Source organism: Mesobacillus sp. LC4, from assembly GCF_053543455.1.
In genome coordinates, this window is sequence record NZ_JBGCUB010000007.1 from 1 (window position 1) to 56505 (window position 56505).

Below are 56505 nucleotides of genomic sequence, written 5' to 3' on the forward strand. Positions count from 1 at the left end.
GTTTGTTTAATAACAAAATAGATATTTATAGGAATCTTATTCCTATATTATTCCATTGTGTTATAATTAGTGTAAATTTACACTAATAAATTTTAGGTGGAGTAAAGAATGAAAATATATAGATATTTTAGTTTCTGGATTTTGATATTACCTATTTCAATTTGTCTTTTTAACATATTAGGCTTCGATGATAAGAACTTGCTAATATTCTTAACAAGCCCACCGTTTTGGTTAATTGAAACACATTGGTTTGTCGTAAACTTTACACATCCTTCTGAGATTCCAATGAGTGTAATTTATGTTTTAACTGTATTATTTTGGTTTCTATTAGGTCTATTACTGGATAAAGTTACTAGAAAACTAAAAAACATCAGGAAGAATTAACGATCTTTTTGTAGAATATCCTTATTTAACATAAGAAGCAGTAATGTATAATAGGCAAGTCGTAGATGGATAGTATTACTGAGATATGGGATTGAACAATTTCAAAAAAGTACTAACTTTATGTCGATTTATATCAGTTATAAGTGAGGAATATTTTAATAAAAGGTTAAATACTGCTTTACTCAGTGCTAAATAGTAAAGCTATGATAAAACAATTCAAACTGTGGCTCACATAATCTTCGGTTTAATCTTGCATTACAACTACAAGTGAACTCAAAACAAATTTAAAAAGGCGTGTCGATTGAATACCGACACGCGTTTGTGCATAGCTTTTTTTCAATTTGTCTACTTGCGGGAGTCATGACTAGGACTAAGCGGTTTAATTATATTATTTATCTTCCACCTAGTTCAATAACTACCCTGGTTAGGTCTATAAGGGTATTCAACTGTGTAATAATGTAAATCAATATTCCAATTACAGCTAGCCTATAGAAGACTGTCCAATGTTTGCTTTCCATTTTGTATACCCCTTTTTATTTTTATAATGAAGTATAGATTAGCAAAATGCAATTCTTTAATAATAATAAGAGACAATTATATGAATTTCACCATTAACTGTTGGTGGTAAAGGTTCTGCCTGAATTCTTGTAAAATAACCCCTTTGTGTTATATTCATTCGGGCATATCTATCGCTCTGTCGAGACCTCCAAAAGGTACCCGGCTCAAAGCGCTCCATATCCATATTGTAATCAGTCACATTCCATCTTCCGTAGTCATAGTCTTTACTCCCAATGTCATCAACGTTAGGGTCAGTGCTAAAAGTGTACCCGAGATTAATGTTAAATGGGGCTCCCGCTGCTACAGAATAAGAGCCGCTAGATACATCACCTGGGTCCCAGTCCCAAATGTAGTCCCTGTCGTAAGGAATGTCGTGGTTAATCCACATTCTTTTTGCATGCCAGCCTGAGTAAGAATCTATTTGAATATTATCCAACACATTAAAATAGTCAAAACTAGGATCAGTTTCACCTTTTCCTTGTTGGAGTATCCAGTCAGATACCGTTTTTCCTACTCCTACTCCAGCATAATATGCGTACCCATAAAACTTATAAGGAGCACTCTTAACATTTACACTATCAGCTTTTGCGCTGATTGGTGTAAGAAGACCAAAAATTTTAGAGGAATTTGCTGCTGCATATTTCTGTTCTTCCACATCTATTGTTTGCGCGGTGGTTAAAAGTACATCTGCAAGAACTTCTTCTTCTGATGTCTTAATTAAAGTTCCGTCTTCATCAAAAGAATTAATATTGGTTACTACTAGCTGGTTGTGTTCAGATTCATTAAGAGTGAATCCAACCATGTCATAAATGTAATCCCCTTTAAAGTCCATTGCTCCTGGCTTGTTTTTCCTTGGGCCTTTGATCTTTTGAGCTTCTTCCTCTGTTTCGTCAAATCTGAAAGTCATGTCATTACCATCTTTATCTTTTTTAGTAACTGTTATTTTGTCCAGACCTAAAAGGTCTGCATATTCTGGGATAGATAAATCTCCAAATATGTAAACTTTAGCACCTTTTCTGATCGCTTTTCCTAAAGATGCCTGAAGTGACTTATCTTTTCTCACATCTTCAACATTAAAAACTAAATCCTCATAGCCTTCCAGTGAAACATCTTTGGCCTTCCCATTCTTTAACTTGATTTTACCAGTATCCAAAACTTTTTTTGTTACTTTTTGATCCTCAAACTTATCTTTATTTATATCAGAAATTAATGTGTCAAATTTAGTTTCGGATCCAACAAAGATATCCCGATTGAAAGTGCTAGCAGAAACCGATGTCTCTTTCTTCCCATCCCATTGAATGCTATAAGGATTCAATAGAATTGATGTTACTAGAATTGAACTACTGACAATACCAAAAATCTTTCTTCGGTTCATTTTCCTTCCCCCTTGTTTAAATTATATTAACAACATAAATCTATCACTCTGTAATTTTGTAAACAATAGGAAATTTTATAGGTAAAAATACTGATTTAAAATGTTTCCCAATACTTTTTAATTTAAATATTAATAAATCCCTATCAAAAAAATATGTAAAACTCCTTTAACATACGATTGTGATTATTTTAAACTAGATAACGACAAGCTTAGTCAACTCTTACATTAGATCTGGTTTTCTTTGGACAGCTAAGTTACTAAAAAGCCATTAGAAATTTTCCCAATATCAACACTACCTTTGAAGTGCAAAAACACCCTCCTAATTTTTATACATACAAGAATTTGAAAGTATGGATCACTTCAAGCAGGAGCTGGAACAATACATTGATTACTATAACCACAAACGGATCAAGGAAAAATTAAAAGGATTGAGTCCGGTGCAATACTCAATTCAATCCTCTGTAGCTGCTTAATATTAATATGTCTAACTTTTTGGGGTCACTTCAGGAAGGATTAACGCCTTTTTTGTTGAATTCCTTATGGAACTAAAGGTGCAGTTTAGTGAAAGAAGGGTTATTGGATTGAGAGGAGAAAATGGATATTCGTAATAAGGAAACAAAAGTGAATTTTTTAGACATTAATTGTGAAGCTAGGGGTTTTCATATTGAAGAAATATGTACTAATTGCTGCACTAATCCTACTCATTGTAATCTCTTTTACCTTCTGTATATACCGTGCACAAGACTTAGGTGATGTAGTTAATATTGATCAAGTTGATCGCATTCTTTTGACAACAGATAAAAGTGAAAAAGAACTTATTGGGATTGAGGTTGAAATTCCTAAGATTAGCCAAGAACAAAAAAAACAACTTGCTGATTTTTTAAATCAATATCAAGTAAGACTAACAATGAATGAGGGGTGGACTTCTGATTATCCAACCGAACAGTTTACCCTTCGCCTAATATACAAAAATGGAGATTTTGAGATTTTCACCGTCGAGCGAGAAGTCGTTGTCTCAACACGAATTTACGAAGTAGTGAATGCTCCTTTGGATTATAAATGGATACAGAAATTTGAACGAGAACTTAACTCAAATATTGAGTGACAGATTGAGTTTTATATTCAACTTCGAAGATCAATTGTTTCCTTCATAAATAATTTTCAAAAGATAAATGGGATTATAGTCTCCGGTGCGTTGATCTAGGAGATTAAAGCATTTTTTTGTTGAACTTCTTATTAAAATAAAGATGCAGGAGAGTTGAATAAGATTTTTTGAAGGGGACTATACAGAAATGAGGATATAGGATGGGGATATTTTTTAATAAGATGTCTGAAAAGGAAACACAGAATTGGGAAAAAGGATGTATTGTTGGCTTTTATGCTTTATTAATAGCTTTGTTTACCAACCAAATATATTTCTATATCTTTAACAGTTATTTGCTTTCCAACTTTGCGGTGTTTTGGATTGGATTGATAACTGCTTTTGCTTGGTCATTAATTCTTAATGTAAAATTCGTAAAAAGGAAGGGTTGATGCTTCTTTGGTTGAATTCCTTATTAAACTAAAGGAGCAGGTTAGCTTAAGTACATTTCTTCACAAAGTTATGAAAGCCTAACGTGGATTCAGGAATATTGAACTTCGCTAACTGCTAATTGAATTCTCCTTCATTTGCCGACCTTTAAAATAATTTTTGAAAACAATCGAAACACTCAATTTAATCTTTTTTTCGTATAGAAAACTTATTAAAACATGCACTAGAAAAAATATAAATCATATAAAGGTGATATCCCGTTTTAAATGGTTGAGGAGGATAACATGAAACCTATGCTGCCTATTGAAAAATATTTCGGTAAGTTTGAACTAGTTCATACATTTTATGGAGCTATGCCTACAGGTGTTAGTGTTTCGGAAACTGTACGTATTTTCATTTGTTTTCCAAAATGGGGAGACGATGTTAAGTTTACGGTGGCTGAAATTGTTGAGGATGAATTGCAGCCTTATCCCAACTTAGAAACCAATTTGGCTAACCCTGAGAATATCACAATGACTTTCATCAGTGTCCAAAGTGTAGTTGCGGATGGAAGGGGAACGCTTTGGGTATTGGATACAGCGGCACCGAATTTTTCCGAACCAATTAACGGCGGGGCAAAATTAGTCGCTGTTGATTTAAAAACCAATACAATTAGAAGAGTATATACCTTTTCAGAGGATGTAGTCTTGCCAACAACTTACCTGAATGATGTCCGATTTGATTTCCGTGTTGGAAAAGCAGGTTATGCGTATATAACGGATTCTTCTTCCAAAGGACCAGGAGCTATTATCGTCGTGGACTTAGAAAGTGGAAACGCGTTTAGACGGTTAAATGGAGCAAATTCAACATCACCCGATCCCTATTTTTTACCGAAAGTAGAAGGTCAAATTTTAATGAATCGAAACAAAGACGGTTCAACATCTCCATTTAGATTGGCGTCCGATAGTCTTGCTATTTCTGCCGATGGAAAGGAATTATTTTTTGCTCCATTAACCAGTCGTCATTTGTTCTCGATCCCAACAGAAGCCCTGAGGGACAAATCGATACCGGACATGGATTTACCTTATCATGTGGAGTATTGGGGAGAAAAGGGTGCATCTGATGGAATGATCACTGATGCAAAAGGAATCGTTTATGCTGGGGACTATGAAAATAACAGTATTCGAAAGATATTTCCGGATGGAACTATGGAAACCATTGCACATGATCCAAGAATACTATGGCCGGATACATTTTCAATTGGCCCTGATGGATACTTATATGTCATTGTAAACCAATTACATCGGCAGGCCAGATTTCATTATGGAAGAGATTTACGAGAAAAACCTTATAGTTTACTTCGTATGAACATCGATGAATACCCTGCTCCTACAATTTGATAATAAAAAATAATTTAGAATATGTAAATTTTAAAAATTTGCGGTTACAAAAGGAGGGAAATCGTATATTTAAATCATTTTTGGTTTGTTAGGAACAGTTCAGGCTGTAATTCTAAACTGTTCCTATTCTTTTTATAGAGTGGGTAAGTTCAATGCTGTATTGATATTAGTTAAATCCAAACTGATTTGCTCGTTTGTATCATAGGCATGGTACCATCCTTTTTCTGCCATATATGTGGATATTTGTTCATGCATATCAAGAGCTTCCACTAAATGGCGGGTGAGGATTTCTTTAATTTCGGGCGTTCCTGATTCTGTTACTGCCATGGCATAATTTCTAACGCCACTCTTAGCTGAAATCAATAAATCCATTGCAACCACTTGATCAGATAGTGCGTCCATGCCAGTTAAAGTTTCAATGATGGGATTCATGTTCATTCACCTCCTGATTTACTGCTTTGCGTTTTCAAGGATAGAAGCATATTCTTGTAATTGTCTTGTAGATACATCAATGTCTTGCAGCATAATATCTATTAATAGCGGATCTGTAACTAATGCTTTCATCGTTTTTGATTTAGTTAAACAAGTGGTCTTAAATGCAGCCATCTCATGGACTTCAAGAACTTCATGCAAGGCGTAGTTCATTTTTTCATACCTCCTTTGCTAAGGTTTCAACACGACTTTAATACATTCATCCATTTTTGTGTCAAAAATCTCATAGCCATGTTTTGCTTCACTAAGAGGAAGGACATGACTTACTACATCGCCTGGGTCGATTTTACCGGTCGTTACCAATTCAAACATATATGGCATATAGTGGATGACAGGGGCTTGACCGGAGCGGATATTGATATTTCGCTGCATAATATCTCCAAAAGGGAAACCATTATATCTGCCGCCGTAAACGCCCGTAACTTGAATTGTCCCGCCTTTACGCACCGCTTGTGAAGCCATTATAAACGCGCTTAATGCTCCGCCTTGAAGCTTCATTCCGCTTGCAAGGAACTCCATATCAGTCATTTTACCGTCCATACCGACTGCATCAATGACAACATCAGCCCCGCCTTTAGTGATTTCCTTCAAGTAACTACCTACATTCTCATGGTCTTCAAAGTTAACAATTTCTACTTTGTTGGTACGTTTGGCGTGCTGAAGGCGATAATTGACATAGTCTACAGCAATAACACGCTTTGCTCCTTTAAGCCAACAGAATTTTTGAGCAAAAAGGCCAACCGGACCACAGCCAAGAACAATAACAGTATCTCCAGCCTTCACCCCTGCATTGTCAACACTCCAAAAACCAGTGGTCATTGCGTCAGCGATAACGGCTAATTTTTCATCTGGTTCTTCACAGGTTTCCGGAATCTTAAAGTGAGTGAAATTGGCAAAGGGAACACGTAAATATTCAGCTTGCCCGCCTGGATAACCGCCAGTCGTTCCTGAATATCCGAAATACGCACCCATATCACCATTATCATTAGAATTATCACATTGGCTTTCCAAATGGTTTTTACAATAAATGCATTCACCGCATGCTATATTGAAAGGGATAATGACTCGATCTCCCTTTTTCACCTTAGTCACACCTGGACCTACTTCTTCGACGATTCCCATTGGTTCATGGCCGATAACATAGTTTTCTTGCAGGTTCGGAATCATGCCATGAATTAAATGCAAATCGGACCCACATATAGCTGTACTTGTTACTTTAATAATCATGTCATCTGGTTTCTCGATTTTTGGATCTGGAACGTCTTTGACTACAACATTTTTAATACCTTGATACGTTACTGCCTTCATGTTATACAGCCTCCAATGTTAGTGATCATCAGGTGTCCGGTCAAACATACCTTTTCTATTGGTATCAACAGGAAACAGATTCATTTTTCCGATCATCAATGTATTGTTTGCAGATAGTTGATCTAGTTTATACTGTTCACTTAGTTCGTATGGATGGAACCATTTTTTATTAATCATTAGTTCTGTAATTTCTTGGTGCATTGCAAGCCCTTGCATTAACTGTTTTCGTAAGAGGGCTCTAAGATCAGGTGATGCGGTCTCCGTTAAGGCGACAGCAATATTGCGGACACCTTCTTTCGCACGAAGAAGGAAATCCATCGCAAATGTGGTATCTGCTAGCTCTGGTACGTGTAGTGAGTTTATAGGGTCTAAATAGTCATTATTCAATGAATTTGCCTCCTTTTCAATTTACTATTGGTGTTGGCCGATTTTGAGGAACAGGAGCTTCAAAAGGTGCACGTTGATAAATCGCCTGTAATTCTCCGAGTGCTTGAATGGTTTGTTCAACATCTTTTTGCATCAATGCTCTCAAATCTTGATCAAATGCCAGACCTTGCATTAGTTTTGATTTCGCTAAGCAAAGGGTTTTGAAATTTATGACTTCATGTAAATCCAATGATTCATGATCGGCTAATTTTTGCTTATCCATATCTAATTAACCTCCTTATTCTTTAATACAATCAACTGTATTGTTCCAAAATAGGAGGGAAACATACTTATTGTTTTTTAAAAATTGGTAAATAATCTTATATGGGGAAATTCACTTATTGATATGGCTGAGGATGATTGCAGCGGCGGTCATTTTCTAGTAGCAAAAAAATGTTCAACCAGAAATATCTGGTTGAACTTATAATACGAAAGGAAGAAGACTTCATCCTTTTTACTGTTATTGTTGATTAAAAACCTCAATCTAAGAAAGATCGTATTTATTATTGAAGAGATGTCTTATAACAGACATAGAAAATCTGACCAATAAAAAGGAAAAAGAAAGTGAATAAAAAGTGGTTTTCCAATTCCATCCCTTTTTATATTTAACAAGCTGTGTATTTTTTTCTAGCCATAGCTCAGTAATAGTCATCGGTACACTGAAATACAGAACTTTTAAAAGGCACTGAAGGATGCCAGAATCCTTGGTCTTTTGATTATAAAGGACACATGTAATTGGGAATAAAATGTAATCAAACACCACACTTGTTTTAACTTGTTTTGGAAATCTGGTGGGGTACTTAACAAAACCTTTATTTACCACCAGTTTATCGACCAATGATGCATAATAACTTTTTATAAAGAAGACAAGGAGCCAGTCCTTGGCAAGTGGTTTTTTAATTAAGTAAATAAAGGAACTTATACCAAAGAAATAAAGCAATTTTATAAGGTTTTTTTCTAATTTTCGACCCATATCTAGCACCTCCATAAGATAGGTTATCTCTAATGAAGGTGGTTATACTTAGGAAATTCGAAGATTAGTTAAGTAAACTCACTTTAACAAACTGGGGCTTTACTTCAGGAAAGAAGTAAGGCTTTTTTTGTTCAACTACCGGGGAAGGGTAGATTAAGAAGAGTAATTCATCGAATAAAAAGAATAATAAGGTTGAAATAGTTGTTTTTTAAAAAACGAGGTGTTCCCCTTGGTTAAGCTATTTATCGCGACAGTTATATTAGTTCTTTTAATTGCCCTAAAAATGCCCAGAAAAAGAACTAGGCACGAGTTACTAGCTACAATACAGTTTGCATTGTTAATGAATTTTGTAACTGATTTATATCTTGATTTAAAGTACAAACTTTACTGGTATTTCGATAAAGAACAAATAGAATGGTTGTACCTATCTGTAGCCCTTGGTGAAATTGCTGTACTGCTAATTATTTTCAATTATTTCCCCATAAAATCTAATGCAATTAAGAAATTTATATATATCTTGGGATGGACATGCATTCTTGTATTACTTGAATTGTATGCAGTTTATATTAGAGTTTTACATTATGGCGAATGGAATATAATATATTCAGCAGTGGTTTACTTTATTTCAATGTACATCCTTTATTTCGTATTAGAATACACGGCTGATAGAAGAGAAACTCAGTAATAAAGAAGCAATTTCTACTTGAACTTACGGGTGCGTTGATAGCAGGAGTAACGGCCTTCTTGTTTAATCTCTTATTGAACAAACAGGGCAGTTTAGTTTAACAAGCAATCCTAAATGAAAAGGTTATAGCGACTAATTGCAGAGTTGGGAACTCTGCTTTTTTATTTTATTTTTTTATTGTAACCTTTTTGAATGTTCAAACGAATAATATGTGAATAGCTAATCGAGGGGGGAGAAATTTTTGATTGATTTAGACCACTTAGAAGAGAGTATAGGGAGAATCTATAACAAATATTATTTAGATGTTTATAGGTTTCTTGTTTGTTTTTCTGGGAGTCCGAATGATGCAGAGGACATGACACAAGAGGTTTTTATTCGAGTTCTGAAAAATTTATCTAACTTCAATAATGGTACCAATTTAAAAACTTGGATCTTTTCAATAGCAAAATATGTAGCAATAGATCATTACAGAAAGAGAAGGTTTACCTCCATCTTTAAGGAAGGCTTTTTTAGTCAGTTGGAGTCTTTGGAGAAGGGACCGAATGAGGTGGTTGAGCAGAAAGAAATGAAAAAGATCGTTCATGAAGCCATTTCAAAATTAAAGCCAAATTTTAGGGCTGTTGTGATTCTGAGAGGTATAAATGAATTTTCGATCAAAGAAACTTCGGAAATTCTTTCTTGTAGTGAGACTAAAGTTAAAGTAGATTATCACCGAGCTTTAAAAGACCTCAAAAAGAAATTAAATATTGATGAAGAGGAGGTTTTAGGAAATGCAAAATGACAATGACTTGTTTGAATTAATGAAGGAAACGTATCAAATTAACCCAAGGCCCGAATTTGTAATTTCTACTGAAAGAATGTTAAGGCAGCATGCGAGAAAAATAGAAAAGAAAAGGAATATAATCAGGATTTCATTATTTTCAAGTTCATTCTTATTCGTAGCAGTAGCTATGTCATGGATATTCTTATTTAGTGGTAAAGAAGTTATTTTTAATAGCCTCAACTCTCTTGGAGAAGATAGGCCCCTTTCCTATGAGGAGGAGGAGAAAGAGCCTACTATCTATATATACCAATCACATAATTGGGAATCGTTTTTACCTGAAATAAACGGAAAAGACATTAACGAAGCGTATGATGATACAAAAAATATTACCTTGGTTGGGGAAAGGTTAAGCCAGGCATTAAAAGAAAGAAATATCTATGCTATACATGACAAGACAAATATAAAAGAAGTATTGAAACAAAAAGGCCTGACAGCTGCAGATTCGTATAAAGTATCAAGGGAACCGTTAATCGAAACGTTAGAAAAAGAAAAAAGTATAAATATGATTTTTGATTTACACAGGGATTTCAAAAGAAGAAACGATACTACAGTAAATATTGATGGAATAGACTTTGCAAAAATAGCTATTGTAATCTCTCGTACAAGTAGTAACTACGAGGACAATAAAAAATTCGCTACACTTATTCATCAAAAACTCGAGGATAAATATCCTGGTCTCTCCAAAGGCGTTATTGAAAAAGGGGAGGATCCTAAAAATTCCTATAATCAGGATGTATTAGAAAAATCTCTATTGTTGGATATTGGAGGTGTCGATAATACATTGAATGAAACATATAGGACAGTTGATGCATTTGCAGAAATAATCGAAGATGTGGTTAATAGTAGTAATTAAAAATTGAAGCAATTTATTAAATCAAAGGTGCGTTGGTCCAGGAGGATTAACCGCCTTTTTTGTTGAATTTCTTATTAAACAACGGGGGGCAGGTTAGTTGAACAAGCTTGCAAATAACCATTGAAAAAAATGAAACAAAAATACAAAAACATCTGTGGGGAGTATCCCTTGGTAGGAAGGCTCAATTTAATTTAAAAGATTTCAAAATTTTTTCAAAAAATTAAACCTCTAATGATTGACTGTCGTCTATTTACCAGAGAGGGGGACTGATTTAGGGGTGGAAGATAAACAGGATAAAGAATACAAGACCAACGAAGAATTGTTAGAAGAACTCATCACAAAATATGGTACTGAGTTAAAGCGACTAGCTTACCTTTATGTAAGGGATCATTCAGTGGCAGAAGATATTCTTCAAGAGGTTTTTGTTTCCTGCTACAGGAATCTGAACCACTTCAGAAACGACAGTAGTTATAAGACTTGGTTGGTTAAAATCACAGTAAACAAATGCAAAGATCACTTTAAAAGATGGGACTTTCGAAATTTGGTTTATAAGGCTCAGGTAGAATTTGGTTTGTTATCTGACGATACATCTCCAGAGCAAAGTTATTTCTCGGAAGTTAAAGAATCACTCTTGGTTCAAGAGGTATTTAAATTGCCCTTTAAGTTAAGAGAGGTAATAATTCTTTTTTATTATGAAGAATTATCAATTGAAGAAATAAGCACTACGCTTGAAGTTAATGTAAACACGATAAAATCAAGGCTACACAGAGCAAGGAAGAAGTTGAAAGAATCACTTGGAGGAAGTGAAGCCAAATGGAAAACGAATTGAAACGACTCAAGGAAACATTCGATGAATCATTTCTTAGAGAAGTCAAAGTCACACAAAAAGAGAGAGAGAGGATTTTGCAGAAAATAAGAAAACCAGAAAGAAGTCCTAGCCACATCTTCTACTACTGTTCACTATCTGCTACTGCTTTTTTAATAATAATTCTTTTCTTTTCGTTAGAAATAAATTTTAAACAAGCTGACCCAAATATTCAAAGTAGAAGTGGTCAATCAAATAATACCGATAGCAAAGAAACTCACGATACTTCCTCTGAAAATAAAGAAGAACAACCGCATTTAGAAGAAACTCAAGATTACTCAACCTTTCAACATATTGTATTCGAAGGATATTACTATATCAAGGGGGAGCAGGTCGAACAAAATAAGATTGGGGAGAAAATAGGGGAAGTTAAACGAATCGGTACTTGGGAAATTGTAAAAGATGGAGATTCTAATGAAGTTCCTCCTGGTCCAATTTATTCAATAAAAGATAGGGACCCAAAAGAAGTAATTGCTGCTAAACAGTGGTCTAATAGGGATGTATACGTAATTTTTGAAAGAAAAGGTCCTGTAGAAAAGACTGATCTTAGTAAAATAATGAGTACTAAAGGTGATGTAGAAGAATCCAAAATCGCTTTCAACAACATTAAAAATAAAGTAGATATTTTATACGGGTTTGTTGGATTAGAAAAGAGGGCACAATTAGTTGCAATATCATATATCGACGGACCTCTTATTAGTCAGACCTATCGTATACTTGAAAGGGATATAAACGATACACAAGGGATTTTAAATATAATACAATTTAGTAAAAGTAGCAGTCCCGAGAATTCTCGTTTTGTAAGACCTAAGAATTATGAAATTCGTAGTGATAATAATGATTATATTGCTATGCAAAAGAGAATTGATAAATGGAAGCAGCCCCAACTTATTAAATCAATTGTTATAAATGATCTCCACTGGGGTGTATATCAGGATGGTTATCACAATGATATGGTATGGAGAACTGAGTCTAATAATTATACAGTCGAAATTACTTATCAAGGAAGTTTCCCAATAGACGCTTTAAATGAACTTTTGAATTTTCTTAAGGGAGCATAAAATAAATAAGTTCATAAAACAGTTAAGTTCTTCGGTGGATAAACCAAGGAGAACCAGCTGCCAATGGCAGCTTTTTTTGTCCTTATCAAAAGAGAAAATTGTTGGAAAATGCGTATTTTGTTAATTAAAATACATCTATATTGTGAAGAAAAACACTTAAACTAACGGGTGCTTATATTGAATAAGAATCGTTATATTTTGGAACCGATAATAAAATAAATGTGAAAAATGGCGTGTCAAAACTGATTCAGGTTACATGCCATTTTCATTGTAATATATTGTATACACGAAACGGTTTACTATTGTTACAGATGGAGTTTTAAACTTTATTGTCAAAAGACCATTGACTTCATGGAAGATTCTGAATAAAATACTGATTAATAACTTTTTAAAAGCAATGAAGAGAAAAAGTAGAGTGCCCCTGTTTTTTACAGAGAGCTTCGGCAGCTGAAAAGAGGCAAAGACAGTCACTTGAAAAATGGTCTCTGAGCTCCGTCCTGAACATGCTTTTTGGCATTAGTAGGTTACGGCGAGATTTGGCACTCGTTATCAATGTCACAGTATAAGAGCAGGCAATCATATGCTCCGTACTTGCTGAGGCAAATGGTGCGAACCGTTTGCGAAATAAGGTGGTAACACGTGGGATCCCAAACCTCGTCCTTAACTATTGCAGTTAAGGGCGGGGTTTTTTGTTTTTTTAAGACAATTTCAAAGGAGGTCAATCAAATGAGCATTCTTATCGGAGGAGCATGGGCGTATGCAAATGGTTCGCTTCATCTTGGACATATTTCGAGCCTGCTGCCGGGGGATATTTTAGCGAGGTATTACCGTTTAAAGGGTGAACAGGTTTTATATGTATCAGGCAGTGATTGCAATGGAACTCCCATTAGCTTAAGAGCAAAGCAGGAAGGTGTGTCACCAAAAGAAATCGCAGACAGATACCACCAGGAGTTTACTGATAGTTTTACAAAACTGGGTTTCTCATATGACATTTACACAAGGACGGATTCAGCGCACCACCATAAAATCGTACAGGAAATCTTTCTGAAGCTGCTTGAGAATGGGTTTATCTACAAGAAAGAAATTGAGCAAACGTATTGTGAACAGGATCAGCAGTTTTTGCCCGACCGATATGTTGAGGGAATTTGTCCAAAGTGCGGGGCTAACGCTAGGGGCGATCAATGCGATCATTGCTCAAATGTGCTGGAGCCTCTGGATTTACTGGAAAGGAGGTGCAAAATATGTGGCAATCCTCCAACAACAAGAAAAACGGAGCATTTTTATTTTGCATTGAGCTCACTTCAAAGCGAATTGGAGAGGTATACCGAGGCTGCTGAACAGCATGGATTATGGAGAGAGAATGCTATTTCATTGACTAAGAGGTACTTGCACGAAGGTCTTCAGGATCGGGCAGTTTCCAGGGATTTGCCCAATGGAGTAAGTGTGCCGGTAAAAGGCTATGAAGACAAGAAAATCTATGTTTGGATTGAGGCTGTTTCAGGCTATTACACAGCAAGCAAGCTTTGGGCTGAAGAAGCTGGGAAGGATGACGCAGCGTTTTGGAATTCTGACGCTAAGTCCTATTATGTTCATGGTAAAGATAATATCCCGTTCCATTCCATCATTTGGCCAGGGATTCTTAAAGGACTTGATATCGATGCATTGCCTACCCACATCGTTTCTAATGAATATCTCACTTTGGAAAAGAAAAAATTGTCCACAAGCAGAAATTGGGCAGTTTGGGTACCGGATATCATAGAAAAATATGATCCGGATTCTATCCGTTATTTTCTGACCATTAATGCACCGGAAAGCCGGGATGCGGATTTTTCATGGAAGGAGTTCATCTATAGTCACAATAGTGAACTACTGGGCGCTTATGGGAACTTGGTGAACCGGACCTTGAAATTCATTCAAAAGTCATTTGGTGGCGTTCTTCCTGAAAAAGAGATTAACAAAGAAATAGTAGACAGAGTGGATCTGCTCTACGTTGAAACGGGAAGGAATATTGAAAACACCAGCTTTAAAAGAGCACTGGAAAAAGTGTTTGAATTAGTGAGATATGCCAACAAATACTTCGATGAACAACAACCATGGAAGCAGGTGCGCGAAAACTCTGAATCATGCAAGCAGACGCTGGCGGATTGTGTATATATCATTGTGAACCTAGCTAATATCCTGACGCCATTCCTTCCTTTTTCAAGCGAAAATGTTAAAGGTATGCTGCAAATAACGGCTCAAAGCTGGGAGCCGGTATTAGTAAAACCTCATATATTAACTCATGTGGAGCCATTATTCGAACGTATTGACCCAGATAGGATCGACAAAGAGCTGGAAGATTTGAAGAAGCAGGAGAAGCTTTAATTAATTAAGAAGAGTTATTAACATCCAACATTGAAGATAAAATCCTTTTTGCCTGGCTGTGATTCGGGTAGATATAGCATAAAGGGGTGAAGCATTTTATGCCATATGCCAAAATCGATGACTCTCTCTCGCTTTATTATCAAATAACAGGTGACGGGCTGCCTGTTTTGTTCATTCATCCTTTTGTGATGGGTCACAATGTTTTTAAGTATCAGGAGGCACTTTCCGAGCGTTATAAGACCATCTTCTTCGACCTGGCTGGGCATGGGCGAAGTTCGAAGGGAAGTAAATCTGCAAGCATTTCGGGTTTTGCAAGTGACGTAAAGAAATTGCTTGACGAGGTAGGTGTCGAGAAAGCAGTGCTATGCGGCTATTCTCATGGCGGATTGGTTGCCCAGGAATTTGCGCTGAAGTATCCGGAACGGTCAGCAGCGTTAATTTTGTCTGGCGGTTTTTCAAAGATTGATACCCTTATCCCAAAGCTGATAATTAAGTTAGTGCAGCTGATGGTTAAATTCGGTCTAGTTTCTCTTGCTGCAAAATGGCAGGCAAAGTTTCATAAATTGGACTCCGAGGATGAAAACGAAATCTATGAGTTAGCCAGGCGATCAGATGCTCAGCGTTCGTATGAGTATATCAAGTCTGGTCTTCATTATGATTCCACCAGCCAGCTTCATAAGCTTGATATGCCTATCCTTCTGATCTACGGTTCACTAGAAAAGCCGATGCACCGCTACCGCATTCCTTTTCAAAAAAGAGCTCCGCAAACACAAGTGGTATATATAAAGCACGGCACCCATCAGCTGCCGCCCTGGTCACATCAGGAGTTCAATGCGATTGTTGATGTTTTTTTAAAGCCACTCATTGATAACAAAAAGAATCAAGCGGGACTGGGGTAGGTGGATATGAAGAGACTTTTTCTTTTGATTGGGCCTGCGTTCATGATTTTCATTGGGCTGCAAGTGCTGGAGAGTGTAGTTATTGCGTTTTTGCTTTTCTATAGCTGGCTTCTAGCGGTGCCTTTGCTTGCTGGCGGAGTTCCCTGGGAAAGATTCAAAACAACCAGCAGGGCTGTTTTGCTGGGTTTCTGGAGCGGGCTACTGTTTTTCCTGTTCATTTATGGAGGTTTACACTGGCTGCATATCTATTTTATCGATATCGATCAGCTGCGGGCTTTGCTATGGGAGTGGGGATTTTCTGGTCAAGGTGAGATTTGGCTTGTCCTGATTTTGCTGGTGGTTAATCCAATTTTGGAAGAAGTGTACTGGAGAGGGTTTATCTATGAAAAACTGAGAAAGGAAGGAACAGCTAAGTTTGCCGTTTTGATGACTTCTGCTTTTTATACACTCTACCATTTGCTCTCGGTGATTCCAATTTTTAATGGCATTTACGGCATGGTTGCGGTTATACCAGTTTTCATTGCAGGTCTAATTTGGGGCTATATGAGAGAGAAAACGGGTTCCATCACAGCTGTATTAATCGGGCATGTATTGAGTGATATGGGCATCATCTTTGTGTATTGGTTTATCATCAGGTGATGATTAATTATAAATAAGACCGGGACTGGCCCCGGTCTTTACAAATTAACTTAACGCTTCAAATGTCTTACAGTCTGTTTCCTTTTGGCTGTCAGCGGTTTCCCCTGAATGACTTACTACATAGATTTTATCAGCAGTGCACATGTTGCCTTGCTTCCAATAATGACAGTTGTTTACTTCGCACAATACATCTTTAGCCAAAATGTATCACTCCTTTTTTGATTGATACATCATTAGCTTGCTGCGGAAGGGAGTTGTCCATTCTAGTTAAAATCAGGAAACCGAATTAAGTTTGTTCCTTCGTTTTTTTCTGCCGCAAATATCGTTTATCCTGCATGAACAAGCTCCAAAAATAGATGAATCCAGGAAAAAGGATCAAGAATCCGACAATGTATGTGGTGAATACGGCCCGGAATGAATTGGGGTCCGTGAAGGCGGACTGGATGGTGACCTCCGGATAGACGATGTATGGCAGGTGGGCATTACCGTAGACATAACTGGCTGCCAGGTATTGCAGTGTAATCATAATTACTGCGAGCCGCGGAATCCCTCTGAGCGATTTATTGCCAATGGACGGAAGGACGAGCGCGAGGCCGCCAATCAGGAATAAAATAACAGATATGATCAGGATATAGAGTTGATCCATCATGTTATTGTAAATCCAGGCTGCTTCATCTCGCAAGGTCAGCATGACAGCAAAAGCCATGACAAGCGAGATAGGCCCCATAATTAAGGCATCACGTCTATATACATTGTAAGCCCTAAGTTCATCGGAAGCTTTTGAATAATCGGCAAGCAGGAGGGAAGATAAGAAAAGTGTACTGCTTACTGCAAAACCAATAAAGGCATATTCATTTGGACTTGTGAATAATTTTCCAAGGTTCAAGTTCTGTGAGCCATCAGTAAACTCGACAAATCCGCCATGGGTGATTGGAAGTACGCTTATCAGTAATCCCGGTATCAGAATTCCGCTAACCCCCGAAATATAAGTGAGTACTTTCCGATAATCCTCGGCAATATTCGAAAAAACAAGGAAGGCACTTCGCAATGACAAAAGCAGTAAAATCATACTGCCTGGTATCAGCAATATCGTTCCTAAAGTGTAAGCCGCTCTAGGGAACATGCTGTAAACCGCGACGACAAGCGCCACGATGAATGTATTCGTGACCTCCCATGTCGGAGACAGATAGCGGTTGGCAATGTTTGTTGCTTTTGTTTTTGTTTTATTTATATAGACCATAGACCAAAATCCAGCTCCGAAGTCCATCGTTGCCATGACAGCGTAGATAAAGACGAAGCCCCAGAGTACGGTGATGGCAGTTAGCGCGTCAGTCAAAATGGATCATCCTTTCATGAATTGGAGCCATACAAAGGGATTTCTTTTTGCTGTGCTCTGTTTAAATCATCTAGAACCGTATTTTTACGGAAGAAGTAACGAAGCACGATGATTTCCATTACACCAAGTAATACGTATACCCCCGCAAACAGAATAAATAATATCCCCAGGTTAGAGGCGGTTGTAGCGGCATCCTCCGTTGACAGGACATGATAGATCACCCAGGGCTGCCTGCCGGTACACGCAAAAACCCATCCAAATTCGATTCCCAGCATCGCAAGCGGTCCTGTAGCGACAAAAAGCCACATCAGGAATCTTGGGAATTTTTCTCTCTTTAAAATTTTATTCCAGACAAAGGCAATCAGGGAGAGTGTGATCAACAGCATCCCCACACCCACCATTGCATTAAATAGTGTATGGATAAAAAGCGGTGGCCAATGTTCCTCCGGAAAGTCGTTCAGCCCTTTGACCTCGGTATCAAATGAATTTCCGGCAAGGAAGCTTAATGCCCATGGAATCTCAATTCCCCATTTAACCGATTCAGTTTCCCTGTCTGTAAAACCTCCAATTGCCAAAGGTGCATATTTCTGTGTTTCAAAAAGCCCTTCAGCACCTGCCAGTTTTTCAGGCTGGTATTCATGAAGGTATTGGGCGGCAGAATGGCCATTCACTGCTGTCAGGATCGAGAAGATTCCGCCGATGATCAAGCTTGCCATAAGAGCCTTCTGGTGGAATTTGTACACCCTTGAGCCAAAATCACTTCTTAACATTTTATAGGCAGCAACCGTGGCGATAATGAAGGCGCCGGTCATATAGGCCGTGACGACAACATGTCCTCCTGTTACGACAAAGCTTGGATTCCAAAAGGCAGCCCAGGGGTTAATGTCGACCAATTCACCGTTTTCCACACGGAACCCTTTTGGTGTACCCTGGAAAGCGTGAACGTTCGTAATCAGCACTGCTGAAGCAAGAGCGCCGAGAGCCACTAGGGTAAGGCTGGCGATCCTCATCCACGGAGAGATTCTGTCAGCAGCGTAAACATAGATGGACATGAATAAAGCCTCGATAAAAAACGCATAGATCTCAATTTGAAAAGGAAGCGCCATTACTCTGCCGACGACCTCCATGAACCCAGGCCATAAAAGGGAGAGTTGGACTCCTGCAATCGTTCCTGTAGGGATGCCGACGCCTAATGTCACCGCAAATGCTTTAGTCCATCGTTTCGCCATAACGGCATAATCACGATCATTGGTTTTCTGGTAGAGAAGTTCTGCGGCCAGAATCATCAATGGCAGTCCAACCCCGATGGTGGCATTGATAATATGGAAACCCATAGTTGTGCCAAATAGAGAGCGGGCAATCAAAATATCATCCATTATTTAACTTCCTTTCCGTAATATAACTTCCAATATTGTTTTCATTTTTATGGATAATATGTGCTCTATTTTTCAAGGCCAATAAAAAAATGCCTCCCATAACAGGGAGGCAGCCAATTATTCATTCAATGCTTTTCCGAGGGTAGCGATATTCTTTTCCATCAACGTGAAATAGGTTTCATTATTTTTAATATCTTCGTCTGTCAATACAGAAAGATTGTGGAGTGTCAGTGATTTTGCTCCGATCTCTTCCTGAACAATTTTTGCCAGCTTGGAATTAAAGTTTTGTTCGTTTAAAACATACTTAATCTTTTCTTCTTTGGCATGTGAAATCAATTTTTGAAGCTCTTTTTGGGACGGCTCGTTTGTAGTGGATTGTCCGGAAATACTGATTTGCTGGATTCCATAACGCTCCTCCCAATAACTGAATGCAGAGTGTGAAACTAGAATTTCATTGCGCTTGGCTGAGCCAACGACCTTAGAAAATTGCTGGTCAAGATCCTTCAATTGAGCAGTCAGTTCGGTATAATTTTTTTCGAAAGTATCTTTATGCTCAGGCATCTGAGCTGTTAAATGTTCTTTGATTGCTAGCGCAAGCTCGTTTGCATAAACCGGGTCAAGCCAAACGTGCGGGTCATAATCTCCATGATTATGACCATCGTCTTCGGTGTTTTTTTCATCAGCGTGGTCATTTTCATCGGTATGATCTTCCTCGTCATGCCCTTGTTCATTATGACTTTCTTCTACAGTGCCATCCTCGTTGTGCGCTTCGTCTTGATGTTCGCCTGCCTCATCCAGATGCAACGATTCACCGACCGGAACCATTTTCACATCTTCCTTTTTCAATGTTTTATTGGCTTTATCAACAAATCCTTCAAGGCCCAGACCAACATAGAAAAATAAGTCTGAGTCTGCCAGTGCCATCATATCTTTTTGGGAGGGCTCGAATGTATGCTCATCCGCCCCTGGAGGATAAATAGTTTCAACATTTACGTATTCACCGCCAATTTGCTGTGCGAAAAACTGGAGCGGATAAACAGTCGTATAAACTTGCAGCAAACCTTCGTCTTTCTCTTGATCAGCACGGTCCTGTGCACAGCCGCTTAGAACCGCAGCGATGACCATAAATATAGATATAAATGTAGTTTTTTTCATATATGCCTCCTGTTAGTCAAAACGGACTCATTACGATTTAGAAATTGGAGTGTATTTGTTATTATTTTTCTAATCATAAGGATAAATATTAATTCGTAATGGTTACGATTTACCTTCTGTATCATACAAAAGGATGAGAACAAAATCAAGTAAAACATTTTGGTTCGGACTCAGTTTAAGGTATTCTATTAGAAAGGAAATTTTTTAAGAGGAGAGAGAATAGATGAGAATGCTTGATGAAATTCTTGATTTTAATGAAAAATTCGTATCAGAAAAGAAATATGAAGAATTCACCACTACTAAGTTTCCGAATAAGAAGATGGTTATTTTGACTTGTATGGATACAAGGCTTGTTGAACTTTTACCGAGGGCTCTGAATATTCGCAATGGAGATGTGAAAGTTGTCAAGAATGCAGGTGCCCTGATCATGCACCCGTTCGGGAGTATCATGAGAAGTTTGCTTGTTGCGGTTTACCAGCTGCAAGCAGAAGAAGTGGCAATCATTGGCCATTATGATTGTGGCATGAGCGGGATGAAGCCCGACATCGTGATAGAAGGAATGAAAAAGCGCGGGGTTACCGATGACATGCTGAATACATTGAATTACTCCGGAATAGACGTAAAGGAATGGCTTCATGGTTTCGATAACGTCAAGGACAGCGTTGCCCACAGTGTCGAAATCGTTAAAAACCATCCCTTGATGCCTAAGGATGTTCCGGTTCATGGATTGGTGATCGATCCTTCAACGGGAAGGCTTGACCAAGTGATCGATGGCTATGAAAAATAATATCAATGGTTATGAACTTTAGTATTTTTCTTTGATGGCCATTCTTCAGGTACCGGGTCCATGCCGCCTGGATGGAAGGGCTGGCATTTAAGGATTCGTACAATCGTCAGCCATCCGCCTTTGATAGGTCCAAACCTTGTAATTGCTTCATGTCCGTAATGGGAGCATGTCGGATAAAATCGGCACGTAGGCGGCTTCAATGGCGATATGACAACTTGATAAAAACGTATGATGCCGATGAATGCTTTTTTTAGCATGGTTGGTGTTCATCCCTTCTTTACATCATAGGTATTGTTAAAGCCAATGTTGGTTTTAAAGCCCTGTTGATTGAAGTGGAAGGCGCGTAGACTCCTGCGGGATGAGCAAGTCATGGGGAGACCCCGCAGGCGCATAAAGCGCCGAGGAGGCTCCCCGACTTCCCGCGGAAAGCGAAGCGCCTGGAACGAAAATCAACAGCCTAGTTTTAACGGAGCAAATCCTAAAAAGGAGCTGATTGCAGCTCCTTTTATTTATTTTCATCATGAGCTTTTGCTTCAACAGAGTCTTCATGGCTGTCACGGCTGTCAATCGGATCGACCGTATGCTTGAACTGATATGCCTTTGAAGTAGTGACTACGCTTAATATTAAAACAATGATAACGATAATGACTGAGATAATCAAAACGGTATACATAAAAAGGCCTCCTTTGCTTCAAAATTATTGTAGCATTTTCTTTTCAGCGATAGGAAAAAAGTTGCTGCCAGCATGTTTTTTATAAAGCTGGAAGGGGAATATAATCTATGACTAAAAGGGAGGATGAAATAAAAATGGCACAAACAGATTTAATTCAAGCAGTGAACCAGCAGGTTGCGAACTGGACGGTACTTTACACGAAGCTTCATAACTATCACTGGTATGTGAAAGGCCGTCATTTCTTCACGCTCCATACGAAATTTGAAGAGCTTTATAACGAAGCGGCGACAATCATCGATGAATTCGCTGAAAGAATTCTCGCATTGGAAGGAAAACCAGTTGCCACTCTTAAGGAATATCTTGAACTGTCTTCAGTGAAAGAAGCAACAGGGTCTGAAAATGAAGAAGAAATGGTACAGCAATTGCACGATGACTTTGCTACCATTGTGGACGAGCTCCATAGCGCAATTGAACTTGCAGAAAAAGCAGAAGATACAGCTACAGCTGATATGATGACAGAGGTAAAAATGAGTCTGCGCAAACATATGTGGATGTTCAAGGCTTATCTTGGATAAGAATATAGGGAAAACTGGCCTGCTTGGCCAGTTTTTTTCATGGTTGGAAAGATTATCTGTGTGGAGGAGAATGATGGGCAAAAGAAAAACCGGCATCAGCCGGTTATATATGTATAGTTATTGTAAGGATTAGTGCACATTCCTGGAAGGATATGAATTAACAGAGCGAGCGCCAAAATCGTCCTGGGCAAACTTTCCTTTCAAGCTCTCGATCAAATAAAGCCCCATCAAATCATAAAGCTCCTGCTTATCAAGGTCCTGGATGATCTTCAACAAGTCTTCTCGGCTCATTTCTTCAAGGAAGGCAAAAGCGAGCATATCGATATCCTCTTCATCACCGGTCAATTTATTGCGGTATAGTTCGTATAGCTCATCAATCAGTTTCATGAATTTCACCTCTCCTTCTTGATTGTCCATAATTCCTTATACTTATTTAATACCCTCCAATGGAAAAATTATGCCTTGAAATTGAAGTATTTCCCTATTGGGTTCGCTGATATGCTTCTATCTGTATTTGGTCTAATTTTAACATACAGACAACTTTAAGAGTAATTTGGAGGGCAGAAAAAATTATTTATTTTATAGATATTCAGTATAAACGAATATAGACGCAGGGAACGATATCCTTGAGGTGAGGCATATGCCAGAAGGCAAAAAAACATATTATATCAACATCAGTGAAGGCCATATTTCACGCGATTCAACTGCATCTCCATGGAATTTTAAAATTGAGGCAAATGACGAGGAAATCACCGCATTGAGGGAAATATTTGATCAGAGCCACTCCACAGGCTGGCAAAATTTCATGAGAGCGCATGTCCCGTATGTCCAGTACCATTATGACCGTGAAAATGACGCCCTCGACAGACAGCTGATCCAGACATATGAAATGATTCATAAACTTGGTGACGAAGAAGCCAGGAACCACATTGAAAGCATGGGAATCCTTCCAGAAAAATAGAGCAGCCGCAGACAATGGTCTGCGGTTTATTCATTTTTGGATTTTCTATATAATTAGGACATGAACTAAAGGCGGGGAGAGTTTTCATGGAGAAGTTTAAAGATATGAACGGCGGAGATGTAATCTTAGCCTTTCAGGAAAACGCCTTTGAAAAAAGTGCGCGCCATGTGCTGGTCATTTGTAAATATCAGGGGAAATGGCTTTTGACCAATCATAGTGTCAGAGGTCTTGAGTTTCCAGGCGGCAAAATGGAAACAGGCGAAACTCTGGAGGACGCAGCCCGACGTGAGGTCATGGAGGAGACGGGCGCAATCCTAAGCAGGCTTGTCAGTATTGGCGAGTATCAGGTGAGTGATGAAGAAGGTTCGTTTGTTAAAAGAATCTTTTATGGAGAAGCAGAAAAGATTGTGCAGCAGGAAGACTACATGGAAACCGGCGGCCCGGTACTGGTGGGTGGAGATATGCTGTTGGAAAGAATGAAAGACGAGTACAGTTTTATCATGAAAGACGATGTAATGAAGCATAGCCTTGAATTTTTAAGTGAAAATCAATGATAAGAGTTGGCCACACTTGGAATAACGCCGCTTTTTAGCTGTTATTGTTAAAATAAATCCAGTAACCGTGGCGTCAACATCAGCTTAATGGCGGATCCTGTTAGCGAAGTACACTTTATTGGCGAAAATCTGATTTTATTGGCGAAGTTCACAACTTTATTGGCGAAAATCTGATTTTATTGGCGAAGTTTACAGCTTTATTGGCGATAATTAAAATTTATTGGCGCTGTCACGACTAATTCTAAATAAGCAACCATTTTAAAACTAAAAAAGAAGCCGGACCTCCGGCTTCTTTACTGGTCGCTTTTGATCAGTTTCTTTTCGAGCAGTTCGACCAACTGATACATCACTGTGGCAAACAATGCGATGACAAGCAGCGATAAATAGACGAGCGTGAAATTGAAAACCTGGAAACCGTAGATGATCATATATCCTAGGCCTCGGGCGGAAACGAGGAATTCTCCGACAATGACTCCAACCCAGGACAACCCGACATTCACTTTTAAGGTCGAAATGATGGTCGGGAAAGAAGCTGGCAAGATTGCCTCCCTGAAGCATTGGGTCCTTGTGGCTCCAAATGTCTGAAGCACCTTCAAATAGTTTGGGTCAACCTCTTTAAAAGCGGTATAAACAACAATTGTCGTGATGATGACGGAGATGATCGCTCCCATCGCTATGATGGAGGTCATGTTGGTTCCTAGCGCAACAATCAAAATTGGGCCAAGGGCAACCTTTGGCATTGAATTCAAAATTACGAGGTATGGATCTAAAATCTTGGAAAGCAACGGTGACCACCACAATATTGCTGCGAGTATCGTACCTGCGAGTGTACCGAGAATAAACCCAAGTACGGTTTCAGCCAATGTGACTCCAAGGTTAACTGCCAGTGACCCATCCATTGTCTTCTCAATTAACATATTCCATATTTTTGACGGTGAACTGAATAGGAGAGGGTCGATCCATTTTTGCTGGCTTGAGATTTCCCAGAGAGCAAAAAAGGCAATGAAAATCAGCAATTGATAGATACGGACCGTTTTTCGCTCTCTGCTTAACTTTTTAAGATACTCTTGATGGAGGAGTTCAGTTTGCTTCTGGTTCAATCGATTCCAACTCCTTCCATATTGTTTGGAACAGTTCATTATACAAAGGGTGGTTCCTAGCCTCAAAAGGTCTCAAGTTTCTTAGCTCTTCTGGAATGTCAAAATTTCTATGCAAGCGTCCTGGCCTTGGTGAGAACAGGAAGATCCTATCGCTCATTGCAATCGCTTCTCCGATATCGTGTGTAACGAGAATCGCTGTTTTCCCGAATGTCTTGAATGTGGTTGAAACCAAGTCCTCAAGCTTTAATTTCGTTTGGTAATCCAGTGCGGAAAAAGGTTCGTCGAGCATGAGCAGCTTAGGCTCTGTTGCCAGTGTACGAACAAGTGCCACACGCTGGCGCATCCCGCCTGATAGCTGTTTTGGGTAAAGTTTTTCTACGTTTTCCAAACCCATTTGCCTTAGCAGCGATATAACCTCTTCTTTTTTTGAATCCTCCAAAGTCCCGCTAATCTTCAAGCCGAGAAAGATATTTTCCTCAATCGTTTTCCAAGGAAACAAATAATCCTGCTGCAGCATATATCCTGTTTGATTCGCAGCATCCTTGACAGTTCTGCCTTCCAGTTTTACCTGTCCATCCGAGGGTTCAAACAACCCTGCGATAATTGATAGCAGTGTTGTTTTGCCGCAGCCGCTCGGACCCAGGAAGGATACGAACTCTCCTTCCTGGACATCGAGTGAAATATCATTCAGTGCAGTGACAGCAGATGTTTTTGTAAAATAAGTGTGATGGATCCCTCTTAATGTCAAAAAGTCCATTTGGCTGCAACCTCCTGTTATTTCATGACTTCTTCGGCGACCTCAGTATTGACTAATGTGTCATGGCTGACTTCCTCAGGAAGTTCCCCTGCTTCATCCATGATATCCTGCAGGTTCTTCCATTCACTCTCATCCAAAATCGGGTCTGTCGCATAGGATCCTTGGCTCTTATAGCGGTCAACTACTGTCTCGATAAGGGTCAAATCTGTATCTTTAAAATACTCCTGGATTACTTCCGCAGTTTCTTTTGCACTGTGTGACTCTACCCACTGCTGTGCCTTATAGATAGCACGAGTGAACTTTTCAATTGTTTCCGGATTTTTTTTCATGTAGCTTTGTTTCGACATAAATGTGGTATATGGTACATGACCGGACTCGGTTCCGAACGAAGCGACAATATGGCCTTTGCCTTCTTTTTCGAATAAGCTAGCTTGCGGTTCGAATAGCTGGACAAAGTCACCTGTACCGGAAGCAAAGGCATTTGGAATGTTCGCGTAATCAATATTTTGGATCATTTCTAAGTCTGCCTTTGGATCGATACCGTGTTTCTTTAGCACGAATTCACCGACCATTTGCGGCATTCCGCCTGTACGCTGACCGAGATAGGTGGACCCTTTTAACTGGTCCCAGGAGAAATCATCGATTTTTTCCCTGGAAACAAGGAATGTACCATCGGTTTGCGTCAGCTGGGCAAAGTTAATGACAGGATCGCTTGAACCCTGAGCATACACATAGATGGAGGTTTCCGAACCAACGAGCGCAACATCCGCTGCATTCGACAGCACGGCGGTCATCGTCTTGTCACCGCCCCAAGTAGTTGTCAGCTCAATTTCTAAACCTTCCTCTTCAAAAAATCCCTTTTCAAGGGCAACATATTGTGGAGCATAGAAGATTGAACGTGTCACCTCAGCAACTTTGACAGTCTGTACCTTGTCTTGACCGCAGGCTGCAAGAGGTATAATAAGTACAGCAATCAAAAATAAAGCAAAACCAGCTTTGAACCATTTTTTCATCATGATGCCTCCTAAAAATCTGTCTTATAATGGGCTTACAGTATCGTATGGAATCATCTAAAAATGTGTGAATGCCCAGGAACCAAATTTGGAAAAATTCATATATGAGGAGTGTTAACGTTGGAAAATGACGGGCAAATAATCTCTGCTTATAAATTTCCTTCCCCCAATCCGGCGGTCGAGCTGCAAATGGTGACCTATTATGCTGACGGCCTGCGTGTCAAAGGGCTTCTTGCCAAGCCGATTGATGGAAGCGGGACAGAAGGATTCCTGTATTTGCGCGGCGGAATTAAAAATGTGGGCAAGGTGCGGCCTGCCCGGATTGCGCAATTCGCAGCTAATGGCTTCACCGTATTCGCTCCTTTTTATCGAGGGAACCAGGGAGGAGAAGGGGATGAAGACTTCGGCGGTGATGACCGGGTTGATGCCTTTGCCGGATTCGAACTGCTGCAATCCTTTCCAGGGGTTGAAAGGGTCCATGTCTTTGGATTTTCCCGAGGAGGTTTGATGGCATTGCTGACGGCCATTAAATTTCCAGAAACCGCGTCTGTTGTTACCTGGGGAGGGGTAACGGATATGTTTTTAACGTATGTGGAGAGAAAGGACCTGCGCAGGATGATGAAAAGAGTGATAGGCGGGTCGCCGAAAAAGGTACCAAGCAGGTATAAATTCAGGACTCCTTTGTATGAAATGGAAAACTTGAAGGCACCGGTGCTGCTAATCCATGGCAGGAATGATCACAATGTGTCGGTTGAACACTCCTATCGTATTGAGAAACGATTAAGAGAATTGGACAAGCCTGTGGAAAGCTGGTACTTTGATGACTACACACACTACTTTCCGCCAGTAATGAACCGGAAAATTGTCGACGATTTAACGAATTGGATGAAATCACGCCTACAACAATGATAAAATAAAGTGAAGTTTATGATGAACAATAGAGGAGCGATTATAATGGGGATGCCATTAGAGTTAAATACAATGATTGTCACAAAGGGCCGGGAAAAGCGTCTCGAAGACAATTACTTCTCTTTGACCAAGGAAGGATACAGGCTCTATCCTGTTGATATTCCACTAGAAGTCAAAAAAACAATCGAAGGTGACCTGACAGGAACAGGTGTCATCACGAAAGTAGAGTGGACAGAAAAAACAACAACGCTTACGTATCAATTAGTTTCATTAAATTCAACCAATTAAACAGGGCGTTTTGTGCCCTGTTTTTTCTTTATTTTCATGTATTGAATCAGGAAGACAATAGTCATTCCTAAGTTCCGTTTTTGATAACCTCCTTGGCAAAAGTAAATGGAGCAGCTCAAACGAATATAAACTCTTCTTTAGCGCAAAAATAAGGAAAAAAGAAGGAGTTATGAATAGAATGGAACATAACCCTCAATTGACTTCATCAGAGGTTGCTGCCATGTGGGGAGCGTATATGCAAAATTCAATGGCTCACTGCATCGTACAGCATTTTGCAAAGGTAAATGAAGATACCACAATGACGGAAATCATAAATGATGCGTTATCAAATTGTAAATTCGTAGTGGATCAAGTCAAAACCATTTTTGAAAAAGATAAACATGCACTGCCAATCGGTTTTACCCAGGAGGACGTGAATTTAAAGGCAGGCCGAGTGTATTCAGACCTTTTTGCTTTAAGGTATATTAAATACATGGCTTCGGCAGGAACGGTGGCATCTGCAGCATTTCTCGAAGTGTTGGCAAGGAACGATGTAAGAGAGTTATTTTCGAAGACATCAGAGAAATTTATGAAACTGTATAATGATTCTTGTGACTTGCTTTTAAAAAAAGGCACATTCGTGCGTTCGCCGACAATTCCTCCAATGGAGAAAGCAGAATATCTTCAGGATGAATCCTTTTTATCCAGTTTAATCGGTAGACATCGGCCACTGACTGCTGTGGAACTGGCTCATATTTCTAAAAATACAGAGACGAATTCCATTGGCAGAACCTTTTTGGCTGGTTTCTCTCAAACAGCCCAATCACCAGAGGTAAGAAAATATATGGAAAGAGGTTCAGAAATAGCCGCTAAGCATGAAACTGTTTTTAGAGAAATACTAATAAAGGATGGAGTCCCGCTTCCAAGTACCTGGGATTCTGCGATATCTCAATCCATTGATCCGCCTTTTTCAGATAAGTTGATGATGTTTCAAACAAACAGTCTGGATGCGATCAGCGTTGGTGGCTACGGAACAGCAATTGGAGCAAGCTTAAGAAAGGATTTAGGCGGGCTTTACACAAGACTTGTTACTGAAATCCTTCAATATGCAAATGACGGGATTAAAATAATGATTAATAACAGATGGATGGAACAGCCTCCCCAAAATGTTGACAGGGAAGCATTAAGAAACAGAAGTAATTAGTATGAATTGTCATCAGAAAACCACGATAGCTAATAGTTGTAGAAAAAGAAAAGGGCCATTTCCGATTGGAAATGGCCTTTATGATTATTTCGCTGTTGGTCCGCCTTTTTCTTCGATCACAGATGGTACGTTTGTGAACTTTTTGAAGTTTTCGCGGAATTTGCCTGCGAGTTCGTTTGCTTTTGCGTAATATGCTTCTTTGTCGCTCCATGTCTTGACTGGCTGAAGGACATCGTCTGGTACTCCTGGGACATGTGCCGGGATATCCAGGCCGAAGATTTCGTCTTTGACGGTTTCGACATTGTTCAGTTCGCCTTCAAGCGCTGCCTGGACCATTGCACGAGTGTAGGCCAGCTTCATGCGGCTTCCTGTGCCGTATTCTCCGCCTGTCCATCCTGTGTTCACGAGAAATACCTTTGCATTGTGCTCATCGATCTTTTCACCGAGCATTTCCGCGTATCTTGTTGCTGCAAGCGGAAGGAAAGGTGATCCGAAGCAAGTTGAGAACGTTGCCTGCGGAGAAGTGATGCCGCGCTCAGTTCCAGCAAGCTTTGATGTATATCCACTCAGGAAGTGGTACATTGCCTGCTCCTTCGTTAACTTGGCGATTGGAGGCAGTACTCCGAATGCATCAGCAGTTAGGAAGACGATCGCGTTTGGATGTCCGGCAATGCTTGGGTCCACGATGTTTTCGATCGCCTGAATCGGATAGGCTGCACGAGTATTTTCAGTCAGGCTGCCGTCATCATAATCTGCCACACGTGTTTCTTCATCGACGACGACATTTTCAAGCACTGAACCAAAACGAATCGCGTCATAAATCTGCGGTTCTTTTTCCTTAGATAAGTTGATGCACTTTGCGTAGCAGCCGCCTTCGATGTTGAACACACCGTTAGCTGACCAGCCATGCTCATCATCACCAATCAAACGGCGATTGTTATCAGCTGAAAGAGTCGTTTTTCCTGTTCCGGACAGACCGAAGAACAAGGCTACATCGCCTTCGCGTCCCACGTTTGCAGAGCAGTGCATGGAAAGGATGCCGCTTTCAGGCAGAAGGTAGTTCATTACAGAGAAAATGGACTTCTTCATTTCGCCCGCATATTCTGTTCCGCCGATCAACACGACGCGCTGTTCGAAGGAGACGATGATGAATGTTTCGGAATTTGTTCCATCAACTTTTGGATCCGCTTTAAAAGTTGGGGCAGAGATCACTGTGAATTCAGATTCATGGTCCACAAGCTCTTCCTCTGTTGGGCGGATGAACAATTGATGGGCGAAAAGGTTATGCCAGGCGTATTCATTGATAACCTGAATCGGAAGGCGGTGTTTTGTGTCAGCACCTGCAAATCCTTTGAAAACGAATACTTCTTCTTTTTCTTTAAGGAAATTCAATACCTTATTATATAGTTTTGTGAAAGATTCTTCTGAAATCGGCTGATTAACAGAGCCCCAGTCAATTTTGTCCTTTACGGACACTTCTTCAACAATGAATTTATCTTTAGGTGAACGGCCAGTATACTTACCAGTTGTCGCTCTTACAGCGCCAGTTGAAGTCAGGAGCCCTTCATTTCGGTTCAGGACTTTTTCAACAAGCTGGGGAACGGATAACTGGATTTGCACATTGCTGCCACTTAATAATGCTGAAAGTTCATTTGATATTCCTACAACATTCATCGGAGAATACCTTCCTTTTTTAAAAGATTAATAATTTTGTAAGTGTTTACATCTCGATATTAGTATAACACATTTGTTCGATTAATCTATACTAATCGCTCGAAAAATTACCTTGTACCTATCTTGCGTTATATAATTCTTTCTTTATATAGTCAAGCGAAAAGGATGCTTTTCAAGACCATTTTAGTTTACAGAAAAACTTTCAACAACAATCGACAATTTTACCGAGAAAACCATTGACATGCCATTATAGTTTCGTTATGATTTGGACTTGAACGGATACTCTCTTATCCCGAGCTGGTGGAGGGACAGGCCCAATGAAACCCAGCAACCTGCAGACGTGAAAAAACAGCTTTTTGGAATGCTGACCTTTTTCCGGGCAAAGGTGCTAACCTGACGCAAGGGAACTGCCCTTGAACGATAAGAGCGAAAGGCGCGGATTTAAGCTAAAACCTTTCCTCGTAAATGGAGAGGTTTTTTATATTGCTTTTTTCTGTCCAATGCATTGAATTGCAGCTGGAATGCCTTCTTAGGTGTCATTGCTCCCGTGGGTGAGATTAGGAAAAAAGATATTCACCATGAATCCTAAACAAATTTTTCTAATAAAAACTCAGCGTTTATTTCATACTACATAGGGAATGAGTACCGTATCAACCCGAGGTCTGTATTGGGACAGCCTCGATCAATTTTTATACATGAGGGAGGAACTCAGATGTCAAACAAACGCCGTTTGTTCACTTCTGAATCAGTAACAGAAGGCCATCCGGATAAAATTTGCGACCAGATTTCTGACGCGATTTTGGATGCGATCCTTGCAAAAGATGCTAATGCACGTGTTGCTGCTGAAACATCAGTTACGACAGGCCTTGTACTAGTTGCAGGCGAAATCACTACATCTACATACGTAGATATACCTAAAATTGTTCGTGAAACCGTCAAGGAAATTGGTTATACTCGCGCGAAGTATGGTTTCGACTCTGAAACTTGCGCAGTGTTGACTTCCATTGATGAGCAGTCTGCTGACATCGCTATGGGTGTTGACCAGGCTCTTGAAGCACGTGAAGGACAAATGTCCGATGCAGAAATCGAAGCAATCGGCGCTGGGGACCAGGGCTTGATGTTCGGTTTTGCATGTAATGAAACGAAAGAGCTTATGCCTCTTCCGATTTCATTGGCTCACAAGCTTTCACGCCGCCTGACTGAAGTGCGCAAGGAAGAGATCCTTCCATACCTTCGTCCAGACGGTAAAACTCAAGTAACGGTTGAATACGATGAAAACGACAAGCCAGTCCGCATCGATACGATCGTTATCTCAACTCAGCACCATCCTGAAGTTTCGCTTGAGCAAATCCAGCGCAATCTTAAGGAACACGTGATCAATCCTGTCGTACCGGCAGAATTGATCGACGAGAACACAAAATACTTCATCAACCCAACTGGCCGTTTCGTAATCGGCGGACCGCAGGGTGATGCTGGTCTTACTGGCCGTAAAATCATTGTTGATACTTATGGCGGATACGCTCGCCACGGCGGAGGCGCATTCTCCGGTAAGGATCCTACAAAAGTTGACCGTTCAGCGGCATACGCTGCACGTTACGTTGCGAAAAACATCGTAGCTGCCGGCCTTGCTGAAAAGGTTGAAGTTCAGCTGGCATACGCAATCGGTGTTGCCCGTCCGGTATCCATTTCAATCGATACTTTTGGAACAGGCAAAGTAAGCGAGGATGTACTGATCGATGTTGTTGAAAGCAACTTCGACCTTCGCCCTGCTGGAATCATCAACATGCTTGACCTGCGCAAGCCAATCTACAAGCAGACAGCTGCTTACGGACACTTTGGCCGTTCTGACGTTGACCTTCCATGGGAGCGCACAGACAAGGCTGAGACGCTTCGCACTCAGGCACAAGGAAAATAAAAAAGTACAAGGGGAGTTGCATAGAAATATGTAACTCCCCTTGTTATTTACCGTCTAATCAAGGAACACCAAAATTATCATCAGGTTTGTGTATGGTCCAAAAGGTGTAAAATAGAGTATTACCTTAAATTTCCCTTAGATTTTACTGCAAAAATTTTGCGTTTAATGATAGTATTAGATGGTATGTTTTTTGGGTAGTAAAATCATTGGAAAATAACAATAAATTTTTTCTGAAATGGAGAAGGTGAAGTACATAATGTGTGGCTTTATCGGTTGTGTACATGAAAATGCACAGAAATTCAGCGGCGATGATAAGCAGCTGTTTAAAAATATGAATGACATCATCACCCATCGCGGTCCAGATGATGATGGATATTTCTTTGATGAGCATATCCAATTTGGCTTCCGCCGCCTGAGTATTATTGATCTTGAGGCTGGCCATCAGCCATTGACCTATGAAAATGAGCGCTACTGGATCATTTTCAACGGGGAAATCTACAATTATCTTGAGCTTCGCGAAGAGTTGATTGAAGAAGGTCTAAGCTTCGAAACTCATTCGGATACGGAAGTCATCATTGCTCTTTACAGCCATCTAAAAGAGCAGGCTGTCGACAAGCTGCGCGGCATGTTCGCATTTGTCATCTGGGATAAAGAGGAGCAGGTTCTTTACGGTGCTCGTGACCATTTCGGCATTAAGCCTTTCTTCTATTTTGAAGATGGCGACCGCACGTTCTTTGGTTCTGAGAAAAAGAGCATCCTGCTTGCGCTCGAAAACGACGTCCTTGATTACAAGGCATTGCAGCACTATTTGACTTATCAATTCGTACCAGAACCTAATACAATGTCAGAAGGCATCTACAAGCTTGAGCCAGGGCATTATTTTACAAAGAAAATCGGTTCACCGATGGAAATCAAGCGTTATTGGAAAGCGAGCTTCTCGCCAATCCACAAAACCGAGGATGAATTTACGAAGGAAATCAGGGACGTCCTTTTTGATTCTGTGAAAATCCACATGCGCAGTGATGTGCCGGTTGGTTCTTTCCTTTCTGGCGGAATTGATTCCTCGATCATCGCGTCGATTGCAAAGCAATACCATCCAGGAATCAAGACATTTTCTGTCGGTTTTGAGCAGAATGGATTCAGTGAAATTGATGTCGCGAAAGAAACGGCTGATCGGCTTGGCGTAGAGAACATCAGCTATGTGATCAGCCCGCAGGAATATATGGATGAACTTCCTAAAATCATGTGGCATATGGATGACCCGCTTGCAGATCCGGCAGCTATCCCTTTGTATTTCGTTGCCCGTGAAGCAAGAAAGCATGTAACGGTTGTCCTATCAGGTGAAGGTGCGGATGAGTTGTTCGGCGGATATAATATCTACCGTGAACCGCAGGATCTTGAAATGTTCAACAAAATCCCTCAGGCAGGGAAGGTCATGCTGAAAGGTATCGCGAAAATGATGCCAGAGGGAATGAAGGGGAAGAGTTTCATTGAACGCGGCGTGACGCCAATGGAAGAGCGTTACATCGGCAATGCGAAGATGTTCACTGAAAAAGAGAAGAGCGAACTGCTGCACGTATATAACGGCCAGTACGATTACAGGGATATCACTAAGCCTCTTTACAGAGAGAGCAGAGGATATGACCCGGTTGATACGATGCAATATATCGATATCCATACATGGATGCGCGGCGACATTTTATTGAAGGCTGATAAAATGACAATGGCTCATTCTTTGGAGCTTCGTGTTCCATTCCTGGATAAGATGGTGTTCGAAACAGCTTCGAAGATTCCGACAAGCATGAAGACGGCTAACAATACTACGAAGTATATTTTACGTAAAGCAGCTGAAGGTGTGGTTCCTGAGCACGTATTAACCCGTAAGAAGCTAGGCTTCCCGGTACCGATCCGCCACTGGCTGAAGAACGAAATGTACGAATGGGCAAAGAATATCATCAAGGAAAGCAACACAGAACATCTCATCAATAAGTCATACCTATTGAAACTATTGGATGACCACTGCCAGAACAAGGCGGATAACAGCCGCAAGATCTGGACTGTCCTGATGTTCATGATGTGGCATGATGTTTATGTCGAAAAAAAATACTCCTTCCAGAAGGAGTATGAGGCTCAGAAAGTATTGCAGTCTTAATAATCAGGGAAGGTAGGTAATGGCCTGCCTTCCCATCTGCACCCAGGCTTCCACGAAGTCTTTCATGGGTGCTTTTTTATTTTTTTCGCCTGTCAACGGGTCATTGAAGTATACGAAATTTTCATCATAACCCGTAATCAGGACAGAGTGTTCCTTCATTGTTACTTTCACGGGGCCTTCAGGCGTGTACCATGTCTGGAAAAAGCTATCGTCCAGCTTTTTATATTCAGTATTCGTGATGATCCAAACCGGCCTGTCATCAGACAGATGGATTTTCAGCTCCTGAAATTCTGCATTCGTCAAATCCTTTATTTTGCCTGGGAGATACTGCTCTGCCAGTTCAGCAATCGGCTTATGGTAGACTCCAAGCCCTGGTTCTGTGTAGGTGTACATATTGCCGACAAAACCCTCATTCGGATCACCAAAATAAATTTTGCCATCATTGAGACGATATTGAGCAGGATTTTTCTTCACTTCTTTTGCAAGTGACAGCTTGTCCGCCTGAAGCCCTCCATGCTGAAGGAGCATAGCCAGGCTCGTGACCTCGCATCCTCTCGGCAGCTCTGGCATTTGCCAGATGGCTGGCGCATCGAGGAGTACCTGGTTCTTTATTGGGATAATCGCTGGTTCGTAATTTTCTATGATCACAGGTGCCTTTTCAGCAGCAGTTTCAGGCTCGTCAAGCCAGCTTTTCACCGACTGAACAGCCTTGGCAACATGGGAAGCCTGCAGATTTTCCATCAAGAAAGCCCCGAGGATCGATGTAAAAACAAACAGGAACATCAAGATAGATTTCATCATGCTATTTTGTGTTCGGATCAATAGATAAAACAAGATGATCAGCGGTATGATTGCCGCAAGCGGTAAATATAGTTTTTCCACATCCATCACCACGTCCGCATATTTAAAAATAAAAAGGGTATATTATATTATTTAATATCGGACTGGTGAGGGAGTTTTTTTAGCAGTTCATTCACCTTTGTTCTGTAAACTTTTATAGTATTGTCCTTTTTCAGCGTACTCTCTGGAAATACGTTCCATATCTCTAATGTCGTCTTCGTTCAATTCCCGGATGACCTTTGCTGGACGTCCAAAAGCAAGCGAGTTGGGCGGGATTTTCTTCCCCTGGGGAACAAGGCTGCCGGCTCCGATAAAGGCACCTTCGCCGATTTCAGCCTGGTCAAGGATGATTGAACCCATGCCAATCAATGCTTTTTTCCTAATGATGCAGCTATGGAGGACGACCTGATGTCCGACCGTGACTTCGTCTTCAAGGATCAAGGGATTGTTTGGACTCTGGTGCAGGACTGAATTATCCTGGATATTCACTTTATTGCCAATGATGGTAGGGGCGACATCGCCGCGAATTGACGTATTGAACCAGACACTCGATTCCTCACCGATTTCGACGTCTCCGGTAATTGTTACATAATCCGCGATGAAAGCTGAATCTGCTATTTTAGGTGTTTTGCCATTGTAAGGATAAATCATTGTGCACACTCCTGTAATTTATTGATGCTTACCTTTTTATTTTTCGTTAGTTATATATTATAGTTCTTTTAAAGAAAGAAAAAGTATTTGAGTGGGGGAATGGTCATGTGGAAATGGGAAGCTGATGGGGACGCTAAGGCTGTAATCGTGATGATTCATGGTGCACTGGAACATCATCGCCGGTATGGCTGGCTAATTGAAGCCTGGCGCTCATCTGGATTTCATGTCATTATGGGTGATTTGCCTGGGCAGGGCATGACGACTAGAGCAAACCGTGGCCATATTGATTCCTTTGATGAATATATTTTGGAAGTGAAAGAGTGGGTCGAAGCGGCATACGACTTTGATCTTCCGGTATTTTTGCTTGGCCACAGCATGGGCGGTCTCGTTGCCATCCGCATGCTGCAGGAGGCACGGGTAGAAATTGCTGGCCTGATTTTGTCTTCGCCATGCCTGGGATTGGTTCATTATCCTTCAAAAATGCTGGATATGCTGTCGCACGGCTTGAATGTTATTGTGCCGAATTTACGGATTTCTCCTGGCCTGTCAGTCGAGATGGCCACAAGGAATGAGGATGTCAGGGCAGTCGATGCGAATGACTCGCTTTACATCACCAAGGTATCGGTTCGCTGGTACCGTGAGCTGGTCGCGGCAATGGAGCAGGCGTTTGAAAACATGGATAAAGTACAGGACGTCCCTACACTGCTTTTGCAGGGGGGCGATGATCGGATTGTCGATAAACGATCAGTTAAGGAATGGTTCAATAATGCCCCGCTTTCGGAAAAACGTTATAAAGAATGGCCAAAATGCTATCATGAAGTCTTCAATGAACCTGAACGCGAAGAGGTCTTTGACTATGCACATGATTTTGTCATCAGCCAGCTGAAGGCGATTGGATATGTTTATTAGAGATGGAAAGGGTGAAGATGCAGCATGATGATTCCATCAATGCCCATCAGTTTGATGTACCGTGTATACCGACAAGTCCTGCCCCAGGTCCATCGGGAGCTGGCATATTGGAAGAGCAGGGCTGAGGAAATCCCGAATCCTGAATTAAGAAGGCAGGCACTGGCCAGCATCGAGCATAAGACTTTCCATTGTGAAGGTGGGGCAATTTTAAGCCTGACCGCGAAAAAACAATATAAGCAGGCAATCCGGTTCATTGTCGCATACCAGACAATCAGCGATTATCTTGATAATCTCTGTGACCGTAGCACGTCACTGGACCCTGCGGATTTCTCCGCACTTCACGAGTCGATGGCAGATGCTCTCACCCTGGACAGCCAGCTGAAAAATTACTACCGTGAGCGGGAAGACCAGAATGATGGCGGCTACTTGATTGAGCTAGTGACCGTTTGCCGTGAAGTATTGGGTGAGCTTGAACATTATCATGAGATCCAGCAGCATTTGCAAGAGCTATGTGATTATTACTGTGATCTTCAGATCCACAAGCATGTTGAGGTAAAAGAACGAGTTCCTCGCCTGCAATCATGGTTCGACGGACATCGTGAAGGGGTACCGGAAATGGAATGGTATGAGTTCTCCGCTTGCACCGGTTCAACGCTCGGCATCTTTTGCCTCGTCTCCTACGCGCTTCGCGATGATTTCAAACCGGAATATGCCGATAGCATCCGCAATGGTTATTTTCCATACATACAAGGGCTGCACATTTTGCTCGATTATTTCATCGATCAGGAGGAGGACCGTGAAGGCGGCGATTTGAACTTCTGTTTCTATTATGAAAATGAAGAAGCCTTATTCGAGCGGCTCCGGCATTTCGTGGAAAACGCCGACCACCACACAGCCCGATTGCCGCATCGGAATTTCCACAAACTGATCAATCGCGGACTGCTAGGTGTCTATCTGTCCGATGAAAAAGTAAGACGCCAGGAGCGGATCAGGAAACTGGCCAGGGAAATGATCAAAACCGCCGGCCCCGTCAGCTACTTCTTTTATATCAATGGACGAGCCTATAGGTCATTGCAGAGATGGGTACCTTCGGGAGTTGTAAAGGCGTTTATAAAGTAGGGTGGTAGCCAGGGGATTTCCCCTGGCTTTTTAAGTATTCGTTTATGTGAAACTAGAGCAATTAATTTATGGTGTATGTGGGCTATCGGACACAAAATGAGTAAAGAGCTAACGATTTGTCCGATAGGGCTCTTCTAACGGACAGAAATGAGAAAGAGGGAGTGTATTTGTCCGATAGAGCCCTTCTAACGGACACAAAGTGAGAAAAGAACCGTCGGTTTGTCCGGTAGAGCCCTTCTAACGGACACAAAGTGAGAAAAGAGCTGTCGATTTGTCCGATAGAGGCCTTCTAACGGACACAAAGTGAGAAAAGAGCCGTCGATATGTCCGATAGAGCCCTTCTAACGGACACAAAGTGAGAAAAGAGCTGTCGATTTGTCCGATAGAGCCCTTCTAATGGACACAAAGTGAGAAAAGAGCCGTCGAGTTGTCCGATAGAGCCCTTCTAATGGACACAAAGTGAGAAAAGAGCTAACGATTTGTCCGATAGAACTCTTCTAACGGAAACAAAATAAGAAAGAGGCCTCCGATATGTCCGATAGAGCAATTTGATACCCAAGTTTGAAGAAATGATGTTGTTCATTCAGCGTTTTTGAGTAGATTAAAAAGGATCCTTCAGAATGAAGGACCCTATCTCTTCTCAATCGCAATAATAAATGGCGGATTGTTCTTTTGGTTCAGGAATTTATACTCTAATACGTGTGCGATATTCTGATCAAGTGATGTAACATACCTCAATAAATAGTCTCTTTCCACTTTGCCTTCTGGGTGGCCGTGGTAAATCACGATCACGATGATGCCTTCAGGGGCCATGATTCCCAACAGCTGGTCGATGGCCTGTATGGTTGTCTCGGGGACAGTGACGATGTCTTTGTTGCCGCCGGGCAGGTAGCCGAGATTGAAAACGGCGCCTGTTATTTTTCCAAAGTGGAGCGGCGGAATGCATTCTGTGATGTTTTCATGTCCGGTATGGAAAAGTGTTACCTGATCCTGCAGCTCATGTTCCCGAAGCTTTGTTTTACATGACATGAGTGCTTCATCCTGGATATCGAATCCGTAAATCCTGCCGGAAGGGCCGACGAGGTTGGCTAAAAATAATGTGTCATGTCCGTTCCCTACTGTCGCATCGACAACAATGTCGCCGGGCTTCACGGCCAGTTCAAGAAGGTTCCTGGCGAAAGGAAGAATTCGTTCAAGCTTCATTTTCTATCACCACTTTGTTTCCAGTATGAAATTTCCCCTGCCAGCTGTCGCGGCGCTTCAGTTCTTTATCAATACCATTCAGTACTTCCCATTTATTGACGCTCCACATCGGTCCGACCATCAGCTCGATCGGTCCATCTCCGGTAATCCGGTGAATGATCATTTCTGGAGGGAGGATTTCAAGCTGGTCACAAACCAATTTTACATAGTCCTCAAAATTAAGGAATTCGAGCAATCCTTTTTCATATTGCTTGACCATTGGAGTTCCTTTGAGCAGGTGGAGAAGGTGGATTTTGATTCCCTGCACGTCGAGTTTCGCTACTTCTTGTGCAGTCTCCATCATCATTTCAGGTGTTTCCTGAGGCAGGCCGTTGATGATATGCGAACACACTCTGATGCCATGCTTCCGGAGCTTGTCCACACCTTCTTTATACGTTTCATAATCATGAGCACGATTGATTAGGGTGGCTGTTTTTTCATGGACTGTCTGAAGGCCAAGCTCTACCCATAAATACGTTCGCTCATTGAGTTCAGCCAAGTATTCCACGACATCATCAGGCAGGCAATCCGGTCTGGTTGCAATGGATAGACCAACAACACCTTCTTCGTTCAATACTGTTTCGTATTTCTCACGAAGGACCTCAACCGGGGCGTGAGTATTGGTGAAAGCCTGGAAATAGGCCATGTACTTGCCATCTTTCCATTTCGTGTGCATTTTTTCTTTGACCTTTTTAAACTGTGTGCCGAGATCTTCTACTCTGTCACCTGCAAAATCACCAGAACCAGCGGCACTGCAAAAAGTACAGCCGCCGTGGGCTACCGTACCGTCACGGTTCGGACAATCAAATCCGCCATCAAGCGCCACTTTAAAAACTTTGTGGCCAAAATGGTTACGTAAATGGTAATTCCATGTATGGTATCGTTTATCATCTGTTGCGTAGTGAAAAGAGTTGGTCTGAATCATGCCAGAAACCTCCTAATAGCCTGTCTGTCAAAAAACGAATAATAAAAATTGTACCATTTAGAGAACATGAATCCAATTGCAAAAAGATTACAAAAAGCTTTTGCCATCATTAAACATTCACAAAATCGTGATAGGAAAATGTATTGTGAACAAAATAAAGAAGAAGCAGACTTTGCTTCAGCACCAAGTAAAGGAGGGGCTGCAAATGGCAACACGTCAATCGGTTGACCAGTTACTTCAGCAATGTGAGGATGCAATCAACATGGCACAGGAACAATACAAGCAGGCCGCGACTCAGGAGCATTATACGAATGGCGATTTTACCAATGCATTGCAGGCACTTGAGGATGCCTACAATGATCTGGCCAAGCTCGCCTTCAGCGCAAATGCACAACAGCGAGACCAGCTGCACCGGATGAGAATCCAGCTTCAGAATGTCCAGAACAATATGATTTTGCTTGATCACTAAAACAGGAGGGAAACATCTTGAAAAAGCGCTCAAAGCAGAACAATCCTGAACAAAAAACAAGGAATGGCGTCAATAACCAGGATCTCGAGCTTGGAATGGATCATGATCCGGTTAAAGAAGCGAAGAAAAAATATGAAAATAGCGGCGGCCAGCCAGTAAAATCAAAATTCCATCCTGAACCAGAGCAATCTTCATAAATTTGTAACACCCTCACTTCCAAAAGGGAAGTGAGGTTTTTTATTTTCTCTCAAGAATTGCCCAGCTCCAGCGCCTAGCCAGTTTTCATCCCTGAGAAAGCTTCCCTCGAGTATCTTGCGAGAAGCGTCAGCTCTGAGCAGCTCGCGACGTTTTGACACTGCCAGTGAAGTCAAAGAACGACTCCACCGGTCGGCCCTTCAGCGCTTGTCGGGACTGATCAAGGCGCTTCCGCTTTTCTAATTAATACCCCCCGTTCACAAATCGGATAAAACTGACGAAAATTCCGTGATTTAAATCACAGATTGAGGGCTTTTAGAAATGGTTTAAATAAGGTGTACCAAAAAGGTTCAATGATATGGATAAGGTATAAAGTCCTTTTAGATATTATTGTTTTTTTTAAGCAGAGTTGTCTTGTGAAAACATTCACGAATTTGTCACATATAGAAAGGAGCTAAACAAATGAAAATTATGAAGCTTATGCTTGCCCTCATTTTAATACTGATATTCCAGCTTCCAGATAAGGGGAGTGCAGAGACAAAGACCGATGTCCTGAATATGGAGGAGCTCACGATCCAAGTGATGCCGGAGTACTCATATCATCCAAAAGATAAGAAGAACAATCCGCCGCTTTTGGTCGGTTACCATGGAGCACTGAAGAACAATGCACAGGAAGCACAAAAAGGCCAGGTCGTCATTCCGCTGCCAATGGATGAGAAGAATTTCAGGATTGGGTTTGTGGCTGATTATTCTCGTGACCTGACTGAAATGAATGAAATTGAATACGAACTGGATAAGGAAAGTGGAACGATTTCCTGGGAAACAAGCGAAGAAATTCAGCCTCAGGAGATATATAAATTTGTGATTGAATACTATACCGACAGCATCAGGGAAAAAGAAGACGCTAAGACGCTGGCTTATAATTTTAAAAACTTCACTGATATTGGCTTGTTTAACCTGATTTTCGTCGAGCCGCTAAATACGGAAAGCTTCAAGCTGGAGCCCGCTTCTGAACAGCACCAGAAAAACTCTTACAACATGAACATGTTCCTGTATCAAAGCCAGGGAATGAAGCCGGGTGAAGAAAAGAAGATCACGGTTGAATACAAACGTGCAGACGATAGGACTACAGCGGAAATCATGGAGGATATGGCCGGTGATGCGAAGAAGGCGGGCACGGTCAAACAGAATGAAGAGGAAATGCCTTTATGGCTTGTCATAACCGTCGTTGGCAGTGTGACCGTCGCTGCTGCCGTCCTGTTGATTTTCATCATGAGGAAAAAGAAAACCCAGCCTATAAAAAGCGGTGTGTCAAATGATTTTGAAGCCAAAAAGGCAAAGCTCCGCGGAATGCTCGTCGAAGGAAGCATATCGGAAGCAGAGTATAACGAATTGATCAAAAAGCTGGGAGGCAGAAAATGATGTCCAAAAATAAGAAAATCGTTATGGGTTTGGGTCTTGCGGCAGTCGCGTTCGTAATCATGATGTTTTCGACAATGCCAAGTGCAGGTAGCAAGGAAATCACAATTGCCGACCTTAGTGAAAATGGTTCGAAATATGAAGGCGATTATATTATGACTCAAGGCCTGCTCAATAAAGAGTCAGTACAATGGGATGCTGACAAGCTGGAGCTCCGATTTGAACTTTACGAAGAAGGCCAGGGAACACTCCAAGTATTCCATAAAGGTATCAAGCCGGATAATTTCTCAGAGGATGTCATCGTCCTTGTGGAAGGTTTTATCCAAAAGGACGGAGTATTCGAAGCAGAAAAAGTCCAGACGAAATGCCCGACAAAATATGAAGGCGAAGACATGGAGAACTATGATACCGAAATGCATAAGGAAATATACAAAAATGACAAGCAGGAATAAAACAGATGGGTGGTTATCTGTATGTATCTAATTGGAAACATCTCAATCTACCTTGGAATCGTGATTTCACTATACGGAATCATCGCCAATATCGTCGGGATTAAGAAGAAAAGCAGCAAGTGGCTCGAAAGTGCAAGAGGTGCGGTACTTTCCCTTGCTTTTGTGGCAAGCATTGCATCCTTCCTGCTGCTCTACTTGCTCGGCACAAGCCAGTTCCAATATAAATATGTGGCTTCCTATACGAATGAAAGCCTTTCGATGGCTTATAAGCTTACAGCCTTCTGGGCCGGCAACGCCGGATCCCTTCTGCTATGGGCGTTCCTTTTATCGCTGTACGCTGCAATGGTCGTTTTTTCAAAAGAAAAGAAGAACCCGATGATGCCTTATGTTTCCAGCATCCTGATGGTCAATATCCTGTTCTTTTTCACGGTAATGGCGCTGAATGTAAACCCGTTTGAAATGACCGATAAAATTCCGGCTGACGGAAAAGGTCTAAACCCTATGCTGCAAAATCCGGGCATGATCTTGCATCCTGTCACACTCTATATGGGGTATGTCGGGCTGGCAGTACCATTCGCGTTCGGAATTGCGGCTCTGATCTTGAAGCGAATGGATTCAGAGTGGATCAAGCTGACGAGAAGATGGACCTTGCTGGCATGGCTGTTTTTGACTCTCGGAAATGTGATTGGCGGCTGGTGGGCTTACCTTGAGCTTGGTTGGGGGGGCTACTGGGCATGGGACCCAGTTGAAAATGCTTCATTCCTGCCATGGCTGACCGTATCGGCATTCCTGCATTCTGTAATGATTCAGGAACGGAAAAACATGCTGAAGACCTGGAACGTAAGCTTGATCATTCTTTCTTACATCCTGACACTGTTTGGAACCTTCCTGGTCAGGAGCGGAATCCTGACAAGTGTCCATGCGTTTGGGGACAGCAATCTGGGTACGTATTTCCTTGTTTTCATGGCGTTCATGATGCTGTTTTCTCTGTATATCGTCATGACAAGGTACGGAATGATCAAGAAAGACAGCAGTCCAATTGAAGCTTATTTTTCAAAAGAAAGCAGCTTCCTGCTGAACAACCTGATTCTTGTTGCTGCCGCTTTCGCCGTTTTCTGGGGAACAATGTACCCGCTGATTTCGGAAACTTTTACCGGCACAAAGGTCAATGTCGGTGCGCCATATTTTAATAAAGTAATGGCTCCGATCCTCCTGATGCTGATCGTATTGATGGGAATCTGCCCGCTGATTGCCTGGCAGAAAGCGGTATTCGAAAAGTTCATGAAAAACATGCTCTGGCCGCTGGCAATGGGTGTTGCCACTGCCATCATTCTGTTCGCATTTGGCGTCAAGGGAATTTACGCGGTTATCGGACTATCGGCAACAAGCTTCATGTTTGGGACGCATTTACAGGAGTTCGTCAGAGGCATCAGTGCCCGTCGGAAAGCAACGAAGGAAAACATTTTGAAGGCGGCGTTCAAGCTGACGGTGAAAAATCAGCGCCGCTATGGCGGTTATATCGTCCATATCGGGATTGCCATCATCGCGGTAGGTGTCATTTCGTCGCACACTTACTCGACAGAAATCCTGAAAACGGTGGATGCCGGCAACAGCATCAAGACCGGAGATTACAATCTTACATTCAATGAACTGACCGAGCATACGAAAAACGGCAATGGCGTAGTGGTGGCCGATATAGATGTGACGTATAAGGGCAAAGACATTGGTAAAATCAAGCCTGAAAAGATTTTCTATGAAACATGGCCTGAACCATCCACAGAGGTAGCAATCAAGACAAATTGGAGCCAGGACTTATACGTTGTACTCAGCTCCTGGGAGAACAAAGACAAAGTGACGTTCATGGTTAAAGTGAATCCGTTTGTAAGCTGGATCTGGATGGGCGGCATCATCATGGTGATTGGCACGGCATTCGCACTCATAGGCGGCAGGCCGACAACCTACCGCTACCAAATCAATAAAGGCATTTCGAGAGTGGGAGGGTGAAAAAAGTGAACAGGAAAGTTCTTATAACAACACTCCTTTTTCTAATCATCATTCCGGGCATGACAACAGCCTTCACCTATAACTCAAAGGAATTCAAGCACATCATCGGCCAGCTTGATATGCAGGGCCATGCAGATCATGAATTATCCACCTGTTCAGTAAAAAAGATTTACTACGATGAAGTGGTCGAGATGCTGAACGGCGGCAAGACAGAACCCGAAATCATCCAATCGTATGTTGATGAATACGGGCAGGCAGCTTTGAGAACTCCGGGTGGCGGCACAAGCGGCTGGATTGCCTGGGGAATGCCTGCAGCAGGAGTGGGAATCGGCAGTGTGATTGTCGGTGTCTGGCTCAGGAAATTGACGATTAGGAAGTCTGAATCAAAGCTTGAGAGAAAGGCAGCATGGAACTCGGAAGTAGAAAAGGAAATTGCTGCAAAAACATTTGACGAAGAGCGCCGGAAGCTTTTCTAGGAGCTGATCAAAATGGATTATGTATTTTTAATAATAGGCTCACTCGTGATCATTACTTGCTTTTACTTCATCATTTCTCCTTTTTTCACAGCAGGCGAGGTCTCGGCTGCTGGACCGGAGACAGAGGGTGAAAAATTGGCGATTGAGCAGGTATACAGTGCTGTGAATGAGTTGGAGATGGACTTTTTAATGAAAAAAATCACTCGTGAGGATTTTGAAAACTTGAAAGAGAACTACCAGCTGCTTGCCGCTGAAATGGTAAAGGAAGAAACCCAAGGACGAAAGGTTGAACATCTCCCAGAGAACAAAAAGAAAATAAAGGATGCCGAAGCAGAAGCGGAAATTCTTAGAGAACTGAAGAAGCTTCGCCAGCAGAAGGGGTGATCACTATGACACCAGCCTATCACCCTGAATGGCTTGTGAAATTCTGGCTGACGACTCCAGGGTTTAACATGGTGAATCCACATTACTTGCTGATTGTTATTGCTGCTGTCATTGGTGTTGTCTGGTTTGTACAAAAGCGGAAGGCTCCTTCGGAGAAAATCATCAATGAGGAAGACCAGTTATTCATACACCATCTTCATAGGAAAAAAGTGATTGAAGGGGAGCTGGCCGTACTTGAAGCGAGGCTGGAAGAAGCGGAAATCACCGAGGAGAATTTTAACAAGATGAAAAATGAATACCAGAGCCATCTCACTCAGGTAAACAAAGAACTGAAACAATACACTTAACGAAAGAGTTGGGGAACATGCTGGAACTAAAGAAAATGACCAAAATGCTGGGAGATAAGCTCGTATTAAGAAACATCACCCTTTCTTTGGGTAAAGGGGAGATCCTGGCAGTGATTGGACCGAATGGAGCAGGGAAGAGCACCTTCTTTAAATGCACAGTCGGACTCCTGCAGCCGACGAGCGGGGAAATTTTCCTTGATGGTGAGCTTATCAAGAAGAATTCACCACAGGTAAAACAGCGAATTGGCTTCCTGGGTCATGAATCTTTTCTTTATAACAACTTGTCCCCGCTTGAAAACCTAAAATTCTACGGCAAGCTATACAAAGTAAAAAATCTTGAAAGCAAATCCAATGCACTCTTAAAGGAAGTAGGTCTCTATCTATTCCGCGATATGCCCATTTGCTCCTTTTCAAGAGGGATGATGCAAAGGCTGGCGATCGCAAGGGTGCTGCTGCCCGATCCGGATATCCTGATGCTCGATGAGCCGCACACCGGCCTAGACCAGGAGGCTGTCGCGCTGCTTAATAGCATCATTAAAAGCAAACGGGATAGCGGGACGTCGGTGCTGATTATCTCGCATGATTTTGAGCAGGTTCATGCACTTGCTGACAGGGCCGCTCTGCTGAAGAAAGGAAAGATTGTCTCAACCAAGCTTCTTGGGGAGGAAATCAGTCTGGACGAGATGAAAAGCTGGTACGAAGCTGAGGTGAAGAACTCATGATTTCAATCATTAGAGATGCATGGACGATTGCCAGCAAAGACCTGAGCAATGAGATTAAAACAAAGCAGACGATTGGTATGATGGTCATCTTCTCCAGTCTAGTGGTGCTGATCTTCAGCTTTGCGTTCGATCCGACAAATAATATGGTAAAAGCGGTCATACCTGGGCTTGTCTGGCTGATCACCGTGTTCTCGGGAATTCTTGGATTGAATCGTTCCTTCCTTTCAGAACACGAAAACGATGCGCTGACAGGGCTGCGTTCTGCGCCAATCGATTCTTCAAGCATCTATCTGGGCAAGGTTTTAGCGAACTTTATCCTCGTTACAGCAGTACAGCTTGTCAGCATTCCAGTTTTGTTTCTGCTCTTCGACTACAGGTTTTTTGGAAAGGTAAGCTGGTTCATCCTGGTTGTCATCATCGGCACGCTCGGCTTCATCATCGTTGGGACTTTCCTGGCCGCACTTTCGGCGAACGCCAAGAACAGCGAGATGCTTTTGCCGGTACTGCTGCTGCCGCTCTTAAGCCCGCTGTTGATTGCCGGAGTCCAGGCGACGAGGATCATCCTGGAAAATGAAGTGATTGCGGATGCATCGTCCTGGATCAGATTGATGGCTGCTTACGATTTATTGTTCCTGGCCGCGTGCTTTTTCTTATTCGAATTTATTATGGAGGGGTCTTGATGAAAAAGAATACTGGCATTATCGACCAGCTGCTGCTGTTCACGTTAATTCCGTCATTTTTCATTGCACTATATCTAATTTTTATTTGGTCACCTGTTGAAAAGGTAATGGGCGAGACACAAAAGATATTCTACTTTCATGTTGGCAGTGCCTGGGTCGCTTTCCTCGCATTCGGTGTCGTGGGTTACTACAGTGTGAGGGTTTTAATCAAACCGAGACTCCAGCATCATATCAATGCAGGAATCTCAGCTGAAATTGGTGTGCTTTTTACAACAATTACACTGATCACCGGGATGATTTGGGGAAAATCCAGCTGGAATACATGGTGGACATGGGAGCCGCGTTTAGCGACAACCCTGATTCTTTGGTTCATCTATGTTGCTTATCTGTTCGTCCGTAAGATGGATGGTTCTATGGATAAAATTGCCGGGTTATCAGCCGTTTTTGGCATCATTGGCGTCATCAATGTCCCGATTGTCTTCATGGCAATCCGCTGGTGGAACACAAAGCTGCATCCGGTCGTGTTCGGTGAAGGCAAAAACCAGTCAGGGGGAGGGATCGAGCCAGATATGCTTGTCGCCCTGCTGTTCTCGATTTTCACGATCACCTTGCTGTACGGTTTCCTGATGCGCAAAGGAATCGAAATTGAAAAAATGAGGCATATCGTCAAAAAGGCAAAGTCAAAAGCAATTGAAAAACTAGCAGGCTAACCATTAAGGAGGAATTGAAATGACTTACTTATTCATCGGATACTCAGTTATTTGGACGTTGATCGCAGGGTACGTAATCGTGCTTGGACGCCGCCAGAAGCAATTGAAGAAAGAGCTGGAACTTCTGGAAGAATGGAACTCAGATTTTTAATGAGGTGGTGATTAGAAATGGGCAAAAAGATTGGGCCAATCATCGTCATCGCTGCCGTCATTGGGATTCTCGGCTTTTTGGTCAGCGGACTGGGAGGGAAAGCTTCAGCCCAGCCAGGTGATCAGTCCATCGACTTTGAACTGCAGGATATTGACGGCAATACCTATAAACTTTCCGATTTCAAAGGCCAGACGGTCGTCCTGAATTTTTTCGCGACATGGTGTGCACCTTGCATCGATGAAGCACCTGAACTCGAAGCATTCGGCAAAGAGTACAAGGAAGCAAAGTTATTGATCCTTGCTAAAGGCGAATCGAAGAAACGGATGGAAAAATACATTTCCGAAAGCCGCTCAAAGCTTACGTATCTATTAGATACAAAGGAAGATATTTCTAAGGATTACAATGTCATCGGCCAGCCTGAGACAATCATCATCGACAGGAATGGTGTCATTGTCGAACGTTTCTCGGGCCCAACAACGAAGGATGATTTGATCCGATTGATCCAGGAAAAAGTTTCACCTTAACCTTGGTTAAAGCACATCCGTGTTTTAATATGGCTGCATTGTCAGTTGAGTTCTCCTAACAGTGCAGCCTTTAGTAGATTGAATGATCAGCTATAAGGGAGGTGAAAGAAATGCTGAAAAAGCTACTGGGAATAGACAAAAAGATGCTGTTATTCATTGGCGTATTTACTGGAATCATTGTTTCTGTCGTCACTGTCAAAACGCTTGCGTATACAGATTCACCTGAATTCTGCTCAAGCTGTCATATCATGACAGAGGTCCACAACTCATTCTCTGATTCCAATCACGCCGGTTTGGCCTGCGGGGATTGCCATTTGCCTCATGAAAATATGGTTGAGAAATATACCTATAAGGCGAAAGCAGGGATGACCCATGTGTACTTCAACACACTTGGGGAAGCAAAGATTCCAAAGGTGCTCCACGCAACGGAAAGTTCGGATGAAGTCATAAATGGAAACTGCATCAGCTGTCATGAAAACACACTAGAAAACGTATCACATGATGCAAAGGACAGCTGTTCAAGCTGCCACCAGGCCGTACCGCACGGCAAAGGCTTCAAAACAGAGGATTATTTTAAACCGCCGAAACCAGGCGAGCTTTTAGAAAACAAAGGAGGTACGATGAACAATGGCTAGAAATTTCCGCTGGGCACTCTTGCTCCTTGCGGCTGTCATGCTCATCATAACAGGATGCTCATCGGAAGAAGAAGCAACTTCCGCGAGCGAGCTGAAAACGGGGCTGAGCAAAGATGAAATCAGCAATGAGGCCTTCAAGGACCTTTTCCCGCTTCAATATGACAGCTACAAGAAAAATGAAAAAATGGAGGATACGAAGTACAGCGGTTCCGTCAAACGAAGCAAGTTCGACCATGATAAGGAACCGTATCTGCCTGTCCTTTTTAACGGATATGGCTTTGCGACCGAGTACAATGAGGACCGCGGCCATATTTACGCGAATGAGGATGTCCGGGCAATTGCGCGTATCACGGATAAATCAATTGGTTCATGCTTAACTTGTAAGTCGACTGCAGTTCCACACATGATCGAGGAAATGGGTGATGATTACTGGGGCGGCAATTTTAATCAGGATATCTGGCCAAAAGCAGAAGCGATGGGCCATTCACCGATCGGCTGCTCTGACTGCCATGACCCGCAGACAATGGATTTGCGCGTTACAAGACCGAGCTTCATCAAAGCAATGGAATCACAAGGAATCGACATGTCCAACCCAACGAAGAATGACATGAGAAACTATGTTTGCGGACAGTGTCACGTAGAATACTATTTTGCTGCAGATAACGGCGAAGTTACTTACCCTTGGGCAAATGGGTTTGAACCTGAAAATATGTATGAATACTATGAGACTACTGCTAAGGAACAAGGTTTTGAGAAGGACTGGATCCACAACGTTTCGGGAACGCCAATGTTAAAATCGCAGCACCCTGACTTCGAGACTCATATCGAAGGCCCGCACGGTGAAGCAGGAGTTACATGTTCAGACTGTCACATGCCATATGATAGGGTGGACGGCAAAAAGAAAATCAGTTCACACTGGTGGACGTCACCACTCAAGACAATGGATCAGTCTTGCGCAACCTGCCATACCAACAGGGATATGGAGGAACTGAAGGAACGAGTGATCGGTATCCAGGATAAACATATGGAAGCCCTTCATAAGGCTGAGGATATTTCGATTACCTCACACTATTACGTAAATAAGATGATTACTTCTGGAGTAAGTGAAGAGAAGGTCAAGCAGGCTCAAGAGCATATCAGAAAAGGACAATGGTTCTGGGATATCGTTGCTGCAGAAAGCTCGGCAGGTTTCCATAATCCACAGGGAGCCATGGATTCATTGAGGGTATCGATTGAAGAGTCGAATGCGGCAATCAATCTTGCCATTGAGGAATTGACCAAGAAAGGCGTAAATCTGGAAGAAGTTAAAACAGAGATTGAAAAAGTGAAGCAGGCTGTGTACGACGAAAAAGATAACTTCAAGAAGAAAGAGAAAGCAGTGAACAGTTACTTCCCGGCGCAACAGCCAGCCCCTAAAAAATAGAGAATAGTAAATTTAGAGAAAAGATAAATACGAAAACACTGTGCAAATGGTAGTTTGTACGGTGTTTTCTTTAGTTTCACAGAAAATGGGCGGAGTGTCAATATTCCCGGATTCAATTTTAAAAAATCCTGCAAATCCATGCAGGTTGAGAGTGCATCTTCTAACGAAAAACCATAATTCCACGATCTGAATAACCCACAGATTCTTTACTATTCAACTTCAAAATAATAGAAAATTTGAACTTCGAATATCTGCATAAATTCCTATTGCATCCAATTGTGAAAAGCTCTAGAATTACTTTGGTATTCGAAATTTATTAGTGAAAGAAGGCGTGAATAATGCCTAGAGCCTTGTGGCTTTTAGTTATCGGGATGGCAGTAAATGTTACTGGTTCCTCTTTTTTATGGCCTTTAAATACAATCTATATCAATGACCACCTTGGCAAATCGCTGTCTGTTGCCGGGGTCGTATTAATGCTTAATTCTGCAGCCAGCGTTATTGGCAACCTATTTGGCGGCAGTCTTTTTGATAAAATTGGCGGTTACAAGTCTATTATTCTTGGAATCAGCATTACCATCGTGGCACTGCTTGGCTTGACCTTTTGGCCTGGCTGGCCGCAGTATATTTTCTTTTTGACATTGGTCGGTTTTGGCTCTGGAATTGTCTTTCCGGCGATGTATGCAATGGCAGGTTCGGTGTGGAAGGAAGGCGGCCGTAAAGCGTTCAACGCTATTTACGTGGCGCAGAACCTAGGCGTAGCTATTGGAGCTGCGCTTGGCGGACTTGTCGCCTCCTACTCATTCCAGCTGATCTTCATGGCGAACGCAGCCATGTACTTAATCTTCATGATGATCGCAATTATTGGCTATCGCCGCATCGACACCAGGGCAGCGAAGCAGACGAATGTACTTCAGGAAAATGGCACAGTCAAAAGCCATACAAAGCTGTATGCCCTTTTGGTCCTTGCGATTGGCTATCTGCTTTGCTGGGTTGGGTATGTACAATGGCAAACAACGATCGCCGCTTACACTCAGGAATTGAACATTTCCCTGAACCAATACAGCATTCTCTGGACAATTAACGGCGCTCTGATCGTACTTGGCCAGCCAGTTGTCAACAGGCTGATCAAGCCGTTCCAGAATAAACTGAAGCTGCAAATCATCATCGGCATGGTCATCTTCATGGTTTCCTATGCAGTTGCCGCAGGCGCTCAAGCATTCTCAGGTTTTGTTGCAGGCATGGTGATCTTGACTATTGGGGAAATGCTGATCTGGCCGGCGGTTCCGACCATCGCAAATGATCTGGCGCCAAAAGGACGGGAAGGCTTTTACCAGGGAATCGTCAACAGCACCGCAACTGGAGGAAGGATGATTGGCCCGCTTATGGGAGGAATCCTTGTCGATCTATACGGGATGCCAATGCTGTTTGCGATTTTAATTGCGTTAATGTTTATCGGAATCTTCACAACTGTTATCTATGATAGGAAATTAAAGGAAACTGGCAATGTTGCTGCACAAGCATAAATAACCATAGGCTCTGTTAAAGCTAAATCTTTTTTTAAAACTCCTGTTGATTGTAGTGGAAGGCGCGAAGACTCCTCGAAAATGCTAACGCATTTCCTTCGTGCGTGGGCTGACCCGAGGAAGTCAATCAATGTCCTGCGGGATGAGAAAGTCACGGGAGACCCTGGAGGCGCTAAAAGCGCTGAGGAGGCTCCCGGACTTCCCGCGGAAAGCGAAGCGCCTGGAACGAAAATCAACAGTCTAGTTTAAGAGAGCAAAACAATAAGGAGTTAGGCTTTTGAGCCTGGCTCCTTTTGTTTTGGTCACAATTTATGCATTTTTTCTCGATAAAAAATGCATATTTATCATCTAATATAGGACTGTGAGATTATGATATAATCATCTTTGAGAGACAAGGGGGTGAATGGGTTGAAATATAAAATCCTCGGAATTGCGTTTTTGGCTGCGGGTTTATTAACTGCCTGTAATGGCGGGGAAGAATCTGCTGAACCTGAAAAACAACAACAAAACATCAAGGAATTGGTGAGTGATTACAGCGCGGGCAAAAACAAAGACCACAAGGCTTCCATCACCTCACAAGAGCTGACAGTTGCTGACAGTGAAGGGGACAAGCAAGTCTATGACATTTCGGAGGAAGACTTCTTCGTCTCAATCGCGCCTTACGAAAATCAAACCCATCCTTGAACGAATCATAGCTTGACAGGTTGTCAAGGTGAACTGGTTGAAAAAGAGTTTGATGTATATATTGAGGATGAAGACGGAAACGTGATTGTTGATGAGAAAATGATATCCCATCAGAATGGTTTCATTGATTTGTGGCTTCCACGTGATAAAAAGTTCAAAACAAAGATTGGATATAACGGGAAAAGTGTTGAATCCGAAATATCTACTTTTGAGAATGACGCCACTTGCATTACAACAATGCAGCTTATGTAGACGAAAGCACCTTGAAAGCACCTTATTTCAGGTGCTTTTTTGTGTTTATTATTGTTTTCTGAAAAGTGTGATAAAATCAAAAGAAAAACCAGGTGGCGGATTATGAATACGAAGCTTTTACATATCCCGGCAGATATTATTGAAACCATTGTCGAGAATGCGTTTGAATGGCTTGTTGTTGTAGACCGAGAAGGAAGGATCATCTATATCAATCATAACTACTGTGAGTTCCTGGAAGTCAATCGGGAAGAAACGATTGGCAAGCATGTGACTCAAGTGATCGAGAATACCAGGATGCATATTGTCGCACAGACCGGAAAAGAGGAACTGGCTGACTTGCAATTTATCAAAGGCAATTACATGATTGCAAACAGGGTTCCAATCATTAAAAATGGTGAAGTGATCGCCGCATTTGGAACGGTGTTTTTCAGGGATACTCAAGAATGGATGAAAATGGACAGCCATGTAAAAAGCCTGCTGACGAGGATGCAGCCTTATATCCAGAAAATTGATTCTGGAGTGAAATATACGCTGGATGACATACTTGGGGAATCTCAGCAGATTATCAGTTTAAAAGAAAAGGTGAAAATGGTAGTCAATAGTGATATATCCATTTTAATCAGGGGGGAGAGCGGTACAGGGAAAGAGTTGTTTGCTCACAGCATCCATCAGCTAAGCAGCAGGAACCAGAAGCCATTTATCAAAGTGAACTGCGGTGCCATCCCTGAAAACCTGCTAGAGTCAGAGTTGTTCGGCTATGAAGAAGGAGCTTTTACGGGCGCGAAAAAAGGGGGTAAGAAGGGGAAGTTCCAACTGGCCAATGGCGGCACCCTCTTCCTGGATGAAATCGGGGACATGCCGCTAAGCATGCAGGTTAAACTTTTGCGTGCCCTGCAGGATGGGGAGATAGAACCGATTGGTTCGACAAAATCGATATCTGTTGATGTCCGGATTATCGCGGCCACCAACAGGCCGCTCGAGAATATGATTGAAGAGAAACGGTTCAGGGAGGATTTGTTTTATCGGATCAATGTCGTTCCATTCAGTGTTCCTTCATTAAGGGAACGTGCAGAAGATTTGACAGTGCTGATCGCTTATTTTATTGAAAAAGTCACGAATCGGTTAGGCAAGCGGATTTCAGGAATCGAAAGCCATGTCATGGAAATCCTGAAGTCATACAGCTGGCCGGGGAATATCCGTGAACTGCAAAATGTTATCGAAGCTGCAGTCCATTTAACAAAAGGAGAACAAATCACCCTGGATTCCTTGCCGGATTACCTGCAAACACAGACCGTCATTGTCTTCAATAACAAAAGTCTTAAGGATATCGTTGAAGAAACAGAAAAATGGGTTCTGAAGCAAAGCCTTGATCGACATAATGACAACAAGGCACTTGTAGGCATGGAACTTGGAATAAGCAGGTCCACGCTTTATGAGAAGTTAAATAAATATGGTCTCTTATAGTCCGGGAATTCGGAATGATGTCCGATTTTCCGGACTTTCCTGTTTTCTAGCATTATTGAATTGAGTTTTCACTGTTTGGATAGTGATTAACAAACAGGAAAAGGACAACTTTGATAATCATGGACTCTATTAATATAACGAACAGGAAGAATGCTAGAATCCGGAAATCCGGAATTAAATAACTGAAAATTAAGACTGCATACTGAATCTTATGGTGCAAAAAGTTGGCACAATAGTTGCAATAAGATAATACAGCAATTTTAATCAATATTTTGTAAGCGTTACCATCCACTGGATTAAGGAGGGCAGTTTTTGTTTTTATTCATTTGAAATTTCAAGGGGGAAAAAGAATGCTGAGTATGATTGGATTGATTGGCGGATTGGCTTTATTGATTTATCTGACAATGAGGGGTATGAACCTGCTGATTGTCGGTCCGATTTCTGCGTTGTTTGTTGCCGTGTTCAGCGGGATGCCGCTATTCCCGCAGCTGGTGGAAGAAGGAGCTGCCAATTTTGTAGGGAATTATATGTCTGGATTTTCCGGGTTTGTTACTGCATGGTACATGATGTTCCTGCTTGGGGCCATTTTTGGAAAAGTAATGGAGGATAGCGGCGCGGCTGACAGTGTGTCTGAGTTCATCGTCGAGAAGCTGGGCATGAAGTATGCTGTGCTTGCCATTGTCGCTGCCTGTGCCGTATTGACATATGGCGGTGTCAGCTTGTTTGTCGTAGCATTTTCAGTTTACCCAATGGCATTAAGCTTGTTCAGGCAGGCAAACCTGCCAAGGCGCTTCATTCCAGCTGCATTGGTCTTCGGGTCAGTTACATTCACGATGACGTCTGCTGGTTCTCCGGAAATCCAGAACTGGATTCCTATCCAATTTCTTAATACATCACCAGTTGCCGGCTGGGAGGTCAGTGCCATCGTTGCCATCTTCATGATGATTTTTGGTTACTGGTGGCTAAAACGAATGATTACAAAAGCCGTCGCTAAGGGCGAGAAATTTGAGGCTAGGAAAACCGATCCTATGCTGGAAAAAAGGGAACTGCCTCATCCTCTAATGGGCCTTATTCCATTAGTAGTGGTATTGGTGATTTCATTCGTTTTCCATGATTCATTGAAACAATCAGCATTGATCATTGCACTGTTAGGGGGAGTTGTATCTGCCTACTTATTGAACCGCAAATACTTCAAAAATTTCTGGGAAGCTCTTTCAGAAGGAACGATGGGTGCCTTGATTGCGATTGGGAATACAGCTGCTGTCGTGGGATTTGGCGGTGT

The 56505-nt window shown here is 41.7% G+C and carries 63 protein-coding genes, 1 pseudogene, 1 riboswitch and 1 other annotated feature (1 of these 66 only partly in view); of the genes and pseudogenes, 42 read left to right on the forward strand and 22 right to left on the reverse strand.

The genetic code is table 11. The features are described from left to right. Positions 1-958 precede the first annotated feature (958 nt). Positions 959-2317: a hypothetical protein gene (locus AB5I83_RS19045; protein WP_448977645.1), complete on the reverse strand. Its 1359-nt coding sequence runs from the start codon at positions 2315-2317 to the stop codon at positions 959-961. 323 nt (positions 2318-2640) lie between these two features. Here AB5I83_RS19045 and AB5I83_RS19050 point away from each other — a divergent pair. The 3 genes and pseudogenes from AB5I83_RS19050 to AB5I83_RS19060 form a co-directional block, all read left to right on the forward strand. After that, positions 2641-2790 (forward strand): annotated as a pseudogene (locus AB5I83_RS19050) (IS3 family transposase); the annotation flags it as partial. Positions 2791-2981: 191 nt separating this feature from the next. Continuing rightward, positions 2982-3422 (forward strand): hypothetical protein, encoded by a 441-nt coding sequence (locus AB5I83_RS19055; protein ID WP_448977646.1) that lies wholly within the window; start codon positions 2982-2984, stop codon positions 3420-3422. Between the two features lie 692 nt (positions 3423-4114). Continuing rightward, complete coding sequence (locus AB5I83_RS19060; protein ID WP_448977648.1) at positions 4115-5227, forward strand: L-dopachrome tautomerase-related protein; 1113 nt, start codon at positions 4115-4117, stop codon at positions 5225-5227. Between the two features lie 132 nt (positions 5228-5359). Here the strand turns inward: AB5I83_RS19060 and AB5I83_RS19065 are convergent, their stop codons facing one another. The 6 genes from AB5I83_RS19065 to AB5I83_RS19090 all read right to left on the reverse strand — a co-directional run bounded on the left by AB5I83_RS19065 (position 5360) and on the right by AB5I83_RS19090 (position 8426). Then, positions 5360-5659, reverse strand: coding sequence for a spore coat protein (locus AB5I83_RS19065; protein ID WP_448977650.1), 300 nt, complete (start codon positions 5657-5659; stop codon positions 5360-5362). Positions 5660-5677: 18 nt separating this feature from the next. Beyond that, positions 5678-5872 carry a hypothetical protein gene (locus AB5I83_RS19070; protein WP_448977652.1) on the reverse strand — a complete coding sequence of 65 codons (195 nt, stop codon included), beginning with the start codon at positions 5870-5872 and terminating at the stop codon, positions 5678-5680. An 18-nt stretch (positions 5873-5890) separates the two neighbouring features. Continuing rightward, positions 5891-7027: a zinc-dependent alcohol dehydrogenase gene (locus tag AB5I83_RS19075; RefSeq protein WP_448977654.1), complete on the reverse strand. Its 1137-nt coding sequence runs from the start codon at positions 7025-7027 to the stop codon at positions 5891-5893. 18 nt (positions 7028-7045) lie between these two features. Beyond that, positions 7046-7414, reverse strand: a complete 369-nt coding sequence (locus AB5I83_RS19080) for a spore coat protein (protein WP_448977656.1) — start codon at positions 7412-7414, stop codon at positions 7046-7048. Between the two features lie 16 nt (positions 7415-7430). Then, on the reverse strand, positions 7431-7676 hold the full coding sequence (locus tag AB5I83_RS19085) for a spore gernimation protein GerQ (RefSeq protein WP_448977658.1): 246 nt from the start codon (positions 7674-7676) through the stop codon (positions 7431-7433). A 261-nt stretch (positions 7677-7937) separates the two neighbouring features. Further along, positions 7938-8426, reverse strand: coding sequence for a CBO0543 family protein (locus AB5I83_RS19090; RefSeq protein ID WP_448977660.1), 489 nt, complete (start codon positions 8424-8426; stop codon positions 7938-7940). Positions 8427-8655: 229 nt separating this feature from the next. On the opposite strand from AB5I83_RS19090, the gene AB5I83_RS19095 reads away from it, so the two are divergent. From AB5I83_RS19095 to AB5I83_RS19130, 8 genes are all read left to right on the forward strand, one after another. Continuing rightward, entirely contained in the window at positions 8656-9111 is a 456-nt protein-coding gene (locus AB5I83_RS19095; protein WP_448977661.1) for a CBO0543 family protein, read from the forward strand. 241 nt (positions 9112-9352) lie between these two features. Continuing rightward, complete coding sequence (locus AB5I83_RS19100) at positions 9353-9892, forward strand: RNA polymerase sigma factor (protein ID WP_448977663.1); 540 nt, start codon at positions 9353-9355, stop codon at positions 9890-9892. Beyond that, entirely contained in the window at positions 9882-10787 is a 906-nt protein-coding gene (spoIIP, locus tag AB5I83_RS19105) for a stage II sporulation protein P (protein ID WP_448977665.1), read from the forward strand. Before AB5I83_RS19100 ends, spoIIP begins: the two co-directional genes overlap by 11 nt. A 277-nt stretch (positions 10788-11064) precedes the next feature. Then, on the forward strand, positions 11065-11616 hold the full coding sequence (locus AB5I83_RS19110) for a sigma-70 family RNA polymerase sigma factor (protein ID WP_448977667.1): 552 nt from the start codon (positions 11065-11067) through the stop codon (positions 11614-11616). Further along, positions 11601-12713, forward strand: a complete 1113-nt coding sequence (locus tag AB5I83_RS19115; protein ID WP_448977669.1) for a hypothetical protein — start codon at positions 11601-11603, stop codon at positions 12711-12713. Before AB5I83_RS19110 ends, AB5I83_RS19115 begins: the two co-directional genes overlap by 16 nt. A gap of 388 nt (positions 12714-13101) precedes the next feature. Next, positions 13102-13378 (forward strand) — a binding site (T-box leader). 40 nt (positions 13379-13418) lie between these two features. After that, complete coding sequence (gene metG, locus AB5I83_RS19120) at positions 13419-15077, forward strand: methionine--tRNA ligase (RefSeq protein WP_448977869.1); 1659 nt, start codon at positions 13419-13421, stop codon at positions 15075-15077. A gap of 98 nt (positions 15078-15175) precedes the next feature. Further along, the gene (locus AB5I83_RS19125; RefSeq protein WP_448977671.1) at positions 15176-15976 is read left to right on the forward strand and encodes an alpha/beta fold hydrolase; all 801 of its coding nucleotides are present in this window, start codon (positions 15176-15178) and stop codon (positions 15974-15976) included. Positions 15977-15982: 6 nt separating this feature from the next. Continuing rightward, positions 15983-16615 carry a CPBP family intramembrane glutamic endopeptidase gene (locus AB5I83_RS19130; RefSeq protein WP_448977673.1) on the forward strand — a complete coding sequence of 211 codons (633 nt, stop codon included), beginning with the start codon at positions 15983-15985 and terminating at the stop codon, positions 16613-16615. A 45-nt stretch (positions 16616-16660) separates the two neighbouring features. Here AB5I83_RS19130 and AB5I83_RS19135 read toward each other — a convergent pair whose 3' ends face one another. The 4 genes from AB5I83_RS19135 to AB5I83_RS19150 form a co-directional block, all read right to left on the reverse strand. Beyond that, a complete protein-coding gene (locus AB5I83_RS19135; RefSeq protein WP_167834354.1) occupies positions 16661-16816 on the reverse strand; it encodes a DUF1540 domain-containing protein in 156 nt (51 codons plus the stop codon). Positions 16817-16901: 85 nt separating this feature from the next. After that, positions 16902-17951 (reverse strand): cytochrome d ubiquinol oxidase subunit II, encoded by a 1050-nt coding sequence (locus tag AB5I83_RS19140; protein WP_448977675.1) that lies wholly within the window; start codon positions 17949-17951, stop codon positions 16902-16904. A 14-nt stretch (positions 17952-17965) separates the two neighbouring features. Then, the gene (locus tag AB5I83_RS19145) at positions 17966-19327 is read right to left on the reverse strand and encodes a cytochrome ubiquinol oxidase subunit I (protein WP_448977677.1); all 1362 of its coding nucleotides are present in this window, start codon (positions 19325-19327) and stop codon (positions 17966-17968) included. 117 nt (positions 19328-19444) lie between these two features. Beyond that, positions 19445-20482 carry a metal ABC transporter solute-binding protein, Zn/Mn family gene (locus AB5I83_RS19150; protein WP_448977679.1) on the reverse strand — a complete coding sequence of 346 codons (1038 nt, stop codon included), beginning with the start codon at positions 20480-20482 and terminating at the stop codon, positions 19445-19447. A 223-nt stretch (positions 20483-20705) separates the two neighbouring features. Between AB5I83_RS19150 and AB5I83_RS19155 the strand changes: the two genes are divergently transcribed. Beyond that, complete coding sequence (locus tag AB5I83_RS19155; RefSeq protein ID WP_167834350.1) at positions 20706-21269, forward strand: beta-class carbonic anhydrase; 564 nt, start codon at positions 20706-20708, stop codon at positions 21267-21269. Between the two features lie 2 nt (positions 21270-21271). On the opposite strand, the gene yidD is transcribed toward AB5I83_RS19155, so the two are convergent. Both yidD and ytzI read right to left on the reverse strand, forming a co-directional pair. After that, positions 21272-21526, reverse strand: a complete 255-nt coding sequence (yidD, locus tag AB5I83_RS19160) for a membrane protein insertion efficiency factor YidD (protein WP_448977681.1) — start codon at positions 21524-21526, stop codon at positions 21272-21274. Between the two features lie 248 nt (positions 21527-21774). After that, positions 21775-21942 (reverse strand): YtzI protein, encoded by a 168-nt coding sequence (gene ytzI / locus AB5I83_RS19165; protein WP_448977682.1) that lies wholly within the window; start codon positions 21940-21942, stop codon positions 21775-21777. Between the two features lie 107 nt (positions 21943-22049). Here ytzI and AB5I83_RS19170 point away from each other — a divergent pair, with 107 nt between their 5' ends. Next, a complete protein-coding gene (locus AB5I83_RS19170; protein WP_245243655.1) occupies positions 22050-22517 on the forward strand; it encodes a Dps family protein in 468 nt (155 codons plus the stop codon). Between the two features lie 129 nt (positions 22518-22646). Here the strand turns inward: AB5I83_RS19170 and AB5I83_RS19175 are convergent, their stop codons facing one another. Further along, positions 22647-22904, reverse strand: a complete 258-nt coding sequence (locus AB5I83_RS19175; RefSeq protein ID WP_023626881.1) for a DUF6154 family protein — start codon at positions 22902-22904, stop codon at positions 22647-22649. 253 nt (positions 22905-23157) lie between these two features. Here AB5I83_RS19175 and AB5I83_RS19180 point away from each other — a divergent pair, with 253 nt between their 5' ends. Then, positions 23158-23478, forward strand: a complete 321-nt coding sequence (locus AB5I83_RS19180) for a hydrolase (RefSeq protein ID WP_448977685.1) — start codon at positions 23158-23160, stop codon at positions 23476-23478. 86 nt (positions 23479-23564) lie between these two features. After that, entirely contained in the window at positions 23565-24032 is a 468-nt protein-coding gene (ytkD, locus tag AB5I83_RS19185; RefSeq protein ID WP_448977687.1) for an RNA deprotection pyrophosphohydrolase, read from the forward strand. A gap of 293 nt (positions 24033-24325) precedes the next feature. Here ytkD and AB5I83_RS19190 read toward each other — a convergent pair whose 3' ends face one another. The 3 genes from AB5I83_RS19190 to AB5I83_RS19200 are packed head-to-tail and all read right to left on the reverse strand — an operon-like array spanning position 24326 to position 26902. Further along, on the reverse strand, positions 24326-25171 hold the full coding sequence (locus tag AB5I83_RS19190; RefSeq protein WP_413231355.1) for an ABC transporter permease: 846 nt from the start codon (positions 25169-25171) through the stop codon (positions 24326-24328). Further along, positions 25113-25889 carry an ABC transporter ATP-binding protein gene (locus AB5I83_RS19195; RefSeq protein ID WP_448977689.1) on the reverse strand — a complete coding sequence of 259 codons (777 nt, stop codon included), beginning with the start codon at positions 25887-25889 and terminating at the stop codon, positions 25113-25115. The genes AB5I83_RS19190 and AB5I83_RS19195 overlap by 59 nt, the downstream gene beginning before the upstream one ends. 17 nt (positions 25890-25906) lie before the next feature. Continuing rightward, positions 25907-26902: an ABC transporter substrate-binding protein gene (locus tag AB5I83_RS19200; protein WP_448977871.1), complete on the reverse strand. Its 996-nt coding sequence runs from the start codon at positions 26900-26902 to the stop codon at positions 25907-25909. A gap of 120 nt (positions 26903-27022) precedes the next feature. On the opposite strand from AB5I83_RS19200, the gene AB5I83_RS19205 reads away from it, so the two are divergent. The 3 genes from AB5I83_RS19205 (at position 27023) to AB5I83_RS19215 (ending at position 29282) form a co-directional block, all read left to right on the forward strand. Continuing rightward, positions 27023-27811, forward strand: coding sequence for an alpha/beta hydrolase family protein (locus AB5I83_RS19205; RefSeq protein ID WP_448977690.1), 789 nt, complete (start codon positions 27023-27025; stop codon positions 27809-27811). Between the two features lie 45 nt (positions 27812-27856). Next, positions 27857-28099, forward strand: a complete 243-nt coding sequence (locus AB5I83_RS19210) for a DUF2584 domain-containing protein (RefSeq protein WP_167834342.1) — start codon at positions 27857-27859, stop codon at positions 28097-28099. 169 nt (positions 28100-28268) lie between these two features. Next, on the forward strand, positions 28269-29282 hold the full coding sequence (locus AB5I83_RS19215; protein WP_448977692.1) for a DUF3231 family protein: 1014 nt from the start codon (positions 28269-28271) through the stop codon (positions 29280-29282). Between the two features lie 84 nt (positions 29283-29366). Here AB5I83_RS19215 and pckA read toward each other — a convergent pair whose 3' ends face one another. Further along, positions 29367-30956: a phosphoenolpyruvate carboxykinase (ATP) gene (gene pckA / locus AB5I83_RS19220; protein WP_448977694.1), complete on the reverse strand. Its 1590-nt coding sequence runs from the start codon at positions 30954-30956 to the stop codon at positions 29367-29369. 284 nt (positions 30957-31240) lie between these two features. Continuing rightward, a riboswitch (SAM riboswitch) is annotated at positions 31241-31383 on the forward strand. A 285-nt stretch (positions 31384-31668) separates the two neighbouring features. Here pckA and metK point away from each other — a divergent pair. Both metK and asnB read left to right on the forward strand, forming a co-directional pair. Beyond that, a complete protein-coding gene (gene metK / locus AB5I83_RS19225) occupies positions 31669-32871 on the forward strand; it encodes a methionine adenosyltransferase (protein WP_167834340.1) in 1203 nt (400 codons plus the stop codon). A gap of 256 nt (positions 32872-33127) precedes the next feature. After that, entirely contained in the window at positions 33128-35023 is a 1896-nt protein-coding gene (gene asnB / locus AB5I83_RS19230; RefSeq protein WP_448977697.1) for an asparagine synthase (glutamine-hydrolyzing), read from the forward strand. 3 nt (positions 35024-35026) lie between these two features. On the opposite strand, the gene AB5I83_RS19235 is transcribed toward asnB, so the two are convergent. Next, entirely contained in the window at positions 35027-35911 is an 885-nt protein-coding gene (locus tag AB5I83_RS19235) for a C39 family peptidase (protein ID WP_448977699.1), read from the reverse strand. A gap of 81 nt (positions 35912-35992) precedes the next feature. Beyond that, entirely contained in the window at positions 35993-36514 is a 522-nt protein-coding gene (locus tag AB5I83_RS19240; RefSeq protein ID WP_448977701.1) for a gamma carbonic anhydrase, read from the reverse strand. A gap of 105 nt (positions 36515-36619) precedes the next feature. Between AB5I83_RS19240 and AB5I83_RS19245 the strand changes: the two genes are divergently transcribed. After that, positions 36620-37423: an alpha/beta hydrolase gene (locus tag AB5I83_RS19245; RefSeq protein ID WP_167834337.1), complete on the forward strand. Its 804-nt coding sequence runs from the start codon at positions 36620-36622 to the stop codon at positions 37421-37423. Between the two features lie 24 nt (positions 37424-37447). Continuing rightward, positions 37448-38542 (forward strand): tetraprenyl-beta-curcumene synthase family protein, encoded by a 1095-nt coding sequence (locus AB5I83_RS19250; protein ID WP_448977703.1) that lies wholly within the window; start codon positions 37448-37450, stop codon positions 38540-38542. A 630-nt stretch (positions 38543-39172) separates the two neighbouring features. On the opposite strand, the gene AB5I83_RS19255 is transcribed toward AB5I83_RS19250, so the two are convergent. Beyond that, positions 39173-39745, reverse strand: coding sequence for a class I SAM-dependent methyltransferase (locus tag AB5I83_RS19255; protein ID WP_448977705.1), 573 nt, complete (start codon positions 39743-39745; stop codon positions 39173-39175). Further along, positions 39735-40709, reverse strand: a complete 975-nt coding sequence (locus AB5I83_RS19260) for a TIGR01212 family radical SAM protein (RefSeq protein ID WP_448977707.1) — start codon at positions 40707-40709, stop codon at positions 39735-39737. Before AB5I83_RS19260 ends, AB5I83_RS19255 begins: the two co-directional genes overlap by 11 nt. A 66-nt stretch (positions 40710-40775) precedes the next feature. Here AB5I83_RS19260 and AB5I83_RS19265 point away from each other — a divergent pair, with 66 nt between their 5' ends. The 20 genes from AB5I83_RS19265 to AB5I83_RS19360 all read left to right on the forward strand — a co-directional run. Then, positions 40776-40937, forward strand: a complete 162-nt coding sequence (locus AB5I83_RS19265; RefSeq protein ID WP_226085545.1) for a hypothetical protein — start codon at positions 40776-40778, stop codon at positions 40935-40937. Continuing rightward, positions 40915-41178, forward strand: a complete 264-nt coding sequence (locus tag AB5I83_RS19270) for a YtzC family protein (RefSeq protein ID WP_167834491.1) — start codon at positions 40915-40917, stop codon at positions 41176-41178. The genes AB5I83_RS19265 and AB5I83_RS19270 overlap by 23 nt, the downstream gene beginning before the upstream one ends. Positions 41179-41195: 17 nt before the next feature. Continuing rightward, positions 41196-41375, forward strand: a complete 180-nt coding sequence (locus AB5I83_RS19275) for a glycogen biosynthesis protein GlgD (protein ID WP_167834492.1) — start codon at positions 41196-41198, stop codon at positions 41373-41375. 460 nt (positions 41376-41835) lie between these two features. After that, positions 41836-42795, forward strand: coding sequence for a hypothetical protein (locus tag AB5I83_RS19280; RefSeq protein ID WP_448977710.1), 960 nt, complete (start codon positions 41836-41838; stop codon positions 42793-42795). Continuing rightward, a complete protein-coding gene (locus tag AB5I83_RS19285) occupies positions 42792-43244 on the forward strand; it encodes a cytochrome c maturation protein CcmE (protein ID WP_448977711.1) in 453 nt (150 codons plus the stop codon). Before AB5I83_RS19280 ends, AB5I83_RS19285 begins: the two co-directional genes overlap by 4 nt. Positions 43245-43265: 21 nt before the next feature. Further along, positions 43266-45248 carry a heme lyase CcmF/NrfE family subunit gene (locus AB5I83_RS19290; RefSeq protein WP_448977713.1) on the forward strand — a complete coding sequence of 661 codons (1983 nt, stop codon included), beginning with the start codon at positions 43266-43268 and terminating at the stop codon, positions 45246-45248. A gap of 5 nt (positions 45249-45253) precedes the next feature. Next, a complete protein-coding gene (locus tag AB5I83_RS19295; RefSeq protein ID WP_226647133.1) occupies positions 45254-45724 on the forward strand; it encodes a cytochrome c-type biogenesis protein CcmH in 471 nt (156 codons plus the stop codon). Positions 45725-45736: 12 nt separating this feature from the next. After that, positions 45737-46108 (forward strand): hypothetical protein, encoded by a 372-nt coding sequence (locus AB5I83_RS19300; RefSeq protein ID WP_448977715.1) that lies wholly within the window; start codon positions 45737-45739, stop codon positions 46106-46108. Between the two features lie 5 nt (positions 46109-46113). Beyond that, positions 46114-46455 (forward strand): hypothetical protein, encoded by a 342-nt coding sequence (locus AB5I83_RS19305; RefSeq protein ID WP_448977717.1) that lies wholly within the window; start codon positions 46114-46116, stop codon positions 46453-46455. Positions 46456-46472: 17 nt separating this feature from the next. Beyond that, a complete protein-coding gene (ccmA, locus tag AB5I83_RS19310) occupies positions 46473-47177 on the forward strand; it encodes a heme ABC exporter ATP-binding protein CcmA (protein WP_448977718.1) in 705 nt (234 codons plus the stop codon). Beyond that, positions 47174-47857, forward strand: a complete 684-nt coding sequence (locus tag AB5I83_RS19315; RefSeq protein WP_448977720.1) for a heme exporter protein CcmB — start codon at positions 47174-47176, stop codon at positions 47855-47857. The genes ccmA and AB5I83_RS19315 overlap by 4 nt, the downstream gene beginning before the upstream one ends. Next, positions 47857-48567 (forward strand): cytochrome c biogenesis protein, encoded by a 711-nt coding sequence (locus AB5I83_RS19320; RefSeq protein ID WP_448977722.1) that lies wholly within the window; start codon positions 47857-47859, stop codon positions 48565-48567. Before AB5I83_RS19315 ends, AB5I83_RS19320 begins: the two co-directional genes overlap by 1 nt. 19 nt (positions 48568-48586) lie before the next feature. Beyond that, positions 48587-48718, forward strand: a complete 132-nt coding sequence (locus tag AB5I83_RS19325; protein WP_448977724.1) for a CcmD family protein — start codon at positions 48587-48589, stop codon at positions 48716-48718. Between the two features lie 17 nt (positions 48719-48735). After that, positions 48736-49242, forward strand: a complete 507-nt coding sequence (locus AB5I83_RS19330) for a TlpA family protein disulfide reductase (RefSeq protein WP_448977726.1) — start codon at positions 48736-48738, stop codon at positions 49240-49242. Between the two features lie 110 nt (positions 49243-49352). Beyond that, complete coding sequence (locus tag AB5I83_RS19335) at positions 49353-49877, forward strand: NapC/NirT family cytochrome c (protein ID WP_167834504.1); 525 nt, start codon at positions 49353-49355, stop codon at positions 49875-49877. Then, positions 49870-51300, forward strand: coding sequence for an ammonia-forming cytochrome c nitrite reductase subunit c552 (locus AB5I83_RS19340; protein ID WP_448977728.1), 1431 nt, complete (start codon positions 49870-49872; stop codon positions 51298-51300). The genes AB5I83_RS19335 and AB5I83_RS19340 overlap by 8 nt, the downstream gene beginning before the upstream one ends. A gap of 338 nt (positions 51301-51638) precedes the next feature. Next, a complete protein-coding gene (locus AB5I83_RS19345) occupies positions 51639-52823 on the forward strand; it encodes an MDR family MFS transporter (RefSeq protein WP_448977730.1) in 1185 nt (394 codons plus the stop codon). A 408-nt stretch (positions 52824-53231) separates the two neighbouring features. Then, positions 53232-53759: a CueP family metal-binding protein gene (locus AB5I83_RS19350; RefSeq protein ID WP_448977732.1), complete on the forward strand. Its 528-nt coding sequence runs from the start codon at positions 53232-53234 to the stop codon at positions 53757-53759. A 102-nt stretch (positions 53760-53861) separates the two neighbouring features. Further along, entirely contained in the window at positions 53862-55223 is a 1362-nt protein-coding gene (locus tag AB5I83_RS19355; protein ID WP_448977734.1) for a sigma-54 interaction domain-containing protein, read from the forward strand. Positions 55224-55573: 350 nt separating this feature from the next. Next, positions 55574-56505: the 5' portion of a GntP family permease gene (locus tag AB5I83_RS19360; RefSeq protein ID WP_448977736.1), read on the forward strand. It continues 388 nt past the right edge of the window; 932 of the gene's 1320 nt are visible here — the first part of the coding sequence; it begins with the start codon at positions 55574-55576; the stop codon falls past the right edge of the window.

Coding starts and splice junctions, on each gene's coding strand:
- AB5I83_RS19045 (WP_448977645.1), bottom strand. CDS start 2,317: ATGAACCGAAGAAAGATTTTTGGTATTGTCAGTAGTTCAATTCTAGTA.
- AB5I83_RS19060 (WP_448977648.1), top strand. CDS start 4,115: ATGGTTGAGGAGGATAACATGAAACCTATGCTGCCTATTGAAAAATAT.
- AB5I83_RS19065 (WP_448977650.1), bottom strand. CDS start 5,659: ATGAATCCCATCATTGAAACTTTAACTGGCATGGACGCACTATCTGAT.
- AB5I83_RS19070 (WP_448977652.1), bottom strand. CDS start 5,872: ATGAACTACGCCTTGCATGAAGTTCTTGAAGTCCATGAGATGGCTGCA.
- AB5I83_RS19075 (WP_448977654.1), bottom strand. CDS start 7,027: ATGAAGGCAGTAACGTATCAAGGTATTAAAAATGTTGTAGTCAAAGAC.
- AB5I83_RS19085 (WP_448977658.1), bottom strand. CDS start 7,676: ATGGATAAGCAAAAATTAGCCGATCATGAATCATTGGATTTACATGAA.
- AB5I83_RS19090 (WP_448977660.1), bottom strand. CDS start 8,426: ATGGGTCGAAAATTAGAAAAAAACCTTATAAAATTGCTTTATTTCTTT.
- spoIIP (WP_448977665.1), top strand. CDS start 9,882: ATGCAAAATGACAATGACTTGTTTGAATTAATGAAGGAAACGTATCAA.
- AB5I83_RS19115 (WP_448977669.1), top strand. CDS start 11,601: ATGGAAAACGAATTGAAACGACTCAAGGAAACATTCGATGAATCATTT.
- AB5I83_RS19125 (WP_448977671.1), top strand. CDS start 15,176: ATGCCATATGCCAAAATCGATGACTCTCTCTCGCTTTATTATCAAATA.
- AB5I83_RS19130 (WP_448977673.1), top strand. CDS start 15,983: ATGAAGAGACTTTTTCTTTTGATTGGGCCTGCGTTCATGATTTTCATT.
- AB5I83_RS19145 (WP_448977677.1), bottom strand. CDS start 19,327: ATGGATGATATTTTGATTGCCCGCTCTCTATTTGGCACAACTATGGGT.
- AB5I83_RS19150 (WP_448977679.1), bottom strand. CDS start 20,482: ATGAAAAAAACTACATTTATATCTATATTTATGGTCATCGCTGCGGTT.
- AB5I83_RS19155 (WP_167834350.1), top strand. CDS start 20,706: ATGAGAATGCTTGATGAAATTCTTGATTTTAATGAAAAATTCGTATCA.
- yidD (WP_448977681.1), bottom strand. CDS start 21,526: ATGCTAAAAAAAGCATTCATCGGCATCATACGTTTTTATCAAGTTGTC.
- ytzI (WP_448977682.1), bottom strand. CDS start 21,942: ATGTATACCGTTTTGATTATCTCAGTCATTATCGTTATCATTGTTTTA.
- AB5I83_RS19170 (WP_245243655.1), top strand. CDS start 22,050: ATGACTAAAAGGGAGGATGAAATAAAAATGGCACAAACAGATTTAATT.
- AB5I83_RS19175 (WP_023626881.1), bottom strand. CDS start 22,904: ATGAAACTGATTGATGAGCTATACGAACTATACCGCAATAAATTGACC.
- AB5I83_RS19180 (WP_448977685.1), top strand. CDS start 23,158: ATGCCAGAAGGCAAAAAAACATATTATATCAACATCAGTGAAGGCCAT.
- ytkD (WP_448977687.1), top strand. CDS start 23,565: ATGGAGAAGTTTAAAGATATGAACGGCGGAGATGTAATCTTAGCCTTT.
- AB5I83_RS19190 (WP_413231355.1), bottom strand. CDS start 25,171: ATGAACTGTTCCAAACAATATGGAAGGAGTTGGAATCGATTGAACCAG.
- AB5I83_RS19195 (WP_448977689.1), bottom strand. CDS start 25,889: ATGGACTTTTTGACATTAAGAGGGATCCATCACACTTATTTTACAAAA.
- AB5I83_RS19200 (WP_448977871.1), bottom strand. CDS start 26,902: ATGAAAAAATGGTTCAAAGCTGGTTTTGCTTTATTTTTGATTGCTGTA.
- AB5I83_RS19210 (WP_167834342.1), top strand. CDS start 27,857: ATGGGGATGCCATTAGAGTTAAATACAATGATTGTCACAAAGGGCCGG.
- AB5I83_RS19215 (WP_448977692.1), top strand. CDS start 28,269: ATGAATAGAATGGAACATAACCCTCAATTGACTTCATCAGAGGTTGCT.
- pckA (WP_448977694.1), bottom strand. CDS start 30,956: ATGAATGTTGTAGGAATATCAAATGAACTTTCAGCATTATTAAGTGGC.
- metK (WP_167834340.1), top strand. CDS start 31,669: ATGTCAAACAAACGCCGTTTGTTCACTTCTGAATCAGTAACAGAAGGC.
- asnB (WP_448977697.1), top strand. CDS start 33,128: ATGTGTGGCTTTATCGGTTGTGTACATGAAAATGCACAGAAATTCAGC.
- AB5I83_RS19235 (WP_448977699.1), bottom strand. CDS start 35,911: ATGGATGTGGAAAAACTATATTTACCGCTTGCGGCAATCATACCGCTG.
- AB5I83_RS19240 (WP_448977701.1), bottom strand. CDS start 36,514: ATGATTTATCCTTACAATGGCAAAACACCTAAAATAGCAGATTCAGCT.
- AB5I83_RS19245 (WP_167834337.1), top strand. CDS start 36,620: ATGTGGAAATGGGAAGCTGATGGGGACGCTAAGGCTGTAATCGTGATG.
- AB5I83_RS19250 (WP_448977703.1), top strand. CDS start 37,448: ATGATGATTCCATCAATGCCCATCAGTTTGATGTACCGTGTATACCGA.
- AB5I83_RS19255 (WP_448977705.1), bottom strand. CDS start 39,745: ATGAAGCTTGAACGAATTCTTCCTTTCGCCAGGAACCTTCTTGAACTG.
- AB5I83_RS19260 (WP_448977707.1), bottom strand. CDS start 40,709: ATGATTCAGACCAACTCTTTTCACTACGCAACAGATGATAAACGATAC.
- AB5I83_RS19265 (WP_226085545.1), top strand. CDS start 40,776: ATGAATCCAATTGCAAAAAGATTACAAAAAGCTTTTGCCATCATTAAA.
- AB5I83_RS19270 (WP_167834491.1), top strand. CDS start 40,915: ATGGCAACACGTCAATCGGTTGACCAGTTACTTCAGCAATGTGAGGAT.
- AB5I83_RS19280 (WP_448977710.1), top strand. CDS start 41,836: ATGAAAATTATGAAGCTTATGCTTGCCCTCATTTTAATACTGATATTC.
- AB5I83_RS19285 (WP_448977711.1), top strand. CDS start 42,792: ATGATGTCCAAAAATAAGAAAATCGTTATGGGTTTGGGTCTTGCGGCA.
- AB5I83_RS19290 (WP_448977713.1), top strand. CDS start 43,266: ATGTATCTAATTGGAAACATCTCAATCTACCTTGGAATCGTGATTTCA.
- AB5I83_RS19300 (WP_448977715.1), top strand. CDS start 45,737: ATGGATTATGTATTTTTAATAATAGGCTCACTCGTGATCATTACTTGC.
- AB5I83_RS19305 (WP_448977717.1), top strand. CDS start 46,114: ATGACACCAGCCTATCACCCTGAATGGCTTGTGAAATTCTGGCTGACG.
- ccmA (WP_448977718.1), top strand. CDS start 46,473: ATGCTGGAACTAAAGAAAATGACCAAAATGCTGGGAGATAAGCTCGTA.
- AB5I83_RS19315 (WP_448977720.1), top strand. CDS start 47,174: ATGATTTCAATCATTAGAGATGCATGGACGATTGCCAGCAAAGACCTG.
- AB5I83_RS19320 (WP_448977722.1), top strand. CDS start 47,857: ATGAAAAAGAATACTGGCATTATCGACCAGCTGCTGCTGTTCACGTTA.
- AB5I83_RS19325 (WP_448977724.1), top strand. CDS start 48,587: ATGACTTACTTATTCATCGGATACTCAGTTATTTGGACGTTGATCGCA.
- AB5I83_RS19330 (WP_448977726.1), top strand. CDS start 48,736: ATGGGCAAAAAGATTGGGCCAATCATCGTCATCGCTGCCGTCATTGGG.
- AB5I83_RS19335 (WP_167834504.1), top strand. CDS start 49,353: ATGCTGAAAAAGCTACTGGGAATAGACAAAAAGATGCTGTTATTCATT.
- AB5I83_RS19340 (WP_448977728.1), top strand. CDS start 49,870: ATGGCTAGAAATTTCCGCTGGGCACTCTTGCTCCTTGCGGCTGTCATG.
- AB5I83_RS19345 (WP_448977730.1), top strand. CDS start 51,639: ATGCCTAGAGCCTTGTGGCTTTTAGTTATCGGGATGGCAGTAAATGTT.
- AB5I83_RS19355 (WP_448977734.1), top strand. CDS start 53,862: ATGAATACGAAGCTTTTACATATCCCGGCAGATATTATTGAAACCATT.